We start from the raw sequence: 57,671 nt of genomic DNA, 5'->3' as shown, positions 1-57,671 counted from the left end.
CAGCGGCCTGCCGTACGGGCCGATGACTGCTGGCGAGAACACGCTGCAATTGCCCGCCAGCCAAGTGCTTAGGTTCTACGGTTACCCTCAGCCGCAGACCCGGGGCCAGCGAATGATCGTCATCCAGGCCCTCGATCAACTCAACCCTTTCGCCAGCGCCAGTCCAACGCTGGCGCGTGATTTCGAACGGCTGAACCAAGACCTGCTGCAGTTGGCCGACAGCCTGGAGGCTGCCGCGAGCGAAGCGGGTTTCAACCCGCAAACCGCTCACCGCAACAGGCTGACCCTCGACTCCGGCTCTTTTGCAGCCAACGCCCAACAAGCCGGCGCAGCGCTGCTGGGTTACATCACCCGTCATCAAGACTTCCTGGCGCTGGAGCCGGTTCACGGCCTGCAGCCCGGCCACTACACATTCGATCCCGACACCCGCCAGCTCACCGGCCAGCGCGCAGATGGCGCACAGGTGGCAATCGGCATCGAATGGCTGTTGCCGCTGCCATTGGCAGGCCGTCTCGAACAACTGGTCAATGTGGCGCAACAGCTCGGCACCTCTATTCACCAAAGCGGCCAGTTCAGCGTGGCGCAGTTGCTGCAGTGCCACGACCTGGCGGTGCCCGCCACGCCAGACGCGGCCAGGGCGCTGAGTCTGCGCTTGCGCGCGTCGCAGCCCCTGCACGTGCCGCCCGTCTGCGACTTCGCCGAGGCCGATATTGCGCTCATGCAGCAACTGCACTGGCAGCGTCTGGACCATGACCGCGACCATGCCGCGGCGGCTTTGCGCACGCTGCTCGAGGGCAAAGCCGCTGACGCCGTGATTGCCACGCACTCGACGTTGCTGCAGGCCTGGGCCGGCGACGCCCATTTGCATCCGGCGCTCGCACCTGCGCCGCGCACCGAGGCGCGCAGCCTCGCCCAGCATCTACAAGGCCACGGTCTGGCCGTTCCGCGTACCGCCGGCGACGCCCTGGGTACGCTGCAAATCCTCGAAATGACCCTGCCGCGCAGCACTCAACACGCTGACTATCGACAAGGTTTGCCGTTAACGCCCGACCAGCGTGAGACCGTGCGAACGCGGGTCAACGCCTGGCTGCCGCGCACGAGCAGCAAGCTGTTGGAGTATCTGGCGGGGCCGTTGTTGACCGAGCTGTCCCGAACCGCGATTCGCACCCAGGCCGACCGGTTGCTCAAGCTTATGCTCAGACGCCCTCCTGCCCGGCAACTGGGCCGACGGTTGCTGGAGGCACTGGGCGGGTACGGCCAGCATCCACACGAACACACCAACAGCGCCAGCCTTGAAAACCTGGTCCTGGCCGCGCTGATGATCGAGCTTGATCCGCTGCCGGATGAACAGCGTTACGTCGTCGCGGGGTTCAACCTCGCCCAAAGCAGCCAATGGGGCCGTTCCCACGCGGCCCTGCGCGAGGACCTGGAACTGCACCTGATACGCAGCGCCGTCGTCTCGGCTGAGGCCACGCCGCTGGCGGCCCACCTGCTGCTCGCGGGGGCAGCACCGGAGTTTCTGGTGCGGGAACTGCCGGACACGTTGCGCTTCATGACCTCCACCCAGTGGCTGGTGTTCAGCCAAGGCGTGGCGATGGCGCAGAGGATCGCGCCCGGCTCACCGCAGCAGCTGAGCTACAACGATGTCATCGCCTTGGCGTCACGGGAGGACACCTCGCCCGAGCAGCAACAATGGCGCGAATACACCGCAACCCAAGGCCTGCTCGATTGGGCTGTCGCCCAGGGTGAACTGACGCAACAGGCCGACGGACGCTACCCGATCAGCGCGATCAACGCGGCGAAAGCCCGACTGCAGGCGCGCCTGGAGGCACTGAAAAACGCCTTCATGACGTTCGCCAGCGACCTTCCGACGCGCCGGTCGGTGGCGCTCGATGACCTGCGAAACGTCTTCCCGGGCCACCCCCGCATCAATACGCCCGACCTGCGCTGGGCGTTGGCGTCGCGCTTGCAACTTAACCTCGGCCTGGCGTCCAGCGGCCCGCCGCGTTGGCACAACGTGCCTTACCTCAGCCAGCACTCCCTCGTGGACTTGCACAGCCAGGGCTGGCTGCAGCCTTTTTCGCGCCACTGGGCATCGGTTCACCCACACCTGGACCTGAACCTGATGCGCAGCGCGTTCAGCCGCCTGGGGCATGTGAATACGCTGTTCGAGGCCGCCTTCGACGCCCACATTGACCGCCTTAAACAGGCGTACGCCACCACCCTTCAGGACCTGCTGGCACAATTACCGCTGGCCGAGCGTGCCCGGCTGCCCATCGGCGAACTGCAATTGCTGGTGCTGAGCAAAGAGGCCACCAAGGCCGAAACCCTGGAAACCCGCGAGGAAAAAAGAGCCCGCGTCGGGCGCTTCGGCATCATCCTGCGCTGCACCCTGCCCCACGCCACCCACGATTACGAGTTGTTCCCACTGCTCAACCGCCTGCATAAACGCAGCGGCCCTGCCCTGGTGTTTGACCTGGGCGGCAAACCCCTTTCGGTCACCACCGGCCGACCAGGCTCGGTTCAACCCGTCAGTGTCTTGCACACCGGCAATCCACTGGCCATCGACTGGCAAGCCTACGAAACCGGCAGCGCGCCGCGGCCGAACGTGTTCTCCACGGTGGTCGTCGAGCAGCTCTGGCAGCAGAGCCCTACACCCGCCGAAACCGCCACCCCGCGGTTCGGTTCGGCGATCCTGCGCAGCATCACCCAGGCCATCGTCGAGCGGCATTTTTTCCTCGACGTCGAAGCTGCGCGACAACAGGCGCGCGGCGCGTCCGCCGAAGAGGGCTTCGAACACCACCACGACGCGTTGACCCAACGCCTCAAAATCCTGGTGCCGTTGTGGTCGTGCGGCCAGGACATCGCCTCGGGCGACCCCCACCGCATGACGTATGGCAGCTACCAGTGCCTGCTCGACCTGTTCGGCCTGCTGATGCCCGCCCGCGCCTACTCGTCGGCCGGCCTGGCGGTACTGAAAAGCACCGCACCGCTGCCAATAAAACTGCTGCAACTGGGCAAATTGAGCACGAACCTGCTGCAGACAACCCTCAACCCGCTCGACCTTACTCCCACACTCGCCAGGTTGGCCCGTAATGGCCTGATCGCTCTGGGCAAGGCCGCGTGGCACACCCTGAGGGAAGCCATCGAGCAAGCACAACGCTGGACCGCCAACACGCCGTTGCGCGAGTACGTGCGCTGGCTGTCCAGGGCAGACATCGGCATCGGTGCCGTACTGGGTGGGAGCGACTTTTCGCGCATTGTCGCGATAATGCGCGAAAGGCAGTGGTACGCCTTCGACCCTTTCAGCGCGCGGCCCTATGGGCCACCGCTGCCCAACTTTCGCCTGGACAGCGCCCTGAGCGTGACACCGGTGCACTGCGTCAACGGTTACCAGGCGCGCGTCACCGAGCGGCTGTTTGACACCCCGCCATTGCTCATTCCTCGCGCCACCGCCACGGATTTACTGGTTGACGGCAAGGTCATGCGCCTTGAACACAGTGCACCGACCCACCTGGACGACCTGGCATCGCCTGCTCATTTTCGCGTCGAACACCATTTCGACACCCGCTGCACGCCCACCCGAAGCAAACGCAACGCGCCCCCATTCCTTTGCTTCACCAAAAGGCTCTCTGCGTTTAACCACTCCATTCATCAACGTCGCGTGCAAGCGCTGGAGCATATCCGGATCATTCCCGCGCCCAGTCAGGGCGGTGCGAAGCAGCGACTGGTGTATCACCACACCGTTTACGAAGTCAGCCGTGACGAAATTGCCTTTGAGCTGACCCAGGTCCCGGCACCGCCCCTGATCTATCGCCGTCGCACGCTGGGCACGCTTGTCGACGAACCGCAATTCGGGTTGCCCGACGACCAACTGGACAACCTGCTGGGCCATGAAACCCGGGTGGTGGAACTGCAAGGTATCGCCGAAGGCATTGATGACACGCGCGTCATGCGGGCCATGGTGTTCGAACTCTCCCGGCCTGGGCCGATCCCGGGCCCACGCTGGGTTGTCGAGGCCGACACCGGTGTGTTCTTTGAAGTTATCCAGACCGCCAACCCGCCTGAACTGGTCTTCGATTACCTGGACTTCAGCCAGGGCGGCGAAGCCGCGCGGCTGATCCACGCTTTCTGCGATTACAAGCGCGATTACCTGGACATTGCCGAACTCATGCCTACGCAACCGCTGGTGGCACTGCCGACGCTGGAGGTGCTGTACCGGCAACTGGCAGCCCGCGGTTTTTCTGACGGCACCCTGGCAAGGCTGCGCCATACCGCCAGTACCCTGACCCCCCTCAAACAACGGGAATTATTGTTGAACGCGTCCAGCCAGGGACAGCGTCTGGATGTGCATGTCGCCGCCAAACCCTTGCAGCTGGACATATGGCCGCCACGCCCGGTGGTAGCCGGCGGCCCCAGCGCCGCGCAGATCAACGAGTACCTCGCGCAGAAGGCCCACGCCAGCACGCTGGCGTTGGTCGAAAGAACCGGAGTCGGCGCCGCCAACCTCGTTACCGATGCCGTTGACGACCTGGCGCGGTTGCGGATCGCAGCGCCTGTGGTGCTGTGGCAATACACCCTGGTCGGGCAGCCCGACTACACCGAGATCATCCTCAAGACCGGGGCCGGCAATTGCGACCAGATGGCCCATGTCGCCCATGAACTGATCCGCACCAACGGCGGCGTCTCGCAGATATGGGGCTCACGTCCGCCTACCCATGCCTTTGTGGTGGTCGGCAAAACGCCGTCAAGCCTGGTCGAGACCCAGGACTTCACGGAGGACGACTGGCAGGGCCTGTGGATCTGCGACCCCTGGGCCAGGATTGCCTGCCCGGCAAACCAGTACCTGAACGCGTTCAACGAACGGGTGCGTGACTGGTCCGGCCAGCACATGTCGGTGTACTACAAGGGCCAATGGGAGCGAATCGAAAACTCCAACTGGCTGGCGGACTGGAAACGCGGCCTGAAACTTTCATGGCGCTAGGCAGCCCGCACACAAAATCTTCACGGCGCATCACCAGCGACTAAGCTTGAACCAAGTCCGATCAATCTGCGTGAATGGATCAATCGACTATGGGCGCTTTATGGCAGACCGATTCGAAACCCGCTGTGGTCCAGACCGACAGTGCGGATCCACCGCCATTGCCACAAAGCCCCCGCTCTCGACGCCTGTGGTGGCGGCTGATGGGGCTGGTGCTGGTGCTTGCGTTGGTGGCCCTGGGGTGGGCCGCCAGTCGGGAAATACGCACCTCGCGCCTGCAGGCTGAACACCTGAGCCCTTTTGCCGCATCACTGAGCTACCGGGTGGAACCTGGCGCGAGTGATGCGATGGTGTATCCCGGCGAGGGTCCTTTTGACCGGCGCCTGGGCTACAGCGCGCTGAATGAATTCTTGCCACGCCTGCTCAAACGCAACTACGTGATCCAGGCACAGTCGCGGTTTTCCCCGGCGCTGATGAGCTACGCCGAGCACGGCCTGTTCGTGCCCTACGCCGAAAAGGTCCAGGCCGGCCTGACCATCACCGACTGCCGCGCGGCGCCGCTGTACGCCTTCAGTTACCCACAGCAACTCTATGCCAGCTTTGCCGCCATTCCACCGCTGGTGGTGCAGAGCCTGTTGTTTATTGAAGACCGCGACCTGCTGGACCCCAAGCGTCCGATGGCCAACCCGGCGGTGGACTGGCCGCGCTTTGCCAAGGCCGCCTGGTCGCAGGTGGCCAAACTGCTGCATCTGCCAGGGCAAACCGCCGGCGGCAGCACCCTGGCCACCCAGCTCGAAAAGTATCGCCATTCGCCCGACGGCCTGACGCTGTCCGGTGGCGAAAAAATCCGCCAGATGATGTCTGCCAGCGTCCGCGCCTACCAACCGGGGCCGCAGACCCTGGACAGCCGGCAGAACATCGTGCGCGACTACCTCAATAGCGTGCCGCTGTCGGCGGTGCCGGGCCATGGTGAAGTGCACGGCATGGCTGAAGGTCTACGCGTGTGGTACGGCGCCGACTTCAACCAGAGCAATGCGCTGTTGAGTGGTAACGCGCCCAAGGACCTTCCAGCAAAAGGCCTGGCGCTGCGCGAAGTGCTGTCGCTGATGATCGCCCAGCGCCGCCCTTCGCATTATCTGACCAAGGGCCGCGATGAGCTGGCGCAATTGACCGACAGCCATATCCGCCTGCTGGCACAGAACAACGTGATCGATCCCGCGCTGGCCAAGGCCGCCCTCGCCAGCCATGTCACTTACCGCGACTGGCAGCAACAACCGACGCTTCAGCCGGTGGAAACCAACAAGGCGATCAACGTTGCACGCAGTCGCCTTGCCAGCCTGCTCAACCGTCCGCTGTATGACCTCGATCGCCTCGACCTGTCGGCCACGAGCACGCTGCAATACGACCTGCAAACCCAGGCCACCGACTATCTCAAGCACCTGGCCGACCCCGCTTTCGCAGGGCAAATGGGCCTGCTCGGCCCGCGCTTGCTCACCCCGCAAAGCACGCCGCAAGTGCGCTACAGCTTCACCCTGTTCGAACTGACGCCCGACGGCGCACGGGTGCGGGTGCAAACCGACAACACCGACCAACCCTTCGATATCAACGAAGGCAGCAAGCTGGAACTGGGCTCCACCGCCAAGCTGCGCGTGCTGACCACCTACCTGCAAATCATCACCGAGCTGCATGATCGCTACCGCGCGCAAACACCAGCCGAGTTGAAAAAAGTCGAGGTCCCCGAACAGGACCCACTGTCACGCTGGGCGCTGGACTACCTGATCCAGAACCCGGACCGCGACCTGTCGAAGATGCTTGACGCGGCCCTCAACCGCACCTATTCGGCCAGCCCCGGCGAAGCGTTTTTCACCGGCGGCGGCTTGCATCACTTCCACAATTTTCGCAATGAAGACAATGGCCGCAGCCCGACCCTGCGCGATGCGCTGCGCGAGTCGATCAACCTGCCGTTCATTCGCCTGATGCGCGACCTGGTGCGCTACACCACCTACTCCGGCGAAGACAACAGCGCGCGCTTGCTCAAAGATGACAACGATCCGCGCCGTCAGGAATACCTGGCCAAGTTCGCCGACCACGAAGGCACCGCGTTCCTGCTCAAGTTCTGGAAAAAGTACCGCAACAAAGACACGCAGACGCGCCTCGACACCTTTATGGACGGGCTGCACCCCACCGCGATTCGCCTGGCTGCCGTGCACCGCTACTTGCTGCCGCAGGCCAGCCAGGAGAGCTTCAACCGTTTTGTGCGCTCGCATCTGAAGAACCCCAAGACCCCCGAAAAGCTTACGGACGAGCGTCTCGAAAAGCTCTACCAAAGCTACGGCCCCGGCGCCTATGACCTGCCGGACCAAGGCTACATTGCCAAGGTGCACCCGCTCGACCTGTGGCTGCTGGGCTATCTGCTCAACCACCCCGATGCGACCTTCGGCGAGATCGTCAAGGCCAGCGAATTCGAACGCCAGGAAGTCTACAGCTGGCTGTTCAAGAGCCGGCACCAGAGCGCGCGCGACAGCCGCATCCGCACCATGCTGGAGATCGAAGCGTTCCTGGAAATCCATCAGCGCTGGCAGGCCGTCGGCTACCCGTTCGACCACCTGGTACCGTCGCTGGCGACCGCCATCGGCAGCTCCGGCGACCGCCCCGCCGCCCTCGCCGAACTGATGGGGATCATCCTCAACGATGGCGTGCGCATTCCGGTGCTGCGCATCGACAGCCTGCATTTTGCCGCCGGCACGCCGTATGAAACGCTCGTGATCAACGACCCCAACCGCGGCAAACGCGTGATGCCCAGCGAAGTCGCCACGGCGCTGCGCGGCGCGCTGTCTCAGGTGGTGGATGCGGGCACGGCGAAACGCGTGGCCGGCAGTTTCAAACTGGCCGATGGCGCGCCGCTGGCCATGGGCGGCAAGACCGGCACCGGCGACAACCGCATCGAAGCCATGGGCGCGGGTGGGCGCATCCTCAGCTCCAAATCGATCAACCGCACCGCAACGTTTGTGTTCTACATCGGCGAGCATCACTTCGGCACGCTGACCGCCTTCGTCCCTGGGGCCTCGGCCGAGCATTTCACCTTCACGTCGGCTTTGCCGGTGCAAGTGCTCAAAGGCATGGCGCCGATCCTCACGCCGTACCTGCAGCCGGGCACGCAGACGCTGTGCGTGGCGCGCTGAATCCAGGGTGTCAGTTATGTATTTTTCACCCTCGAATTGTTGACCGTTACGCGCCTTAAAACCCGCGTAAGCCACTATTTTTAAAGCTTATTTTAGCCTCGACGCGTAAATAGACTCAGGGAGTCTCCACTCTCTGTTCAGGTTCACACCATGCCTACCGATTCCTGCGCCCTGCCGTTCCAGGGCCGTCATTTCGAGTTGATCCAGAACGCATTGCCCGCTTGGGTAAAGGGCACCACAGCGGCGCGAATTGGCGCGCTCAAACGCCAGGGTCTTCCTTCTGCGGCGCCTTACCCCGATACCTCGCCGGCGCAGCACGTGTCACTCAAGCGCGCCGTGGCTGACCATTGGCACGCCCAGGCGCCGCTGGACAAACGCCTGGGCCCGCTCAACGACTTGCGCGCCTTTGCCGAGCCGCTGCTCAAGCAAGCGCTATTCACGCACTACGGCGAGGTCGATGTGCGCAACACCTGGCTGCGGGTGTACGTAGACGCCTCCAATGCCTGGTGGGTGATTGACGTCAGCCGAGGCGTACAGAGCAAAACCCTGTCGTTGCTGGACATGGCCCTGCATAACTTCGCCGCCGGCGACACCTTCGTCGACCACGCCTTCCTGGGCCCGGAAGACGCCCGTGGGCAGCGCGACAGCCTGTCGATACGGGGTCGGCCCGGTGGGCCGCTACTCACGGCGCAGCGCTTCAAGGCCGTGTGTCGATCCCTGGACATCGGCGGCCTTTACCAGGCCCGCCTTCAAGCCGCGCTGGGGTTCGATCAGCCGGCGCTGGCCCGCACCGTGCGCGACGAAGTGGTCAGCCAGCTCAAGGCGGATTTGCGCAGCAGTGCCCATCTGGGCTTGCACAGCGGTCATCTGGCAAACGACGCCCATCACGCGTTGCTGAGGTTCATCGCCACGCCGCTCGGCCTGTTACTCGATGGCCACACCTTGAAGTGTCATACCCTGAGCCTGGCAGGCTGCCAACTGAACGGGATTGTGCTGTTCGCCACGCCTGCAGAGCAGGGCTCCGCCCGTGGACGGCTGATTGCCTGGGTGCCCCAGGACCCCGAGCATCCGCTCAAGCAGTACCCTTCGCCGATTGCCTTCGTCGAAGAGCTGACGCGTCAATTGCACAGCGGCCCGGCGTATCAGGCGTTTTTCAGTCAATTTGTGGCGCACGCCGAGCGCGGCGTGTTTTTCTCGCGGTTGCAGTCGCGTGCACACCTGCCATTGCGCCTGCTGGACATTGACCGGGATTACCCCAACCGCGCCGCCGACCCGGCGCGAGACGACCCGTGGAACTACCTGCACCGGGTCAAGCTCAACAAGATCGTCAACGACGCCCGCGAGCTGGCGGTATCCACTGCCTACGTCGACCGGCTGGCCCGCTGGGCCTGGTGGGACAACCTCGAGCAGATACTCTCGGACGTCCTCAATGCGGCCTTGCTGGTGGTCACTCCTTTTGTGCCGGTGGTGGGCCAATTGATGCTGGCCTACAGCGCCTATCAGCTGTGCGACGACGTGTTTGAAGGCCTCCTCGATTGGGCCCAGGGCAATGCACAGGAGGCTGGCGAGCATGTGTTGGGAGTGGCTGAAAACCTGATTCAGCTCGCCTTGTTTGCCGGTGCGGGAAAAATCGGCGAGGTCGCGCGCCTCAAACTGTCGGCGTTCGTCGAAGGCCTGCACCCGGTGCAACAGGCTGACGGCACGCTCAAACTGTGGAACCCGGACCTTGCACCCTACGCCCAATCCAGCACCCAGGGGCCCACGGACAACACCCTGTTGCCGCTGGAGGACCGGCATTATCACGTGCGCCACGATGCCAGGGCCGACGAGCACCGCGTGGTGCACCCGACGCGTGAACAGGCGTATCAGCCCTGGGTGAGGTTCAATGCCGACGGCGCGTTTTTGCACGAGGGCGAACAGCCGCAACGCTGGGACAGCCAGACCCTGATGCGCCGAATTGGCCCGCGCGTACAAGACTTCAGCGACCAGCAACTGGCCGACTTGCGCATCGCCAGCGGCACCGATGAGGACGTGCTGCGCGCGATGCACCTCTACAACCAGCCGCTGCCGCCGCTGTTGGCCGCCAGCCTTGGCCGCCTTGAAGCCCAGCGCTATCCCGAAGCCATCAGTCGTAAGGTTCGTGCAGGCGCGCCGCTGCCAAACGGGCCTTCATCGGATTGGTTCCCACAGCTCATCACCGAGCTGCCCGGCTGGCCACAGGACCACGCCCTGAAGGTGTGCCTCAATGAGGATCTGTCCGGACCGGCGCTTACCTTCGGCAACGTTAACGCGACCCAGGCCAGGACGCTGACCTTGAGCCTGTCTCAGACGCTGTCCGGGACCCTGCCTGAACAGGTGCTGGCTTTTCTCGACGACGCCGCGCTACGCAACATGCTCAACGGCGATGTCCCCAAGGACCTTCGGCTCACCACCCTGCGCGATCAATTGGCCGACCGGGTGCTCAGCAACGCCCCCGAGATTGCCGACAAGGTCTACAAGACCCGGGAAATCACCGACAAGCCGAGCCTTGCAACCCTGCGCAAGCCCTTCGAGTACCTGGACTCCAACGCCGCCATTGCCCTGCTCGGCAGCGCCACCGGCGAAGAACGCCAGGCGCTCGCCCAACGACAACTGCCGCTGCGCTTGCATAACCAGGCGCGTGAATTGGGGTTCGCCAACCAATCGGTGCTGGCCTTTCAGGGGTTTGACTGGCCTTCGCCGCTGCCGACCCCGACCGAGAGACTGGTGCTCAACACCTTGAAGGTTCACAGCGACACGTTTGCTCGGTTGCGCATCGAAATCCGCGAACAGGCGGTAACCGGTCGCGTGCTGTGTGAGGCCGGGCCGGCGACAGCCGAGACCACACGCGTGCTGATTCGCAAGGCGCGCGGCTATGCAGTACTCGACCCGACGACTTCACGGCCGTCAGCGCTCATCGACCTTTACGAGGCGATCCTGCAAGCCCTGCCCGCTGACCGGCGCGACGCATTGGGTGTGCAAACGGGCGAAGGTGCAACGCTCAAGCAATGGCTCAAACAGCGCGTGGCGTCCATGGCCGAGCGCCGCAAAGTCCTCGCGCAACCGCCCGTGCCGATGGTCCAGGGCCGCGAAACCAGCCGCCTGCTGTGTGGGCCGGCGGCCAGCCGTTGCTCCGCGTCACCCGCGCGAACCCACACCGAGCACGCCCGGCAAACCCTGCAACTGTTGTTCCCAAGCTTGAGCGAAGCGCGCTTGAACCGATTTCTGGAGGAGATTCCCCAGGCACAACTGCGCACTACCCTGAACACGCTGGTGGTGGAAAAACAGCAACTGCATGTGGACCTGATGAACTGGCAGAACTCCGTCATCCTCGGCGTCACCGACGCTGCCGATAATCACGAAGTACGGGTGTCCAGAAAGCACCTGGCCCATCTGATCATGCGGTGCTGGGGTGACCGGTTTGCTGAATACACGGACGGCCGCGGCGCTGTCCAGCAAGGCGCCGCACTCAACTTCAAGGGCTTGCGCCTGCCGCCCAGGCTCCCCACGCTGAGCGCCAGTTTCGAGCACGTGACATTTCTGGACGCCAGCCAGTGCGGCTTCGGCGAGCGCCACAGTGACTTCCTCAAGCACTTCCCTTCCTTGCGTGGCCTCAACCTGGCTGACAATCGCCTCACGCAGGTGCCTCAGGCGCTGGAACAGATGCGTTTTCTCAAGGCGTTAAAACTGGCAGGCAACAGACTTGCACTGACGACGGAGGACGTGGCGCGGTTAAAAAAACTGCGGCGCCTGAAGAGCCTCGACTTGAGCAACAACCCGTTGACGCTGGCGCCCGACATCAGCCATATGCCCGGGTTGCGCCTGCTTTACCTGAGCGGCACGCACCTGGCTACCTGGCCCGAAGGGTTGTTCGCACACCCGCGCAATGACGCCTTTGTACTCGACCTGCGCGGCACCCGGATCAACCGCCTGCCCGAGGTCGCAGCCGGTTCCCCGCAGGGCAGAGTGGTAGCCCGCGCACGCCTGGATCGGCGCACCCTGAGGGACGAGCAACGCCTGCGCTATGAAGATTTGCGCATGGCCGCAGGCCTTGATCCCAACCGCACGTATGAGCCGCTTGGGCACAACGCGTTCTGGATGCAGGGCCTGCAAGGCGCCGACCTTCAGGACGCTCAAGCCCTGTGGCAAGCGGTGGAGCAGGAACAGGGTTCCCAGGGCTTTTTTGAAGTCATTGAAGCGCTGGAGATCGAGGGCATTTTTGAAACTGACGCCGACCGCCAACGCTACACCGTCAACCGCCCACTGCTGACCCAGCAGGTATGGCGCCTGCTGTGGGCGGCCTATGACGATACCGAGCTGCGTGAGCGCCTGTTCAAGATGGCCAGTTTTCCCGGCCTGTGCCCGGATGCCGGGGCGCAGATTTTCAATGAAATGGGGATCGAGGTCATGGTCAGCGAGATCCGCCGGGATACCGCAACCGCCGCCGAGCTGGAAAGCTGCCTCGTCACGCTGGCCAAAGGCAGCGCCCACCTCAAACAACTGGCGAAGGCCGTGGGCCAGGAAATCGCCCGACGCCTGCGCCCGGTGGCCGAGGGCGGGCTTGGGCAGCGGTTCAGATCGCAAGTGCGCGACGGGGTGCCCGGCGAGGTTGATGAGGTGGACATTCACCTGGCCTACCAAACCGCCCTCACCAGCCGTCTTGACCTGCCCTGGCTGAATGATCACATGCTTTACCGGGTCAACGCGGCGGTCAGCGCCGCCCAGATCGAGCAAGCCTACAGCGCGGTGCTGGCGCTGGATGAAGGCGACGGACTGGTCAACCAGATGCTGCTCGAACCCTGGTGGGAACAGCACCTGCGTGACACTTACGACAGCCAGTACCGTGACAACGAGCGTGAGTACGGCGAGCGCTTCCTGGCGCTGGATGATCTGCAAACAGCGCAGGCGCAATGGGCCAATGCCCAGGCGTTGCCGGAGCCCGAACGCGAGCGCCTGCGCGCATCGCTCAAGCACTTGGCCGAGGCGGTGCAGGTGCCCGAAAGCGTGGTGTTCACCGCCGAGCCCTTGGACGACGCGCACTACAACCGCCTGCTCAACGACCTGGGCTACAACGAACAGGAATGGATGCGCCGTCTGACACGCCGGGCGCTCAACGAGGCGACGGGGCGCCGCAACCGTTCCCGATGAGGAAGGTGGCGGCGGCGCGAAGAGGTTTTTCTCGCCACCGCCCCAGCGCTTGAAACGGGTCGGTGGCTCGATAAAACCAGCAAGCGAATGCCTGTCTCTCGGCAAGCGGCGGTCACCCGTGAGCGGTGCACGCTCAGCTCAAGGTGCCAGGAAGTCGAACACGATCTGCACCGTGCCGTAGTAGTCCCCGGCCACGTACCCGTCGACGGGCTTGATCGCGGCGATTTCCAACTCCGCGCGCCGACCCACGCGCGCCTCGGCGGCGTTGACCACTTCGGTACTCTCCAGGGTCAGCGGCACCTTGTTGAACAGCACTTGCAGATCTATCCGCTGGCGACCGCTGAACAGATAGGGCTCGGCCCCCAGCCGCGCAGCCACTGCGCCGGTGAGGTTTTTAACATCAAAATTCTTGCGCAGGCGGCTCAGCTCAGCGGTCACCAGGTTCCAGGCGAGCACTTGATCATGCCCCATCCAATCGGGCTCGGAAGGCAGCACGTAGGCATCGTGCACAGGTATCGTCACCGACACATCGAACGCGTGACGGGACTCAATCGCCAAGGCCTGGGCGGCCACCAATACCAGCACTGCAAACAGCGCCAACCTTGTCAGTTGCTTGACCATCGTCATCACCCGTTGCTGTTGACTGTGACCGGTTTTTTGTTCTGCCCTTCAATCAGCTGAAAGCCATAGGTGCGGTCGGTTTTTTTCTCGAACACCAGTTGGCGCCCCGGCAGGATGTGATGCTTGGTGGTTGGCAGGCAGTCGCTTTTTGCGGTGAGCGAACAGTCACGAAACTCATCCAGCACCACCACGCTGTTGCCGTTGTTACGCAGCTGGTATTGGTTAGCTGTCTGGTTGATCTGCGTATCGAAACGCGTGGCTTTGGGTCGTACGAAAAACACCGTGCCGTAACCCGCCATGACATTGATTCCGGCCGCGAGGCTGTCCTTGTAGTCGGCCCGTTCTTCGTCGGTGATAGCGAAGTTATCGTCCTTCTCCGGCACCACGGGAATAAAGCGCACACGGAAATAACGCTCCTTGTCCCTCGCCCCCATGTACAACAGGCGCGTGCCCTGGCGCCCGTTGGCCGGAACGATCAGCCGCGCCGGGCTCGCCATCAGGCCGTCGCGCCGGGTGGTATTGCCATCGCCGTCGGTGAGCGATGCAACCGGCACCTCGCGATGGGTGCCATCGGCGTTGTAGACGATCTCCAGCACGTCGACGCGGATGAACGCCGTGCTCGTGCCGGTGTTGGACACGCGCTTGAGATAGGAACTGCGATCCTGCTCGAGGTAGTCATACACCACCCCGACGTTGATCGCCGGAGCCGCCTGGGCCCCGAGGGCACAAAGGAACAATCCGATCCATAACACTGCCTGTTTCATGTTTGATTACGCCTCGATAATTGAACACGGCCCGCGCGATACCCACGGGCCGGGAATGCGGATGGCCGTCTAGACCTGCGAATCCCAGACCACGGTCACCACGCCCGAATAGGTACTCCCGGGCCGCTTGAGCATTTCGCTCATGTCGTCTCGCTGCACCTCGAAATGCAGGGTGCCGGGCCGGTCATTGATGTAATGCAACGGCTGAAACAGCTCGCTGCCGACGCCATCCAGACGCAGCGCCAGTTTGTTCACCGTTTGTGCGTACTGATCGACCAGGCCGCTGGGCAAGGTCACCGCGACCTGCAGCGGCACTTCATCGCCCTCGGCATTGCGCAGCCCGCAGGTGTTGCCCATGACGATCGAGCATTCGAGCTGCATGTTGAAACGCGAACTGGTGGCGATGCGGAACGTCTGGTCACGGTACAAACGCGCCGGTGCCCGCCCCTGGTTAAGCCAGGCTTGCCAGCCGCCCTGGGGGATCAGCTCGACGCGGTTGCCACCGGGCGGGATATCGACCTTGAGCGCGTGCTCCACGGTGAGCTGGAAGTTAAAGGTGGCGACGGTGTCGCTGGTCTGCATCACATCGCCGATGTCGAAATCCCCACCGGGCCCGAAGGTGTAGGTGAGGCTGCCGGCGTAATCACCGGCCCTCATGGTGAGCGGGTTCGGGGTCCTGAGTTCGTAGGCGTATTCAAAATTGCTGTAGTACATCCAGGGTATGTCAGTGCCGGCCGTCACACTGCAGGCACCGGCATTCTCGGGGACGATCCAGAAAAACAACGCAAAGGACGGCGAGGCCGCCAGGTAATTCACGCCCTGGCAAGGCGCTGGCGCATGCTGCCAGTAGTACGACCACTGAGGCATGCTGGTCGTCGCCCAGCCACTGACTCCCGGTGGGTAGGTGACATCCCAGCGCGCGCCCACTCCGGCTATACGCATCTGGACCGTCTCGGTTTCACCGGTGGCCTGGTGGGTGACCTGAAGGTCTCGCCAGGCCGAGGGCACTTTGAAATAAGCGCCTTTGCGCGGCTCGGCATAAGCCAGCACGGGCTCGTTTGACGCCGCCGAGAAGGGCCTGCGAATGGTGAAAATATTCATCGCCTTGCACCGCGCGGGAATATGCCCGGGGCAAATCCCGCTTTCCGGCGTGGTGTTTTCGAATTTGTTGACCATCGGGTTGCCCGGGTCGGGACGGAACACGGCGGTGATCTCTTCGACAAACGCCTGCGCCGGTGTGCTGAACAAACCCATGATCAGGGCCAGCGCACGGCACGGCCCCAAGGCGCTTCTGGTTGCAGCGACTGACTTCATACATTCTCCGGTTCAAAGGTGCGGGCAGTCATCAGCCGGCGGTTTCCACGCTGAAGTTGGCATCGGCCAGCGTGTCGGGGGTGCAACGCAGGTCGCCGATCATCAGCACGTCGTTTTCGTTCGGGGCGTTGGCCGGGTCGAGGCGGAACTGGCAGAGCAACTGGTTCTGGTAGCGCACTTGCAGGGTGGGCGAGCTGGCGCTCATTTCCATCGAGAAGAATCCGTCCACCTCGCTGACCCCACGGCTGGCGTGGTTGATCACGTGATGCCCCTTGAGCGGCCGACCCTGGGCATCGAGCAGACGCCCCAGCACCGACACGGTTTTCAGCACGGTGACCTTGCGGTAGTCCACCCCGCCCTTGTTCAAGTGATACGTAGTGCGCGCCGGTTGGATGTTGGCGGCGGGCGGATGATTGCCGTCGAAATCGAAGTTGACGCTGCTGCTTTTGTAGGCGGCCAGCGGCACAAAATTGCGGCCGGGGCGCAAGACCGCGCCACCGCCACTGACGTCATCGGCGCGCAGGGTGATAGCGTCGAGGTCTGTCTCGACATCGATGATCATGCCCGCGCCCGTGCCGTGGTACTGGCTGGTGAGCAGCGCCTTGTCGGCGCCGGCCACGAACGTACTATTGAGGTTCAGACCGCCGGTGAATTTATTGTTGAACGAGCTGCGCTGCAGGAAGCCGTCGCCGCTGACCGTGTCGGTACTGAAGCTGGCCGTGCTCGACAGGCCAACGCCATATGTGTCGGTGATGGCTGTGGCCGAGACGCTTTGCAGCAGGTGGTCGGTGAGGTCCTGGCGCAAGGTGATCGAGGCATTGTTGTCACGGCCGCCATCACGCGCCGTGCGAGTACCGACACTGCCTGAGACTTGGCGACCATCGGTGCCCAGCGCCAGGCTCAACGTCACGTCGATGCCACGGTTGCGCTGATCGTCAGTGCCGTTGGTGCCCGGTCGGTCGAACGCCGAGAAGCGCCAGTTGGCGTCGCTGCCCATCAAGGTACTGCGCCGGTTCCAGCCCAGGTCCAGGCCGGCGCCTTCGACATTGCCCTGGCTGTGGGACAGGCGCACATTCCAGGAGTTGAGCGCATCGACGCGGTGGTTGACCGACAACGCGGTGTTGCTGGTTTCGCCGACAAAGGTGTTGCGCCGCAACCGCGTGCCGTCGGGCAGCGTGTCGTAGGTGTCGCGGGTGTCGAGCCAGCTGCGGTTGTGGCTGAACACCAGGTTGGTGGTGCCCAGCGTGTAAAGCGCCTGCAGGTCCATCCCGGTGCCGTGTTCCTGTGTCTCATACACGTTGGCGTAAACGCTGGTGTTGTTGGCGACGGTCCAGTCCACCGAACCGCCGTATTGCAATTGCTCACGCACTTCACGTGCCGACAACCCAAGAATCACCCGAGGGTGCAACAGGTAGTTGACGGAGGCGCCGGTGGTGATGGCGCCGGAGGCCTGGTCGTCCCAGTTGCTGAATAATTTGGTTTCCCTGCCGGCAAACACGTTGTAGCGCCAGCGGTCGTCGGCATTGCGCCAGTTGCTCGGTTTGTACACCAGCTCCTGGGAGGTACTGACAGTCACGCCGTCTTCCACCAGGCGCACTTGCACCTCATAGATACCGCCGGGCAGTGGGCGGGTGTCGAGCGTCTGCAGGCCGGCCGCCACTGACTGGCTGTTGAGCAGCAGGCCATTGCGGTAGACCTCCACGGACGCCTGACGATTGGCCGTGACGTAGATCGGATAGACGCTGGCCTTGGCATTGTTGATCGCCAGCGTGTCGGAGCTGCCGTACATCACGCCCAGGGCCGTGTCGGGGCTGGCGCCAAAACTGCGCAGCTGTCGGGTCAGGCCATCGGAATTGGGCGTGAAATGGCCCAGGCGCAGAAAACGTCCTTCGAGCTCGCGCTGGGTATACAGCTCGTGGATCGCGTGGCGCAGGTGTTCTTCGTCGCCACTCTGGCGAGCCAGTTGCAGGTTGAACACCTGGCTCCAATTGCCCAGGCTGGCGCTCGCTTGCAAGCCGTAACGCCCGCCCAGGTCTTCGTCCTGGCCGCCATTGAGGTTCAGTTGATTGTTGACGATCAAGCCACGGCTGCCGCCTTCCGGCTGCGCGTAGTAGCGCGGGGCGTCGTCGGCGTGTTCGACGTTTTGCGTGATGATCGAAAGCTGCGAGCTCTCGAGGCTGTAGTGGGTAGACAGCATCTGCGCGGGGCACGCCTGGCTACATGCGCCCAGCGCCACACCTTTTTCAAGGATGGCCTGCCAGGTGTCGCGGGTCGCCAGTGGGACTTTGCTGTCGCCCACGTCGGTAAATTCGAGCAGGGTGACGCGGTCATCCCGGGACAACACGATTAACGCTTCGCCGAGCAACTGCTGGTCAAGGTCGACCCGCACGGCCAGCGGTACATCGAAGAAGTGATCACTGAACCCGGTGGGCAGGCCTTGGGCCTGAGCGATCAGACTGCCAGGGTTCTCAACACCGGAATTCGGCGCCGCCAGGGCACCCACACAAAAAAAAAGCGCAAGCGCCGCCGCGATGGGAGTCATCGGGAACATGAACACATACTCTGAATGCCAAATGACAAGAATGAAAATCAGGCCGGCGGCCCCTGAACAACCAGCCGGCCTGCTGACGCGATGCCCACGAGCACGAGGCTCAAGGGGCACTCATTGCCATCAAAGAGCTGGCAGCACCGCGTCAAATACCAGCGGCATGACACTGGTGTAGTTGCCACGCTGAGTCGCCGAAGGTTTGGCGGCGTCGATACGCAGTACGGCGCCCAGGCCCGGCGTGGCATCAGCTTCGTTGACAACTTCCTGAGGCGTGCCACTGAGCACCACACCATTCAAGGTGGCGGTCAGTGGAATGTTTTGCGTGGCATCACCGTTGAACAGCACTGCCGGGCCGCCATCGATATAAGCGTGAATAGACCCGTTGGTGTTGCGCATGTCGTAGACCGCAGACAACGGCGCCAACTCGCCATTGGCCAGGTTATAGGCCATGGCCTCGTCACGGCCCCAGTTAGGGTCGCGCGGCTGCACATGGAACACGGTGGTCGGGATGCTCGCCTTGATATTGACAGTGTGATTGGCCTCACCGGCCGCGAACGCCATGGAGGACAGCGCCATGGCAGCCAAAGGGGCAGCGATTGCGAACTTCTTGAACATAGTCGACACCTGTTATTTGCATTGAGATATATCGCTGAACGTTGAACACCAGACACGGCACAACGTGCGAAGGGCATTACGCGCTTATCAGTGTTTGAAAAGCACCGTAATGATCACGCAATTCAAATAACCAGGATGCCCGCCATTTCTTATACGCCTGTGGCTTTAATTAATAATGTTTGAGGGAAAAAGATGGCACATTGCCAAAACTTTTAATTGATCCGTAAGAACAGGACTACACGTCTATATTCGCAACTTAACTGTGGAATAAAAGTCCGTCAGAACAGTACCACAACAGTCATGTTGTGGATAAACATCGACACTTAAAAAGTTGAGCATTAACGCTACTTGTCATTCACACCTCTGGCCGCTGTCTTGAAAAGACCAGACCGCTGGCCACCGACCGTTGGTCGCCTCAGTCTTTCGCCGATCAAAGATATATCTTACGTTGTATCTTAACCAAAGCGGAGAAAGCGAAAATGAGAGAGCATCCCCACCAACGCGACCACGGTGATGGCCGTGACGGTTTTGAAAAACGCCCCGGCCGCGAACGCGGTGGTCGTGGTCCACGCGTGTTTGCCCCTGGCGACCTGAAATTGCTGCTGCTGGCCTTGATCGGCGAACAGCCCTGCCACGGCTACGACCTTATCCGTCAGATCGAAGGCCTGTTCGACGGCGCCTACAGCCCCAGCCCCGGCGTGATCTACCCGACCCTGACCTTTCTTGAAGAAAGCGAATTGGTGACCGGCGATACCGAAGGTGGAAAAAAACGCTACACAATTACCGACGCTGGTCGTCTTTCCTTAAGTGAGCAGGCGATTGCCCTGGAAGGCGTGCGCATGCGCATCGACGTCAGCAAACGCTCGCTGCGCGGCCATGATCGCCCGCCCGAAATCCATGAGGCGGTGCACAACCTGCGCCATGCCTTGCAGCTGCACCACGGGCGCTGGAGCCCGGAAGAAATCGCGCGTGTCGCGGCACTGCTCAACAGCACCGCTCAAGCCATTGTCGACGGCCCGGCCGTTCAACCAGTCCAGGGGAAAGCTCAATGAATACGCAAGCCATCCATCGCGTCACCCACGAGATCAAGCGCCGCCGCCTGGAAGTGCTGCGCGTGACCGACATCACCCCGCGCATGCGCCGCATCACTCTGGGTGGGCCCGAGCTGGCAGGTTTTATCAGCCTGGGCAGCGACGACCACATCAAGCTGCTGTTCCCGCAGAACGCCGCCGAACAGGCCGCGCTGGAAAGCCCGAACTTCAGCATCAAGGGCGAGGGCCCACAACCGGCCATGCGCGACTACACGCCACGGCGTTTCGACCTGAGCACCGGTGAACTGGACATCGACTTCGTGCTGCACGGCGATGGCCCTGCCTCTACCTGGGCCGAGCAGGTGCAGGTCGGCCAGCACCTGTACATCGGTGGGCCACGCGGTTCGATGATCGTGCCGGATATGTTCGACAGTTACCTGTTGATCGGCGATGAAACCGCCCTGCCCGCCATCGCCCGGCGCCTGGAAGAATTACCGGCGGGCCGCAAGGTGCTGGCAGTGATTGAAATCGCCAATGCCGCAGAACAGCAAGTGCTGAACAGTGCCGCCGATGTGCAAGTGATCTGGGTAATACGCGGCCAGGACGACCTGCTAGAGACCGTTCGCACACTGACGCTGCCGAGCGGCTCGCTGTACAGCTTCGTGGCGACGGAAACCAAGCTGTCGCGCCAAGTGCGCCGCGTGCTGCTGGACACGCATCAGGTCAATGAAGCGTTTCTCAAGGCTGTGGGTTACTGGCGTGCAGACGGCAGCGAAGAAGAGTAAGCCGATCGAGGTCGAAACGGTGGGCGCGGACTTGCCCGCTCCCACCCTTAGGTTCGCGGCGGCTTTAAGCATTTATCCAGCCCCACCACTGCCAATGAAATCCCGATAAACCCCGCCAGAATCCCCCCGGCATTCACAAACACTTGTGGATAACCGAGCGTGTCCACATCAATGAACGGGTACTGATACTGCCCGAGCAAATGCCCGCGCAGCAGCACATAGCCGAAGTACACCAACGGGTAGATCACCCAGGCGCCGATGTGGTTGAAACGCAACGTGCCCTTGGGCACACACCGCCACCAATAAATCACAAACAGCACCGGCATGACGTCATGCAGCAATTCATCGGCGACGAACTGAAAACCTGTGGGGCTCCACAAATGCCGCAGCAGCAAGCTGTACGCCAGGCTCACCACGACGATGCTCGCAGCAATCGCGCTACTGACCCTGGGCGCCAGAAAAAACCGCTTGGCGGCTGAATCCCGACTGACCAGCGCATAGCTGAGCACCACCACCACCAACGTGTTGGTCAGCACCGTGAAGAAACTGAAAAAGTTGATCAACCCGCCCAGCAGGCTGGCGCCCGCGGTCCAGCGCGAATAGAAAATCAGGTATTGCTGAATCGCCAACCCTACCCAGCCGGCCAGTGCCGCAGCCGCGATGAAACGCTTCATGGGCTCAGTCCAGTGGGCGTTTGGTACGCATCAGCTTCACGTACAACCCTTCGACTTTCTCCCGCGCCCATGGGGTTTTGCGCAGGAACGTCAGGCTCGACTTGATGCTCGGATCGCTCTTGAAGCAGCGCACATCAATGCGTTCGGCCAGGCCTGCCCATTCGTAGTGTTCCACCAGGGTGGTGAGGACGTGTTGCAGGGTCACACCGTGGAGCGGGTCGTTGCTTGTCGCGGTCATGCCGGGCCTTTTGCACTAAGAGGAAACACAGCCGCGCACCTTAGCCGACGGGGCGTACAGGTGGAAGCACTGCATTGAATATAGACCCTGGAGAAAAGTTCCCCTTTTCAGCGAAAAAAGAGATGTTATATTGTAACTATAAATATCAAAAGTAACTGACCCGATACCGTTTCAGCCTTCTCTTTTTTGTGCCGTTTTGCCAAGGAATGTTCGATGTCCCTCTCTTCTCTCTGGCGCTTGACCCCACTTGCCGCCGCTGCGCTGATCTGCTCCGAAGCCCACGCCCTGGAACTGCAACCCCAAGTCATCACCGGCAATCCATTGGGCAGCGAACAGCTCGCCTCACCGACCACAGTGCTGGAAGGTGATGACCTGACCCTGCAACAAAAAGGCAGCCTCGGCGAAACCCTGAACAAGCAACCGGGCGTGTCCTCGTCCTACTTCGGCCCGGGTGCCAGCCGGCCGATCATTCGGGGCCAGGATGGCGACCGCATTCGTATCCTGCGCAACGGGGTGGGCGCGCTGGATGCCTCGTCACTGTCCTACGACCACGCCGTGCCGCTGGACCCGGTCAACGTCGAGCGCATTGAAATCGTGCGCGGCCCGGCCGCCCTGCTGTACGGCGGCAGCGCCATTGGCGGCGTGGTCAACACCTTCGACAACCGCATCCCCACCGAGGCCATCGAAGGCATCCACGGTGCCGGTGAATTGCGCTACGGCGGCGCCGACACCACCCGCAGCAGCGCCGGCAAACTGGAGGCCGGCAACGGCTCCTTCGCCTTGCACCTGGACGCGAACGCGCGGGAATTCAACGACCTGAAAATCCCCGGTTTTGCGCGCAGCCGCCACGCCCCGGACACCGAAGATGGCCCCGGCAAAAATGGCCGCCTGGGCAACAGCGACGGGCGCCAGGACGGTGGCGCGGTGGGTGGTTCCTACACCTGGGACGACGGCTACGCCGGCCTGTCCTACAGCAACTACGATGCAAACTACGGCTCACCTGCCGAGCAGGACGTGCGCATCCGCATGAAGCAGGATCACTACGCCTTCGCCTCCGAAATCCGCGACCTGCAGGGCCCGTTCACCTCGGTGAAACTCGACGCGGGCTACACCGACTACGAACATCGCGAAATCGAAGGCGGCGAAACCGGCACGGTGTTCAAGAACAAGGGTTACGAGGCGCGCGTAGAAGCTCGCCATCAGCCGATTGGCCCATTCGATGGCGTGGTCGGCGCGCAAGTGACCCGCAACGAATTCTCGGCCCTGGGCGAAGAAGCCTTCGTGCCGCAGACCGACACCAACGCCGGCGCCCTGTTTATCCTCGAAGACATGCAGGCCACCGAGCGCCTCAAACTCAGCCTCGGCGCTCGCCTGGAACACACCAGCGTCGACCCGGACGCCAAGGGCAATGCGCGCTTCGCCAATGCGGATAAAACCAATGACTTCACCGCCGGCAGCCTGTCGTCCGGCGCCGTGTACAGGCTCACGCCGGTCTGGTCGCTGGCCGCGACCCTGGGCTACACCGAGCGCGCGCCGACCTTCTACGAGCTGTACGCCAACGGTGCCCACGTCGCCACCGGCACTTATGAGTTGGGCGATGCCAACCTGAAAAAAGAAAAAGCCGTGTCCAGCGACTTGGCGCTGCGTTTCGACAATGGCACCCACAAGGGCAGCTTCGGGGTGTTCTACAGCCGCTTCTCCAACTACATCGGGCTGCTGGGCACCGGACGTACGCTGAACGATGACGGCGAAGAGGACGCGGGCGGCATCCCTGAGTACAGGTACTCGGGCGTGCGTGCACGTTTCGCAGGTTTCGAAGCCCAGGATCACTGGAAACTCGGCGAAAGTGCCTACGGCAAGTTTGCGCTGGAGCTGTCAGGCGATTACACCCGCGCAACCAACCTGGACACCGGCGAAGCCTTGCCGCGTATCGCGCCGCTGCGCTTGAACAGCGGTTTGCTGTGGGAACTGGACCGCTGGCAGGCGCGGATCGACGTCGAACATGCGGCAGGCCAGGGGCGTGTGCCGAGTAACGAGAGCGGTACCGATGGCTACACCACCCTGGGCGCGAGCGCGGGTTATCACTTCAACGTCGGCGCCAGTCAGTGGCTGGCGTTCGTCAATGGCGAAAACCTGACCAACCAGACCGTACGCTATGCCAGCTCGATCCTGCGCGATATCGCACCGGCGCCGGGGCGCAGTGTGCAATTTGGTGTGCGTACCACTTTCTGACGCCCCCTTTGGGATCGGTTTTGTAGCAAAAGTGCTTCCTGTGGCGAGCGGGCTTGCCCCGCGTTGGGCTGCGAAACGGCCCTGAAATCAGTCAATGAGCTGTACCTGATACACCGCATTTCTCATTGATCAGGGCCGCTTCGCGCCCCAACGCGGGGCAAGCCCGCTCGCCACGACAAACCAGCACGCCACCCTCTCAATCCAACTTGGGAATTGGGGTTGCGCAGCCATTTTTGCAGCGACGTTCTGTCACTGTTACCAGAACTGAAATGATGCATCTCTCGATTTAGCCTTTCTCAATTCGAGAAGGCGCTTTATCCTTGCCGCAACAAACTGAAACGTTTCATGCCTGCGGTCGATCCCACCTTGCCGAACTTACCCCTCTTCAGAGACAGCGCTGTCTTATACCGACCTGCGCACGGGAATAAATCGCCCGCCTGTGGATAACCCTCTTATCCCCAGAAAAACCAAATTAACGCTGAACCAAGCCCGCGCCGAATCGTCATCTACAGTGAAGCACGGGGTTACATAATTCCAACGTCACGGAGAAACACACTATGAGCACTGATGGTGCTTCAAGCCCAAGCCGCCTGCTGCCCAGGCTGCTGGGGATCTTGCTGCTGATCATGGGGCTGGCCTTGCTGGCCGGCGGCGTCAAGCTGAGCATGCTCGGCGGGTCGCTGTACTACCTGCTGGCCGGTATTGGCATCGCCCTCACCGGCGTTTTGCTGCTGGCCACCCGCCGCGCTGCGCTGGGTCTGTACGCACTGGTGCTGTTCGCCAGCACCGTGTGGGCACTGTGGGAAGTCGGCCTGGATTGGTGGCAACTGGTGCCGCGCCTGGCCCTGCTGTTCGCCTTGGGCATCGTCTTGCTGCTGCCGTGGTTTCGCCGTCCGTTGCTGCGCGGCCAGCCTGCGCCGCTGGGCACTGGCGCGCTGAGCGTGGCCGTGGTGCTGGCGGGCGCTGCCGCCCTGGCCAGCCAATTCACCAACCCGGGTGAAATGGTCAAGACCGGTCAGCTCGACCGCGACGCCGTGCCTGGCATGGCCAGCGCTGCACCGGCCCAGGCCGATGGCGACTGGAACTCCTACGGTCGTTCGGCCTTCGGTGATCGTTACTCGCCACTGGCGCAGATCACCCCGGAAAACGCCCACAAGCTGGTACCGGCGTGGACCTTCCGCACCGGCGACATCCCTGGCCCAGGCGATCCCGGTGAAACCACCGCAGAAAACACCCCGCTGAAAGTCAACGGCATGCTCTACGTGTGCACGCCGCACAGCCAGGTGATTGCCCTGGACCCGGACACCGGCAAGGAAATCTGGCGTTTCGACCCGAAGATCAGCACCGAAGGTGCCGCGAACTTCAAAGGGTGGGCGCACATGACCTGCCGTGGCGTGTCGTATCACGATGACGCCGTGTACGCTTCCGAGCAAAGCCCTACCGGCAGTGCCAGCACCGCTCCGGTCAGCGCCGTCTGCCCGAAACGCATTTTCGTACCGACTGCCGACACCCGTCTGATCGCCCTGGATGCCGACACCGGCAAAATGTGTGAAGACTTCGGTGACAAAGGCCAGGTCGACCTGCGTGCCAATATCGGCAGCTTCGCCCCAGGCGGTTATTACTCCACCTCGCCACCGGCCGTGACCAAGAACCTGGTCGTGATCGGCGGTCACGTGACCGACAACGTTTCCACCGACGAGCCTAGCGGCGTGATCCGCGCGTTCGACGTGCACACCGGCAAGCTGGTGTGGAACTGGGACAGCGGCAACCCGGACGACACCACCCCGTTGGCCGAGGGCAAGACCTACACCCGCAACTCGCCGAACATGTGGTCCATGTTCAGCGTCGATGAAAAACTCGGCATGCTCTACCTGCCGATGGGCAACCAGATGCCGGACCAATACGGCGGCGACCGTACCGAAGATTCGGAAAAATACAGCGCCGGCCTGACTGCTCTGGACATCGACAGCGGCCACGTGAAGTGGACCTTCCAGTTCACTCACCATGACCTGTGGGACATGGACGTGGGCGGCCAGCCTAGCCTGATCGACATCAAGACCGCACAGGGCGTCAAGCAAGCGGTAATGGCTTCGACCAAGCAAGGCAGCATCTACGTGCTGGACCGCACCAATGGTCAGCCTGTGGTGCCGATCAACGAAATCCCTGTACCGCAAGGCGCAGTGGCCGGTGATCACACCTCCCCTACCCAACCGAAGTCCGACCTGAACTTCATGCCGCCGCCGTTGAAAGAACGCGACATGTGGGGCGTGACACCGTTTGACCAGATGCTGTGCCGGATCGATTTCAAATCCATGCGCTACGACGGCCCGTTCACCCCGCCATCGCTGCAAGGCTCGATCGTTTACCCAGGCAACTTCGGCGTGTTCGACTGGGGTGGCATTTCCGTCGACCCGGTTCGCCAGATTGCCTTCGTGAACCCGAGCTACATGGCGTTCAAATCGAAACTGATCCCGGCTGCCGACATTGCCAAGCAAGGTCCACGCGTCAGCGAAACCGAAGGCGTACAGCCGAACAAAGGCGCGCCGTACGGCGTGATCCTCGAAGCGCTGCTGTCGCCTCTGGGCCTGCCGTGCCAGGCTCCGGCGTGGGGTTATGTGGCGGCGGTCGACCTGACCAACCACCAGACCATCTGGATGCACAAGAACGGCACCGTGCGCGACAGCTCGCCGGTTCCAATCCCGCTGACCATGGGCGTGCCTAGCCTGGGCGGGACATTCACCACCGCCGGTGGCGTGTCCTTCCTCAGCGGCACCCTCGACCAGTACCTGCGTGCCTATGACGTGAAAAACGGCAAGCAGCTGTGGGAAGGCCGCCTGCCAGCAGGCGCGCAAACCACACCGATGACCTACACCGGCAAGGACGGCAAGCAGTACGTGCTGGTCATGGCTGGCGGTCACGGCTCGCTGGGCACCAAGCAGGGTGACTATGTGATGGCGTTCAAACTGCCGGACTAAGTGTTAACCCGCGGTAAAACAAAGGCGGCTACCTGATGGGTAGCCGCCTTTTTTTGTGTCCATGTTCACTCAATGTGGGAGCTGGCTTGCCTGCGATGGCGGTGCAACAGAAACAGATTTTTTGACTGCCACGCCGCCATCGCGGGCAAGCCCGCGCCCACAGGGTTCAGGGGTGTTCAGGCGAGGGGGTTTACAGGGCAACCCGCTCTCGCCGCATCCACATCTCAAACGCCATGGCATTCAACGGCTTGCTGATCAGGTGACCCTGCGCCGTGTCGCACTTCCACTGCCTGAGCAGCTTCAGGCTGGGCTCGAACTCCACACCTTCGGCCACCACCTTGAGCCCCAGGTTGTGGCTCATTTCGATGGTCGAACGCACAATCACGCCGTCTCCGCTGGCGCTGTCGAGGTTGCGGATGAACGACTGGTCGATCTTCAATTCCTGCACCGGCAAACGCTGCAACTGCGCCAGGGATGAATAGCCGGTGCCGAAGTCGTCCACCGACAGGCTGATGCCACAGCTGCGCAATTGCTCCAGCACGCTGAGCGCCTGTTGCGGGTTGTGCATAATCGCGCTCTCGGTGATCTCGAAGGTCAGTTGTTGCGCCGCGACGCCGTATTGCATCAGCAAGGCGGTGACGCGAATGGCCAGGTCGTCATCGGCCAGGTCGTCCACCGAAATGTTGACCGACAGTTGAATGTGCAAACCGCGCCCTGCCCACTCGGCGATCTGCCGGATCGCCTCCTCGATCACCCACAGCGTCATGCTGCGCATGCTGCCGGTGCGTTCGGCCAAGGGAATGAATTCGGCGGGCGACACCTGGCCCAGCGTCGGATGCTGCCAGCGCAGCAAGGCTTCCGCCTGGCGTACGTGGCCATGAATTAGGTCGAGTTTGGGCTGGTAGCACAGGAACAATTCGCCTTCGACGACCGCGCGGCGCAGGTCGCGGATCAGCGTGATCTGGCGCTGGTGCGCCAGGTCGCGGTCTTGCTGGTAGATCTGCAGATGCCCGGACAGGCTCGCCGCATCATGCCGGGCGATGGCGGCGCGGCTGATCAATTCTTCGACCTGCTGGCCGTCGGCCGGGTAGGCGGCAATGCCGATGCTGACTTCATGCCGCACTTCGTCGTTGCCGATGCGCTGGGGCTCGGTGAGCAGCGCATACAGGCGGTCGGCGCGGGCGACCGCGCGATCGATCTCGGTGTTTTCCAGCAACAGCAAAAACTCGCTGCCGGCGATCCGCGCGGCGGTGTCACTGGCCAACAGGCACATGGACAGGCACCGGCTGGCCTCACGCAACATTTCTTCCACGCCCTGCGGCCCGAAGCCTTCGTTGATCACCCGGTAATTTTCAATCCCCAGGTACAGCAACACCACCGGGCGCTGTGCACTGATCGCACTGCCCAGACGCTCCATGGCCAACGCGCGATTGGGCAGGCCGGTGAGCGGATCATGCAGGGCGTTATGGGCCAGCTGCCGCTCGCGCACGGCGATGCCGCTTTGCATTGCATTGAAGGCCTGGGCCAGCAAGCCGAATTCATCGTGACTGCGCACCCGTACCGGTGTTCGATAATCACCGGCCCCAATCCGCTCGGCCGCTTCCACCAGGGCGTTGAGCGGGCGTGACACGCGGCGCGCCAGCAACAACGCGGCGGCCAGCGACACCAACAACACCGCCAGGGCGATGCCGAGGAACTGCCGGTCCAGCGGCGCAAAAGACTCAAGCGCATGGTCCAGCGGGCTCTGCAGCAACACGCGCACCTCATCGCCCTCGCCGGTGTTGGCCAGCGGCAGCACCTGGCTGAGCACGCGTTGCCCATAGAACAGGTTGATCTGCGCATCGGGGTTGAGGGGCGCCTGGTGCAGCGTATCGATGATGGTGGCCCGGTAGGCCTCTGGCTGGGTGCTGAACAACTCGCCGACCTGGCCGTTCTGCACGCTGAGGAACGACACTTCAAGGTTGCTCATGGAACGCAGTTCGTTGGCGAACAGCTTGTCCATGGGAAAGCCCATCACCACGCGGGCGATGGGCTGCGGGTCGAGGACGACATCCTGCACAAGCAGATAGGGCTGGCCGTCCATCGCGACGATAAGCATCTGCAAGCCGCTGCGTCGCGCATGACGCAAGGCCTCGTCGTATGGGAATAGCTGGCCGTGTGTCAGCACCGGCAAGGTACTGACCATCACCTTGCCATCCAGGCCCAGCACAAACACTTCGCTGGAACGCAGGCCGGTGCCATGCCGTTGCAGCGCGGCCATCACCGTTTCGGGGTTGCCCTCGGCGACCGCCAGTTTGAAGGGGCCGTCGGCGGTGAGCCAATCCAGCCCGTATTGCAGACGACGCCCGCGCAGGTCGAGCAAACGTTCGAACACTTGGCTGCCGGTGCTGAGCTGAACCTGGGCCTGGTTCTCCACGGCGCGGGTGGTGGCGGCCTTGACGGCGAAGTAGGTCGCGGCCACGACCACCAGCAGCAATAGCGCCAACACCCCGGCAATGCGGGTCTGAAATGTGTGGCGCCACTTCATTGCCGTGGCCTCTGGCAGCACGCGCCTCTCTGTGCCGATCCGTCCCTTTGTCATACGCATTCCCGGCGGCTGCTGACCTGGCGTCAAAAAAACATCCGTTTTTAATGAATGGTTGGTTCAAGCAGATTAGCTGGGGGCTGGGATATGTACACCCAACAAGGACGGGGATGTGCCTGTCAGTTTATTGGCGGCAAACGCTTGGCTTGAAGGGCTGCAGGGGCATTGGCCCTGAGGGAATGACGGGGCGTACTGATCACACACGTGCGCGCATGAAGTCCCCCCACCGCCGCACCAGATAATTGTGCTCATCCATCACCGAGTTCCACACCGCAATGTGGCCCATGCGCTGCTCATAGGAGCCACCATCGCGCACCTCGCCGACGTCGATCAACGGCAAGCCATCACTGCCGAGCAGCTCCTCACGGGCGGGCTTGCCGGCATACCAGTAATCCCACTCGGCGCTGCTCAAATGATCGCGCGTGCGCGCCGGGTTACCGATGTAATAGCCCTGACGCGCCATCACCGCCCCCGGCCAGCCGGATAACCACCAATTGAGATAAGCATAAGCCGCATCCAGCACCGGCCCCTGGGCATGGCGCGACAACGACAACCCACCAAACCATCCGCGGTACCCTTCACGGGGCACCGCCAGCCGATACTTCACGCCTGCCCGGTGCAAGCGCATCAGGGTCGGCGACCACAGACTCTGGATATCAATGCTGGGGCTCAGCATCAACTGCGCGGCCTCTTCATCATCCGACCAGAACGCCGCAAAGTGCCCCTCCTTCTGCTTGCGCACCAGAATGTCAGCCAGTACATCGATCTCTTCGATGCTCATATTGCCGATGTCCCTGAACTGCGCCAGCCCTGCCCCCTGCACCGCCAATGCGGCATCCAGCGCGCCAATCGCGGCATCGCTTTGCAGCGCAGTGCGCGCGCTCCAGGCCGGGTCGAGCAGCCAGCCCCAGCTTTCATTGCCGTGGCTGAAGCCTTCGGGCAAACGCTCCGGGCGGTAGGCAAAACTGTCGGCGTTATGGGTCAACGGCAGCATGCTGATGCGCTCGGTGACGCTGCTGCCGAGGCTGCCGTCGTGCTGCACGAACAGGCGCTCGCTGGGTACGCTGCCGCTGCCCAACCGGTCATTGGCCGACAAGCGACCCCGTTTGGGCAAGTCATTGATCTCGTGCCACAAGGCGATGCGCCGCGTGTCGATAGGCTGGATCGCCCGCGCCGGCCAGACGAAATCAACGTTGTGAAACCATTGGTCGTAGAGGTCGTAGCTGTCGGGTTGCATCACGGCGATGCGCTGCGCCTGCGCCACGTCGTGCACCTGATAGACCAGGCGAATACCCAGCTCTTTTTCGGCGCGAACGCGCAAGCATTCCAGCAGGGTCACGGACGTACCGAGCACACGTAATGTGATCATGCTGCCAAGCGCCGTGAGAACACCTCGAACGAGCGCCGCAACAGCGCCGGGTCGAGGCCGCGCAGGATAAACACCAGCCGCGACTGGCGGTCGGTGCCGGGCCACGCGGGCAAGTGCACCGGGGCGTGCAGGCAATGCTGCACGCCATGAATGACGATGGGAGCCGAGCTTGCGTTCACGTTGAGCAGTCCTTTGACGCGAAGGATTCGTTCGCCGTGGCATCTTAACAGTATCGACAACCAGACCCCGAAACCGACCCAGTCCAGCGGTTGGTCAAAGGTCAGGCAGCATACTTGCGCCGCGCCGTGGCGGGCCGTGGTGGTTTGATGCAGCTGCCAGCGGCTGACTTCAACGGCCGGTTCGGCGCTGCGCAAGCCTTCGCCAAGCAGCAACTGATCGCCGCTGTGAACCTCATGGGTGTCAAGAATCGGCGTCCCAGCATTGAGTGCCCGCAAATGCGCGCGCAGTGCTTCACAATCGCCGGCCAAGTCGGTCTTGCTCAGCAGCAGACGGTCGGCTGCCGCAACCTGGGCCAGCCATTCCGGGTGCAGGCGCTCTTGCAACGTGGCGTGACTGGCATCGACCAGCGTGATCACCAGGCCGATATGAAAACGCCCGCGCAGTTGCACATCGTTGTTCAGCGTGGCCAGGATCGGCGCCGGATCGGCCAGGCCGGTGGTCTCCAGGATCACCCGCTTGAACGCCGGAATTTCACCGCGCTCGCGCCGTTGCAACAGGCCGAGCAATGCATCTTTGAGCTCGCCGCGAATCGAACAGCACACGCAGCCGCTGGGCAGCAGCACGGTGTCCGGCGCAACTTCTTCCACCAGCAGATGGTCGATGCCGACATCGCCGAATTCGTTGATCAGCAACGCGGTGTCACCGAGGCTTTCGCCTTGCAGCAAGCGTTTGAGCAAGGTGGTCTTGCCGCTGCCAAGGAAACCGGTGATGACATTGAGAGCGATGCTCATGATGACTCCAGGTGATCAAGCAAGCGGGGATCGAGCGGATCCAGCGAGCGGCCAAGCATGTTTTCCGCCGCCTGCCAGAGTTGATCCAGGCCACTGGCTAATTCCTGTTTGCCGGTGGCGCCCAACAGCAGGTAAGACGCGCCCTGGAAGTCTTCGACCTTGAGCCGGAATACCGCCAGCACCTGGTTGATCGCGGCGATCCGGCGCAAGCGTTCGCGGCGCCGTGGCAGTTCATCGCCCAGAGGGTCGCTCCAGTGCAGGTCTTCACCGAGCAAGCCGCAGAGTCCGCACATGGCTACACCTCGCTCATGGCATGACATCGCCGGAGTTCGGGCCCAGCGTCTGGCCTACGAACAGGTTGCCGCCCGGCTCACTGGCCAGCAGCACGGCGGTGGGCGCCACCTCATCGGCCAGGCCGAAACGGCCCAGGGGCAACTCGGCCGCCTTGGCCTGCTTCCAGGTGTCGCTGATCCCACCCACCAATGGTGTTTCAATTGGGCCGGGCGCAATGGCGTTGACCAGCACATTGTCCTTGGCCACTTCCAGCGCCAGCGATTTGGTGAACCCGATCACGCCAGCCTTGGCCGCAGCGTAATGGGTCAGTTCAGCGCCGCCCTTGATGCCCAACTGCGAGGCGACATTGATGATCCGCCCCCAGCGTTGCGCCAGCATGTGCGGCAAGGCGCGCTGGCTGGCGATGAACACGCTGGTGAGGTCAACGCGCAGCATGTCGTTCCACATCTCGATGGAGAGGTCGACGCAACGCGCCTGGGTGAGCATGCCGGCATTGTTGACCAAAATATCGATACCGCCGAAGTGCTCGACACAGCAGTCGACACTGGCCTGGGCGCCTTCGACAGTGCCGACGTCGGCCAGGCACTCGAACACCTCGGCGCCGAGATTGCGGCAAGTGATGGCGGTTTCGGCAAGGCCGGCGGCGTTGCGGTCGGCCAGCAACAGCCGCGCGCCTTCGGCGGCGTAGGCGCGGGCGATGGCAGCACCGATGCCGCTGCCGGCGCCGGTGATGACGGCGCGTCGATTATTCAGTTGAGGCATACAAAATCTCCTAAAACAAACACGGTCCCTGTGGGAGCTGGCTTGCCTGCGAAAGCGGTGGATCAGTCAGTACATGTGGGGCTGAAACTCCGCTATCGCAGGCAAGCCCGCTCCCACATTTTTTTGCACCGCGTGCGGTCAGTCAGGCCAGCGCACGGTCAAGCCACCGTCGATGACGATGCTCTGTCCGGTCAGATAACTCGATGCCTCAGTGGTCAAAAACTGCACCAGCGAGGCCACCTCATCCGCCCGCCCTACGCGGCCCAATGGAATCGCGCGCGCCGCCTTCGCCAACCCTTCAGACCCCAGCGAGTTCTTCGCATCCAACGACTGCGGCGTCTCGATCAACCCCGGAATCACCGCATTGCAACGGATACCCAATGGCGCCAACTCCACCGCCAGCGACCGGCACAACCCCGGCACGCCGGCCTTGGCCGCCGCGTAATGGCTGTGCTCCTGCCAGCCATACACGCCACCGGCAATCGATGAAATCGCTACCAGCGCGCCGCCCTCGCCCATATGCCGGGTGGCCGCGCGAAAGGTGCGCATCACCCCCGTCAGGTCAACGTTGAGCATCTCGTTCCACAACGCATCGGTCATCTCCAACAAGGGTGCGCGACGCAGCAACCCGGCATTGGCCACCGCGTAATCCAGGCGGCCAAAATGCTGCACGGCTTGCGCGGCCAGTGCGTCTACCGAGGCGGTATCGCCCACGTCCAGCGGTAGCATCAGGCACTCACCACCGGCTTCTTCCACCCGCGCTACGGTGGAGTGCGGGTCGTGCGGGTCGGCCGGGTAATACCCGCCCACCACCGCCACGCCATTGCGCGCATAGGCCACGGCCAGGGCTTGGCCGATGCCGCTGGCGGCACCGGTAATCAGGGCAACTTTACGGCTCATCTCACACTCCTCACTGAACGGTTTCCGGGCGCACATGGCGCGCGGCAAACATCAGCGCACCGGACAAAAAGCACGGCAGCGCGCCGAACCACAGCGCGGCGGTCTGCCAGTCGCTGCCGGCGGACAACACCTGCGTGGCGCCGAAACCGGCCACCACCGCTCCAATCGGGCCCATGGCATGAATGATCGCGCCACCGGTGGCGCGGATGCTGGTGGGGAAACTCTCGCTGATAAAAAACAGCGCCGCCGAGTACGGCCCGATCAGGAAGAACAGGCCCAGGCTGTAGAGCCCCACCACCATCGCCATATTGCTTGGCCCAAACAGCATCCCGGCGAACGCCAGGCCGCCGAGCATCCAGCCCAGACCGATGACATTGCGACGGCCGATTTTGTCGCCCATCCAGCCATGACTCAGGTAACCGCAGTACCCCACCAGGTTCGACAGCACGAGGATGATCAGCGAGTTCTCGAACGAGATATGGTGCACGCTGACGATCACCGAAGTCCCCAGCACGCTGAACACCTGGATGGCCGCCCAGTTGAGCAACAGCGCGGCGCCGATCACCAGCGTGGCGCGCCGGGCCGGGCCACGGAAGGCGGCTTTGAGGCCGGCCTTGCTGTGTTCGTCATAGTCCACGCCGTAGGTCACGGCGACGTTCTGCGCCTCTTTCACGGCGCCACTTTTACGCAGCTCGCTGATGCGCTGGTGAACCTGGAACTGCGGGCTCTCCTTGAGCTTGCGCGCCATGATCGCAATCACGATGGCCGGGATGGCGGCAAAGATGAAGCAACCCTGCCAGCCGATGATCGGCAACAGCAGCGCGGTCAACCCGGCGGCGATCAACGCACCGACCGGCCAGCCGCCCTGCACCAGGCTGTAGATAAACCCGCGCCGCTTGGTCAGGCGCGGGTCTTCAGAGGCGCCATACAGCTCGCTCAAATACGTGGCGTTGACGGTTTCCTCGGCATAGCCCAGGCCGCCCAACGAGCGGATCAGAATCAGCGGCGACTTGCCCCACGCTCCGCCGATCGCGGTGAGTGCCGAGCACAGTGCGGAACCGGCCACGGTGAAAATAATGCCTTTGCGCCGCCCCAACTTATCGACGACGGGGCCAATGGCAAAGGCAACCACCGCTGTGCCCACCGCCACCCAGGTCGCGATTTCAGCTTGCTCCACCTCACCCCAGCCGAAATGCCGGCCGATCTCCGGCAACAAGGTGCCGAAGAGGATGAAGTCATACACCGCAAACACCCAGGCGAAAAACGCGATCCAGGTGGCGAAGCGCACTTCCTGGGACGTCAGTTGCCGGGGTTTCCAGCCAGTCAGGTCAAGCTTGTTGTAGATGGACATAAATCGCGCCTCGGGGGTGTGGGCTAAGGGTCAGGAACGCGGTTGGCGGCGGATAAAGTCGTCGGCGATTTCGTCGAAAGTGACGAAGCGCACGCCGGCATGGCTCTGGATGTGTTCGATCAAGCGCTCGAGCATCAGCAGCACCTGCGGGCGACCGGACACGTCGGGGTGAATGGTCATGGTGAACACGGCGTGTTCGTGCTCGCGGTAGACCCAGTCGAACTGGTCGCGCCACATTTCTTCCAGGTGGCGCGGGTTGACGAAGCCGTGGCTGTTAGGGGCTTTCTTGATGAACATCATTGGCGGCAGGTCGTCGAGGTACCAGTTGGCCGGGATCTCCACCAGGTCGGTCTCTTCGCCGCGCACCAGCGGTTTCATCCAGGTGTCGGGGTGCTGGCTGTAGTCGATCTTGGTCCAGGTGTCGCCCTTGCGCACGTAGTAGGGGTGGAAGTCGTTGTGCATCAGGCTGTGGTCGTACTTGATGCCTTTTTTCAGCAGCAGTTCGTTGGTGACCTTGCTGAATTCCCACCACGGCGCGACGTAGCCGGTGGGGCGTTTGCCGGTGACCTGAGTGATCAGCTCGATGGATTTATCCAGGACGATTTCTTCCTGCTCGGCCGTCATCGCAATCGGGTTTTCATGGCTGTAGCCATGCACGCCGATTTCGTGACCGGCGTCGGCCACCGCCTTCATCTGCTCGGGGAAGGTTTCCATCGAGTGGCCGGGAATAAACCAGGTGGTGCGCAGGCCATAGCGTTCGAACAATTTGAGCAAGCGCGGCGCGCCGACTTCACCGGCGAACAGGCCGCGCGAGATGTCGTCCGGCGAGTCTTCACCGCCGTAGGAACCGAGCCAGCCGGCGACGGCGTCAACGTCGACGCCAAATGCACAGAGAATGTCTTTAGCCATGATGTGTCTCCTTAAATAGTCATTACGGATTCGACGGACAACGCCACGCGCAACAGGCGTGCGTCTTCTCCCGACGGGGCACTGAGCAGCAGCGCGGTGGGCAGGCCCAGGGCATCGCGGCCGCTGGGCAGGCTCACGCCAGGCATGTCGAGCAGACTGCCGGGCATGGTCAGGCGCAGGGTGGCGAGGTTGGTTTTCACGAACAGCTCGTCGTCGGCTTCCAGCGGGGCCAACGGGGGGGCGACATGGGCAACGGTCGGGGTAATCAGCACGGCGCCGTCGAGCTCGTCGACCAGTTGGTACTGCAGGCGACGGCGCGCGTCGATCAGGTGCAGCAACTGACTGGCGGGCAGTGAACGCGCGGCTTCGAGGCGGCGGCGTACGCGCGGGTCGAGCAGGTCGGCGTCGCGGCTGTCGAGCAAGGCCTCGTGCAGCGCGAAGGCTTCGAATGAGCCGAGCCAGCCGTCCTGCTTGATCAGGTTGAGCGTGGCCTGGAAGGTGGCAGACGGGCGCACCTCGATCAGCGCGCCAGCGGCCTTGATGAGGTCCACGGCGCGCAGCAGGTTATTGCGTACGGCCGGTTCGATGTCTTCCAGTGCGCCTTGCTCCAGCACAAAGCGTTGCCCCTTGAGGCTGCGGGCAACATGGGTTTGCGCGCGGCCATTGAGCAGGTCGTCGATCACCAGTGCATCGCGCACGCTGCGGGTCAGCGGGCCGAGGCTGTCGAGGGTGTGCGCCAGCGGGAATACCCCGTCGCGGCTGTAGCGTCGGCTGCTGCTGCGGTAGCCCACCACGCCGTTGAGCGCGGCCGGAATGCGGATCGAGCCGGCGGTGTCGGTGCCCATGGCGATCGGCACAATGCCGCCGGCCACGGCGACGGCCGAGCCGGATGACGAGCCACCGGGAATACGCGGTTGATCGCTGCCGTTCGGGTTATACGGCGTGCCGAAATGCGGGTTCAGGCCCAAGCCGGAATAAGCCAGTTCGCTGAGGTTGGTCTTGCCGAGACTGACCATCCCGGCGCGGCACAACAGGCCCACACTCGGCGCATCGAGCAACGCCGCTGGCGCCTCGCGACGGTAAGCGGCGCCGGCGGTCGTGATGCTGCCGGCGACATCAAACAGGTCCTTCCAGGCCAGCGGCACACCGTCGAACACGCTCAACGGTTGCCCGGCACGCCAACGGGCGGCGGCAGCTTCAGCTTCGCGACGGGCGCGCTCGGCCGTCAGGGAAATAAACACTGTGGGCGCCATGCTCGCGTGCAGCAGCGCCTGTTCGAGGACTTGCACCGGGTCGCTGCGACCGCTGGCGAACGCTTCGGCCATTGATGTGGCGTCTGACATCAAGCTGCACCTCACAAAACGTACATATTAATAAAATGTACGTTTTACAAAGGCAGCTTTCGTGCCAGTCTTTGCTGCCGGCATTTGTGCACAAGCGAGTTTCGGGCCTTTAGCTACGGGCTAGATGGTTTTGTAGGAACCAAAAAGAGTGGCAAAGGCGTGGGCACAGGCCTTGAATTGAATAATGTATCTTTTATTAATAAGTACATTTTGGTGCAGAAAAGTAACAGGTTACGGCCAAGGCCCCAAAAAAGTGCCAGCACCGTGGCGCAGAGTGACAGGGGTAACTATGAGAGAATCCCCGGCCACTTTCCTACAAGCCCTTCAACTCTTTACCTAGAGAAGCAGATGAAAGCAGTGTCCGCCTCGGCCTCCCGTTACGCGATGATTCACACGCTGTTGCGGGATGCGATCGTCAACGGCACCGCCCGCCACGGGCTGGTCTTGCTGGAAGCGCCGCTGGCCGAGTTGTTCGGCACCAGCCGCGTACCGGTGCGCAAGGCGCTGGACCTGCTGCACGACGAAGGCCTGATCTGCCGCTTCAATGGCCGCGGCTACCTGATCAACCCCGAAGGCCTGGCCATGGAGCCGCTGCGCCTGCCCTTGAGCCATGCGCACCTGGGCCTCAACGGCGATGACGAGTTGGTAGACACCCGGCCGCTCGGCGAACGGATCGTCGAGGAAATCGGCGCGGCGTTGTCCACCTGCATTGCCTTCGGTCATTACCGCCTGGATGAGCAAGCCGCCGCCGACCATTACGGCGTCAGCCGCGCCGTGGTGCGTGAAGCACTGATGCGCTTGCGCGACCGTGGCCTGGTGGAAAAAGAACCCTACTACCAATGGCTGGCGGGGCCGCTGACCGCGCGCGAGGTCACCGAGGACTACGAACTGCGAGCCTGCCTGGAACCCGAAGCCCTGCGCCAGAGCGCGCCGAACCTCGACCGAGACATGCTCGAAGCCATGTTGCAGCGCGTGCTGGATGCTCAGCAAAGCCCGCAGTGCAGCCTGCAAGCCATTGAGCAGATCGAAGAGGACTTGCACCAGCGCTGCCTCGCCGGCCTGCAAAACCGCAAGATCGCCGCGCTGATTCGCCAGGGCCAGAGCCCGATGATCATCAGCCGGATTTTCTACCGGTTACTGGGGATCGGCGCCGATCCCGCCATGCTCGCCGAGCACCGCTTGATTCTGGAGCTGCTGCTGCACGGTGCATATGACGCGGCGGCGCTGAATTTGCGTGAGCATTTGCAGCGGGCACGCCAGCGCATGCTGCAACGCTTGAAGGTGTTGTCGGTGCTGCCGGAACAGCCATTGCCGGCTTATCTGCACAAAATCAGCTGACAGCGCTCGGTACACAAGGTGGGAGCTGGCTTGCCTGCGCCCACAGGGGAAGGCGGTGTTTCGAAAATATTATGCAATTTGTTGCTAACTGCGCCCCGCCATTGAAACCACCGCTGCCCCGCCCCATCTAACCTGCATACTTCCTTATGCAGGTGCCCCATGAGCGACCAGCAAGAATTCCCGGACATCGACCTGAACGATTACGCCGACCCCGAAAACGCTGAACACCAGGCTTCGTCCAACACCGGCCTGGCCCTGCCTGGGCAAAACCTGCCGGACAAGGTCTACATCATCCCGATCCACAATCGGCCGTTCTTCCCGGCGCAAGTGCTGCCGGTCATCGTCAATGAAGAACCGTGGGCCGAGACCCTGGAGCTGGTGAGCAAATCCGACCACCACTCCCTTGCGCTGTTTTTCATGGACACCCCGCCAGAAGATCCGCGCCATTTCGATACCTCCAGCCTGCCGCTGTACGGCACGCTGGTGAAGGTGCACCACGCCAGCCGCGAGAACGGCAAATTGCAATTCGTCGCCCAGGGCCTGACCCGCGTGCGCATCAAAACCTGGCTCAAGCACCACCGCCCACCGTACCTGGTGGAAGTCGAATACCCGCACCAGCCGACCGAGCCGACCGACGAGGTCAAGGCCTACGGCATGGCGCTGATCAATGCGATCAAGGAACTGCTGCCGCTCAACCCGCTGTACAGCGAAGAGTTGAAGAACTACCTCAACCGCTTCAGCCCCAACGACCCGTCGCCACTCACCGACTTCGCCGCCGCGTTGACCTCGGCCACCGGCAACGAGCTGCAGGAAGTGCTGGACTGTGTGCCCATGCTCAAGCGCATGGAAAAAGTCCTGCCGATGCTGCGCAAGGAAGTCGAAGTTGCGCGCCTGCAAAAAGAAATCTCTGCCGAAGTGAACCGCAAGATCGGTGAGCACCAGCGCGAGTTCTTCCTCAAGGAACAGCTCAAGGTCATCCAGCAGGAGCTGGGCCTGACCAAGGACGACCGCAGCGCGGACGTCGAGCAGTTCGAACAACGCCTGGTGGGCAAAGTACTGCCGACCCAGGCGCAAAAACGCATCAGCGAAGAAATGAACAAACTGTCGATCCTGGAAACGGGTTCGCCGGAATACGCCGTCACGCGCAACTACCTGGACTGGGCCACCTCAGTGCCGTGGGGCGTGTACGGCGAAGACAAGCTCGACCTGAAACACGCACGCAAGGTGCTGGACAAGCACCATGCGGGCCTGGATGACATCAAGAGCCGCATCCTCGAGTTTCTTGCGGTGGGCGCCTATAAAGGCGAAGTCGCCGGTTCCATCGTGCTGCTGGTCGGCCCGCCGGGCGTGGGCAAGACCAGCGTGGGTAAATCCATCGCCGAGTCCCTGGGCCGGCCGTTCTATCGCTTCAGCGTCGGCGGCATGCGCGACGAGGCCGAGATCAAGGGCCATCGCCGTACCTACATCGGCGCCCTGCCGGGCAAGCTGGTGCAGGCGCTCAAAGACGTGGAGGTGATGAACCCGGTGATCATGCTCGATGAGATCGACAAGATGGGCCAGAGCTTCCAGGGCGACCCGGCATCGGCATTGCTGGAAACCCTCGACCCGGAACAGAACGTCGAATTCCTCGATCACTACCTCGACCTGCGCCTGGACCTGTCCAAGGTGTTGTTCGTCTGCACGGCGAACACGCTTGATTCGATCCCGGGCCCACTGCTGGACCGGATGGAAGTGATTCGCCTGTCGGGCTATATCACCGAAGAAAAGGTCGCCATCGCCAAGCGCCACCTGTGGCCAAAACAGTTGGAAAAGGCCGGTGTGTCGAAAAACAGCCTGTCCATCAGCGACGGCGCCCTGCGCGCGCTGATCGACGGCTACGCACGCGAAGCCGGGGTGCGCCAGCTGGAAAAACAGCTGGGCAAACTGGTGCGCAAGGCCGTGGTCAAGCTGCTGGACGAGCCGGACTCGGTGATCAAGATCGGCAACAAGGATCTGGAAAGCTCCTTGGGCATGCCGGTGTTTCGCAATGAGCAAGTGCTGTCCGGTACCGGCGTGATCACTGGCCTGGCCTGGACCAGCATGGGCGGCGCGACCCTGCCGATCGAGGCGACGCGCATCCACACGCTCAATCGTGGCTTCAAGCTCACCGGGCAACTGGGTGAGGTGATGAAAGAGTCCGCCGAGATTGCCTACAGCTACATCAGCTCCAACCTCAAGTCGTTTGGCGGCGATCCGAAGTTCTTCGACGAAGCCTTCGTGCACTTGCACGTGCCGGAAGGCGCTACGCCCAAAGATGGCCCGAGTGCGGGCGTGACCATGGCCAGTGCCTTGCTGTCGCTGGCGCGTAATCAGCCGCCGAAAAAAGGCGTGGCCATGACCGGCGAGCTGACGCTGACCGGGCATGTACTGCCGATTGGCGGTGTACGTGAGAAGGTGATTGCGGCGCGGCGCCAGAAGATCCATGAGCTGATTTTGCCGGAGCCCAACCGTGGCAGTTTTGAAGAGCTGCCGGAGTACCTGAAAGAAGGCATGACGGTGCACTTCGCCAAGCGCTTTGCGGATGTGGCGAAGGTGCTTTTCTGACAGATCTCTAGCGCCTGAGCTGGCCTGATCGGGGGCAAGCCCCCTCCCACAATTTGACTGCATTCCAAAGGATGTACTCGGTCAACTGTGGGAGTGGGCTTGCCGCCGATCAGGCCAGACCTGCCAACACAAAAGCCCGCCTTGTCACACCTTGTCTCATCTTCGGTTATGCTCGCCCTTCGTCGCCATACAACGGAGCCCTCATGACCGCTGCCCGCCTGCTTCTCCCCTTGAGCCTTGCCCTGCTGGCCGCCTGCGCCAGTGCCCCCAAGCAAAACGTCACAGTGGAAAACCAGAGCGCCTGCCCGCTCCAGCTTAAAACCGGGCAAAACCTGATCCTCACCTTGCCGAGCAACCCCACCACCGGCTATCGCTGGGCCATCCAGGATTCCGCCGGCGGCGTGCTGCGTGCACTCAGCCCTGAGGTTTACAGCAGCACCGAGTCCGGTGTGATCGGCGGTGGCGGCCAATCCACTTGGCGTTTCCAGGCCTTCGCGGCCGGCCAGGGCCGTTTGCGCCTGACCTCCCAGCAACCTTGGGAACCGGAAGCCGAGCCTGCCGAAACCTTCGACTGCGCCATCACGGTGAACTGATATGCCTTGGCTGATTCTTGCGTTGATGGGCGCCGGCACCTTTGTCTACGGTTTGAGCACCCACGCGGCGTTATTGTGCCTGCTGGTCAAACCGTTGCCGGTGCTGGCGTTGCTGGGCTGGCTGCATGACGCGCCGCCCACCGACTATCGACGCTGGATCAGCCTGGGGCTGATTTTTTCCCTGGTGGGCGACGTGTTGCTCGCGTGGCCGGGCGACCTGTTTATCTTCGGCCTGGGCGCCTTCCTGTTTGCGCATCTGGCGTATTTAAAAGCCTATTTCAGCGATTGCCGGCGCTTGGCGTTGTTGCCACTGGTATTGGCACTGGGCGTGGGCGCGATTCTGCTGAGCGTTCTGATTGCCCATGGCCTGGGCGAGTTGCTGATTCCGGTGGTGGTGTATGCGCTGGTGATCAGCGCCATGCTCTGGCGTGCGTTGGCGCGACTGGGCAGTGAGGTGCCCAAGCGCTCGGCCCTGCTGGCGGCGGCGGGTGCGGTGTCGTTTGTGTTTTCCGACACGCTGATTGGTATCAATCGGTTCGTGGTCGCCTTTGAGGCGGCGCCCTATTTGTTGATCAGCACGTATTGGCTGGGACAGTGGGGCATCACCGCCTCGGCTTTCCATCAGACAACCCGCGCACACGAGGGCCAATTTGGCTAAAATGCCGGCCTTTCCCCCCTCGTCGCCGGAACAACCGTGAGCAAAGAACCCGATCGCCTATTCGCCCAGCCCCTGCCCCAGGTGCCGGACTTCGCCTTTAACGAGGACGTGGTGCGGGTGTTCCCGGACATGATCAAGCGCTCGGTGCCCGGTTACCCGACCATCGTCGAGAACCTCGGCGTGCTCGCCGCGCAGTTTGCGCAACCCAACAGCGTGCTCTACGACCTGGGCTCGTCCCTTGGCGCGGTCACCCAGGCGCTGCGCCGCCATGTGCGCACCGACGGGTGCCGGGTAATCGCCGTGGATAACTCGGCAGCGATGGTCGAGCGCTGCCGCGAATACCTCAATGGCCAGGACTCGATGTTCCAGGAGTTGCTGCCGGTTGAGGTGATCGAGGGCGATATCCTCGCGCTGCAGTTCCAACCGGCCTCGGTGGTGGCGCTGAACTTCACCCTGCAATTTATCGCCCCTGACGAACGCCTGGCACTGCTCGGGCGCATTCGTCAGTCGCTGCTGCCGGGCGGCGCGTTGATCCTCTCGGAAAAACTGCGGTTCAACGACCCGCAAGAGCACGCATTGCTCACCGACCTGCACATCGCGTTCAAACGCGCCAACGGCTACAGCGAACTGGAAATCGCCCAGAAGCGCAGCGCCATCGAAAACGTCATGAAGCCTGACAGCCTCGAAGAACACCGTGAACGCCTGTTGGCGGCCGGGTTCTCGAAAGTCGTGCCGTGGTTCCAGTGTCTTAACTTTGCCTCGTTGATTGCCTTGCCATGATTGATCTGTCCCCCCTCGCCCGCCATCTGGTCGGCACTCCGTTGGCCGTTTGGGCCCAAGGCCTGCAAGCGCAACTCGATAGCAAGATGGAAAAGGGTCATGGCGACCTGGAGCGTTGGCAGAGTGCGCTGGATGCGCTGCCGCAGATCCAGCCCAGCGAAGTCGATTTGCTCAATGGCCTGACCCTTGATACCGATTGCGACGACGCCACCCGCGCACAGATGCGCACTGCGCTGATGGGCCTGAGCCCGTGGCGCAAAGGCCCGTTCAACCTGTTTGGCGTGCATGTGGACACCGAATGGCGTTCGGACTGGAAGTGGACGCGGGTTGCCCCGCACCTGAATTTGAACGGCAAGCGCATCCTCGATGTGGGTTGCGGCAACGGCTACTACATGTGGCGCATGCTCGGCGCGGGTGCCGACAGCGTGATTGGCGTGGACCCGAACTGGCTGTTTTTCTGCCAGTTCCAGGCTGTACAACGCTACCTGAACGAGCCGAAGGCCTGGCACTTGCCGTTCCCGTTTGAGGACCTGCCGCCGAACCTGGAAGGCTTCGACACGGTATTTTCCATGGGCGTGTTCTATCACCGGCGCTCGCCGATCGAGCATTTGCTGGCGTTGAAAGATTGCCTGGTCAAAGGCGGCGAACTGGTGCTGGAAACCCTGGTGGTGGAAGGCGATCAGCAGCAAGTGCTGGTGCCGGAAGACCGCTACGCTCAGATGCGTAACGTGTGGTTCCTGCCGTCGGTGCCGGCGTTGATGCTGTGGCTACGGCGTGCGGGCTTCAGTGAGGTGCGTTGTGTGGATGTGAGCGTGACCACGGTTGAAGAACAGCGCGGGACGGAGTGGATGAAGTATCAGTCGTTGAGTGATTTCCTCGATCCCGAGGATCACAGCAAGACGATTGAAGGGCTGCCGGCGCCGATGCGGGCGGTGATTATCGCGAAGAAGTGAGCTCTGATTTCCCTGCTTAAACAGAGATAAAAATGTGGGAGCTGGCTTGCCTGCGATAGCTATCTTTCAGTCAATTGATCAGTGACTGACGCACCGCTATCGCAGGCAAGCCAGCTCCCACATTGGTTTTCAGTGTTCGTTAGAGTGTGGGCTTGGCTCTTCTGGCCTTGAAGAACTCACTCAACACCGTCCCGCACTCCTCAGCCAACACCCCGCCTTCAAACAGCACCCGATGGTTGAGAAACCCCTGGGTAAAAAACTGCCCCTGGCTTTGCACGATCCCAGCCTTGGGCTCCAGCGCGCCGTACACCACCCGCGCGATGCGCGAATGCACGATCAGGCCCGCGCACATGCTGCACGGTTCCAGCGTTACATACAGCGTGCTGCCGACCAGGCGATAGTTGCTGATCGCCTGCGCGGCGGCGCGGATGGCGACCATTTCGGCGTGGGCGCTGGGGTCATTGCCGCTGATCGGGCAATTGAACCCCCGACCGATGATTTCACCGTCCTGCACCAGCACAGCGCCCACGGGCACTTCGCCGAGGGCGGCGCCTTGAGCGGCGAGGGCCAGGGCTTCGCGCATGAAGTGCTGATCGCGGCTGCGGTCGATAATCGCCGTTGGGCGAATCTGGCGCATCACGCCACCTCGATGGCGGCCATCAGGCCGGTTTCCATGTGATCGATCACGTGGCAATGGAACATCCACACCCCCGGGTTATCCGCCACCAACGCCACGCGCGCGCGTTCGTTCTTGCCCAGCAAGTAAGTGTCGGTGAAGTACGGGATCACCTTGTGGCGGTTCGAGGCGATCACCTTGAAACTCATGCCGTGCAGGTGAATCGGGTGCTGGTACTGGGTCATGTTCTTCAATTCGAAAATGTAGCTTTTGCCCTTCTCAAGCTTGGCAATCGGGCGGTCGGCACAGGTCTTGTCGGTGATGTCCCAGGCCTTGCCGTTGATTTGCCACAAGCTCGGCGGTTTGCCGTCATCGACCGACACCGTACCGACCCATTCGAAATTGAAGTTGAGTTTCTCGGCATTCGCCAGGTCCGGCTCGGCGATCGGGTTGGCGGGCAGCGCCGGCGGCCATTCGGTGGGCGCATCGGTATTGGCGACGGAGCGAAAAGTGCCCAGGCGCACCGGACCGTTGCGGATGGAGAGTTCTTCACCGGCAGGCGGTGCCTTGATCGCCAGACAAATACGCATGCCCGGGCCCAGCCAGTATTCCTTGCCCAATGGGCGCGGCTCGACGGGGTTGCCGTCCAGCGCGTAGATCTGCGCGTCGACGTCGGGAATGTTGATGCGATAGGTCAGCGTGTTGTCGAGATTGAGCAGGCGCACGCGGGTGATTTGCCCGGCCGGCAAATCGATCACCGCCTGGGGCACGCCGTTGATCGTCGACAGGCGCCCGGCGGTGCCGCCACGCGCGGCTTCACGGGGTACGCTGAACGCCACGAAGGCGCCCTCTTCGTCCACGTGCCAGCTTTTCAGGCTCAAGGTGCGTTCGTGTTTGAAACCGGTAGGCTCGCGCTCTTCGATGATCAGCGGGCCCACCAGGCCACGGCCGAGTTCTTCGCTGCTGTTTACGTGCGGGTGATACCAGTAGCTGCCGGCGTCCGGCACGCGGAATTTGTAATCGAAGTATTCGCCGGGCAACACCGGCAACTGCGAGACGTAAGGGACGCCGTCCATTTCCAGCGGCAAGCGGATGCCGTGCCAGTGAATGGTGGTGGCGACCGGCAAGTGGTTGATAAAGCGCACCCGCAGCCACTCACCCTGGCGCACACGCAACTCGGTGCCCGGCGCCGAGAGGCCAAATGCCCAGGCTTCGGTTTTGTGACCTGGCACCAGTTCCACGTCCAGCGGCGCGGCGATCAGTTCGTAATCGTGCCCGGCTTCAGCCTCGGCAACTTTCCCCAGCCAGTAGCGATAGCCGCCACCGGCACCGACGCCCACTACGGCCAGGCCCGCGAGACCACCCAGGATTTGTCGACGGGAAAAGGATCGGGACACAACAACCTCACGTATCTGCCGCAGGCCAGAGGCCCGCAAAGGGCAGATACGATACACCTGACCCGGCTAAACAGTAAGGCTTCGCATTGCCGCATGGCTGAATTCAAAGGGTTTGGCTGGGTAACTACAACTCTGGACACACCGAAAATCACTGTGGGAGGGGGCTTGCCCCCGATTGCAGTGGGTCAGCACAGATAGGCTGACTGACACACCGCTATCGGGGGCAAGCCCCCTCCCACATTTTGATCTTCAGTGATTTTTAGACTGCGCTCACTTGGAGCCGGCAGCAGCCAGAATCAGCGCTTTCATCTCGGCCACTGCGCCTTTGAAACCGACGAACAACGCGTGCGCCACCAGCGCGTGGCCGATGTTGAGTTCGTTGATTCCCTTGATCGCAGCCACGGCTTCAACGTTGTGGTAGTGCAAACCATGGCCGGCGTTGACGATCAGCCCTTCATTGAGGCCGCACGTTACGCCGTCGACAATGCGCTGCAGTTCGTCAGCGACTTCGGTGGGTGTGGTGGCATCGGCATAGCGGCCTGTGTGCAGTTCGATGGCCGGCGCGCCAACACGGCGCGAGGCTTCGATCTGACGCTCGTCGGCGTCGATGAACAGCGAGACTTCGCTGCCGATCTTCGACAGGCGCTCCACCGCAGCCTTGATCCGCGCTTCCTGGCCGGCGACATCGAGGCCGCCTTCGGTGGTGAGCTCCTGGCGCGTTTCGGGCACCAGGCAGATATGCGCCGGGCGGATGCGTTCAGCGAACGCCATCATTTCTTCGGTGACGCCCATTTCGAAATTCATGCGGGTTTGCAGCACGTCCTTGAGCAGCAACACATCGCGCTCCTGGATGTGGCGGCGGTCCTCGCGCAGGTGCACGGTGATGCCGTCGGCGCCCGCTTCCTCGGCGTCCAGCGCAGCCTTGACCGGATCAGGGTAACGGGTGCCCCGGGCCTGGCGCAGGGTAGCGACGTGGTCGATGTTGACGCCAAGAAGAATGCGATTGCTGGTGCTCACGGAAGCGCTCCTGAAAAGGGATAGAAACGCCGCACAGCATACACGGGGTTGTCAGGGCTTTCGAAACAACTCGCGACTGACCAGCGGCCGCCCGCCCAAGTGCACGGCGAGCGCCTGGCGCATCAAGCGCTTGGCCGCAGACAAGGCGCCAGGGGCAGTCCAGTCGGCTTCGCTCATGGCCAGCAACTCGGTGCCCTGGAACAGGCCGGGTTGCAGCAGGTAAACACGTTCCAGGCCGGCGTCGACTTGCAGGCGGTACATGCCGTCTGCGGCGATGGGGTCGCCGTGCAGGTCGTTGCTCAATTCAAAACCGTAGCCCAGGTCGTCGAGCAGGCGCCATTCGAAGGCGCGCAGCAGCGGTTCCAGCGGGCGGCCTTCGGCCAGCGCAATGAGCGTCGCGGCGTAGTGATCGAAGACCCCAGGGTGTGGGTCTTCGGCGGGCAGCAGGCGGATCAGCAGCTCGTTGAGGTACAGGCCGCTGAACAAGGCTTCACCATTGAGCCAGGCGGAGTTGCCGACACTTTCCAGACGACCGACGTTTTTCAGTTCGCCCTTTCCACGAAACTCCACGTCCAGGGCCACGAACGGCCGTGCCAGCGTACCCGCCTTGCCCCGCGCGCTGCGCAAGACTGCGCGCAGGCGGCCTTGGGGCGTGAGGAAGTCCACCAACGCGCTGGTCTCGCGGTAGGCGCGGCTGTGCAGGACGTAGGCGAGTTGGCTGGTGGGTTGGGACATGGATGCTCACTGCTGCAATGCATTTTTGAAAACTACACAAACCTAATGTGGGAGGGGGCTTGCCCCCGATGGCAGTGTGTCAGTCACTTTTTGTTAACTGACCCACCGCTATCGGGGGCGAGCCCCCTCCCACATTTTCAGCCCTGTGGTGTATTCAAGACCCTACAGGTCGCCGTAGCCCAGGGAGCGCAGCGCGCGCTCGTCATCGGACCAACCACCCTTAACCTTCACCCACAGGTTGAGCATGATCTTGGAATCAAACAGCAATTCCATGTCCTTGCGCGCTTCGGTGCCGATGCGCTTGATGCGCTCGCCCTTGTCGCCAATGATGATTTTCTTCTGGCCGTCACGCTCGACGAGGATCAGCGCATGAATATGCAGGGTTTTGCCCTGCTGCTTGAACTCTTCGATTTCGACGGTGATCTGGTACGGCAGCTCGGCGCCCATCTGGCGCATGATTTTCTCGCGCACCAGTTCAGCGGCGAGGAAACGGCTGCTGCGGTCGGTGATCTGATCTTCCGGGAAGAAGTGCTCGTTCTCGGGCAGGTAACCCGCGATCACGCGCTCCAGGGCCTCAAGGTTGTGACCGTGCTGGGCCGAGATCGGCATGATCTGGGCGTTCGGCAGTTGCTCTTGCAGCCAGGTCAGGTGCGGCATCAGCTCGGCTTTGTCTTCGATGCGGTCGGTCTTGTTCAGCGCGACGATCAACGGGCCGGTGACGTACTGCACGCGCTCAAGAACCATCTGGTCTTCGTCGGTCCACTTGGTGCGGTCAACCACGAAGATCACCACGTCGACGTCTTTCAACGCCGCCGAAGCGGTCTTGTTCATGTAGCGGTTCAGGGCTTTCTCGCCGCCTTTGTGCATGCCCGGGGTATCAACATAGACCGCTTGCACGTTGCCTTCGGTCTTGATGCCCAGCATGTTGTGACGGGTGGTCTGCGGCTTGCGCGAAGTGATCGCAAGCTTCTGGCCCAGGATGTGGTTCAGCAGCGTGGACTTGCCCACGTTCGGACGGCCGACGATGGCAACATAGCCACAGCGTGTTGCGGTTGAATCAGTCATGGCCATTCTCCACGCCCAGGGCAATCAGTGCTGCAGCGGCCGCTACCTGTTCGGCAATACGACGGCTCACACCCTGACCTCGGCTTTTTTCATTCAATAAGGTGATTTCACATTCCACGAAGAATACGCGGCAATGCGGCTCACCCTGGATATCCACCACTTCGTAGCGTGGCAGTTCACAACCGCGCGACTGCAGGAATTCCTGCAAGCGGGTCTTGGGATCTTTGTTGGTGTCGACCAGCGTCAGGCTCTCGATCTCCGAAGCCAGCCAGGCCACCACGCGCTCCTTGGCCGTCTCCATGCCTGCATCCAGGTAGATCGCACCGATCAACGCTTCGAGGGCATCAGCCAGGATCGACTCGCGACGAAAGCCACCGCTTTTCAGTTCACCGGAACCCAGGCGCAAGTATTCGCCCAGGCCGAAACCGCGGGCCAGCACGGCCAGGGTCTCGCCTTTCACCAGCCGCGCACGCAGGCGTGACAGCTGGCCTTCGCGCGCTTGCGGGAAACGCTCGAACAGCGCCTCACCGGCGGCGAAGTTGAGGATGGCATCACCGAGAAATTCCAGGCGCTCGTTATTACGCCCTGCAAAACTGCGGTGTGTGAGGGCAAGGACCATCAATTCCTGGTCCTTGAAGGTGTAGCCGAGCTGACGCTCGAGACGACTTAGAGAAACGGTCACGGTTTATCCATATCTAGTTGGTGGCACCGGCGGCCATCGACGATTGACGCAGTGTTCAAATTCAAATCCTGGTTGGTGCCGCATGAAGCCGGACGACGCATTGTCCGAACCCCAGAAAAGCATTCGGCGCTGTGTTCACAGCGCCGCCTGTATTACTTGATCAGCCCGACCCGCGAGAAGTTCGGCAGGTGGCTGAGTTTGGGTTCCGGCCAACTCATCCAGACCGCAAAGGCCTTGCCGACAATGTTCTCGTCGGGAACCATGCCCAGCAGGTCCTTGGGAATATTGGGGTCATCCCAGTAACGGCTGTCGTTGGAGTTGTCGCGGTTGTCGCCCATCATGAAGTAGTGCCCGGCAGGCACTTTCCATTCGCCATCAGGCATCGCACGGTAGCGGCTCATTTCCTTACGGATTTCGTGCTCTACCGCGCCGAGTTTTTCCTGGTACAGCTCGGCGCTGCCCAAGGTGTTCGGTTCGGCGCCGATCAGTTTCTCGGCCACCGACTCACCATTGATGAACAGACGCTTGTCGCTGGTGTAGCGGATCACGTCGCCCGGCAGCCCGACGACACGCTTGATGTAGTTGACGTTCGGGTCGCTTGGGTAGCGAAACACCATCACATCGCCGCGCTGCGGGTCACCGACCGGGATGACTTTCTTGTCGAGCACCGGCAGGCGGATCCCGTAGGAAAACTTGTTCACCAGGATGAAGTCACCCACGTCCAGGGTCGGTTTCATCGACCCCGAAGGGATTTGAAACGGCTCCACCAGGAACGAACGCAGCACCAGCACGATGAACAACACCGGGAAGAACGACTTGCCGTATTCAACCAGCAGAGGCTCTTTGTTCAGCTTCTCGACCACCACCGCATCGGGCTGGCTGACGCTGCCCTGATAGGAAGCGATAGCCGCCCGCCGACGCGGGGCGAAGAACACCAGATCGAGCAACGCCAGGAGACCGCAAACGGCAACGGCGATGACCAGCAACAGCGGGAAATTTAGTGACATAGGACCTAACTATCCAACCTGAGCACCGCAAGGAAGGCTTCTTGTGGAATTTCCACGTTGCCCACTTGCTTCATGCGTTTTTTACCGGCCTTTTGCTTCTCAAGCAGCTTGCGCTTACGGCTTACGTCACCGCCGTAGCATTTGGCCAGTACGTTCTTTCTGAGAGCCTTGACGGAGGTCCGTGCAATGATCTGCCCGCCAATGGCGGCCTGGATCGCGACGTCGAACATCTGGCGCGGAATCAGTTCTTTCATCTTTTCGGTCAACTGCCGACCTTTGTAGTGCGCGTTGTCCTTGTGCACGATCAGTGCCAGTGCATCTACCTTGTCGCCGTTGATCAGCACATCCAGTTTCACCAGATTAGCCGATTGGTAACGATCGAAATGGTAATCCAGCGAAGCATAGCCGCGACTGGTGGATTTGAGACGGTCGAAGAAGTCCAGGACCACTTCGTTCATCGGCAAATCGTAGGTCACTTGCACCTGGGTACCGAGGAACAACATGTCGTGTTGTACGCCACGTTTTTCGATACACAGGGTAATGACGTTGCCCAGGTGTTCCTGCGGCACAAGAATATTGGCCCGCACGATCGGCTCGCGCATGTCCTCGATGGAGGACAGATCCGGAAGCTTGGACGGGTTGTCGACGTAAATCGTTTCACCGGTTTTCAGCGCCAGCTCAAAAATAACCGTTGGCGCGGTGGTGATCAGGTCCAGGTCGTATTCGCGCTCAAGGCGCTCCTGGATGATCTCCATGTGCAGCATGCCCAGGAACCCGCAGCGGAAGCCAAAGCCCAGCGCGTCGGAGCTTTCCGGGGTGTACTGCAACGACGAGTCGTTGAGCGTCAGCTTCTGCAGGGCTTCGCGGAAGTCTTCGAAGTCGTCGGAGCTGACCGGGAACAGGCCGGCGTAAACCTGCGGCTGGATGCGTTTGAAACCCGGCAACACGTCTACATCAGGGGTGGAGCTCAAGGTCAGGGTGTCACCGACCGGTGCACCGTGAATGTCTTTGATGCCGGCGATGATGAAGCCCACTTCACCGGCTTTCAGGTCGGTGGTGGCGGTGTGTTTCGGGTTGAACACGCCGACGCTGTCTACCAGGTGGATCTTGCCGGTGGACTTGACCAGGATCTTGTCGCCCTTCTTCACACGGCCGTGGCGTACACGTACCAGGGAAACAACGCCCAGGTAGTTGTCGAACCAGGAGTCGATGATCAACGCTTGCAGCGGATCTTCGTAGTTGCCGGTAGGTGCGGGGATGGTCTTGACCAGGCGCTCGAGCACTTCGTCGACGCCCAGGCCGGTCTTGGCGCTGCACTCGACGGCGTCGGTGGCGTCAATGCCGATGATCTTCTCGATCTCTTCTTTGACCCGGTCCGGATCGGCCTGAGGCAGGTCGATCTTGTTCAGCACCGGCATGACCTCAAGGCCTTGCTCGATGGCGGTGTAGCAGTTGGCCACGGACTGGGCTTCGACGCCCTGGCCCGCGTCCACTACCAGCAACGCACCTTCACAGGCCGCCAGGGAACGGCTGACTTCATAGGTGAAGTCAACGTGGCCCGGGGTGTCAATGAAGTTGAGCTGGTACTTGATACCGTCTTTGGCGGTGTAGTACAGGGTAACGCTGTGCGCCTTGATGGTGATCCCGCGCTCGCGCTCGAGGTCCATGGAGTCCAGTACCTGGGCCTCCATTTCACGCTCGGCAAGGCCGCCGCACATCTGGATGAATCGATCGGCCAGCGTCGACTTACCATGGTCAATGTGGGCGATGATGGAGAAATTGCGGATATGACTCAAATCACTCACGGATCAACACTCAAAAAGGCTGCAGGCAGATTGCCCGCTGAAAAATAGCCGGGAATTGTACCTGATGCTCAGGCCAGACGTCATCTTTGCTGACCAGAACAAAAATGCCCCGATCTCTCGAACGGGGCATTTTTTGTTCATAAGCGCAGTATCAACCCGCGCGGCGCAACAGCCAGAACCCGGCCAGGGCGCAAATCGCTGTCGGCACCAGCACCGCAAACAGCGGCGAGAAACCGAACACCAGGCTCGACGGACCGAGCAAGTCCTGCGCGATACGGAAGGTAAAGCCCACCAGTACGCCGGTGAACACCCGCTGACCGAGGGTCACGGAACGCAACGGGCCGAAGATGAACGAGATCGCCATCAATACCAGCGCGGCGGTGACCACCGGCTGCAGCACCTTGACCCAGAACGCCAGCCAGTAGCGGCCATTATTCAGGCCCTGATCCTTGAGGTAGTGGATATAGCTCCACAAACCGGTAATCGGCAGGCTCTCCGGGATCATCACCACCGTGTTGAGCAGTTCCGGCTTCAGGGCGATATCCCATTGCTCGCTCGGCACATTGATCACTTCGGTGCTGGCCTTGGTGCCCTGGCCGACATTGCGGAAGTACGTGGTGGTGACGTCACTCAGCGTCCATTTCTCGGCGTCGTATTGCGCGCGCCTGGCGAAACTGGAGGTCAGCATGTGCCGTTCCTTGTCGAACGTATAACGCGTCACGCCCACCAACAAGCCGCCCGGCTGCACGGCGTTGATGTGGATGAACTCATCCCCCTGACGGTGCCAGAGGCCGTGCTTGGCGCTTTGCGCATCCCCCGAGCCCTGGGCCAGGGCGCGATTGGCCTGAGCGGTGGCTTCGGCCGGCGGCGCCACGTACTCGCCGATCAGCACGCTGCACGCCATCAGCAGGAGCATGGGCTTCATTACCGCCCAGACAATACGCCCGATCGAGACACCGGCGGCGCGCATGATGGTCAGTTCGCTGCTGCTGGCCAGGCTGCCCAGCCCGATCAGGCAACCGATCAGCGCGGCCATCGGCATCATGTCGTAGAGCCGGCGCGGCGCAGTCAGCGCCACGTAACTCAACACATCCATGACGGTGTAGGTGTCGGTGACGTTGCCCACTTCGTCAATAAAGGCGAACAACGAGGCCAGGCCGAGAATAATGCCCAATACCGCCAGAATGGCGATCAGTACGCTGCTACCAATGTAGCGATCGAGCTTAGCCACGAGCCAACTCCTTCAGGCCACGACGGCTCTTCATTTTCAAACGGATAGGTTCCCAGTAGAGCAGCCCCAGGCCGATCAACAGGAAGATCCCGTGCACGCCCCACAGGCCGAGGGCCGGCGACAACTTGCCTTTTTCCATGGAACCACGGGCGGAAATCAGCAGGGTCAGGTAGGCCATGTACAACAAAATTGCCGGCAACAGCTTGAGGAAGCGACCCTGACGCGGGTTGACGCGCGACAGCGGCACGGCCATCAACGTCACGATAAATACCAGCAGCGGCAGCGACAGCCGCCATTGCAGCTCGGCGATGGAACGCAGTTCCTTATTGTTGAACAGCGACGATGTCGGCAGCGCATCGCGGTCAGTGACCTCTTCGCTGATGTCTGGCCTGGCAAGCATGACGCCATAAGTGTCGTACTTGATCGCCCGATAATCGGCGAGGCCAGGGCTGCCGTCGTAGCGGTAGCCATTTTCCAGGATCAGGTAACGGCTGCCATCAGGTCGTACTTCCTGGCGCCCGCTGTTGGCCACCAGAATCGAAATGCCACGGTCTTTCTGGTTCTGCCCGAGATTTTTCTGCGAAATAAACACGCCGCCCAGGTTGGCACGGTCATCCGTCATGGTCTCGGTGTAGGTCACCCGCGTGCCATCGTTCAGCGCTTGAAAGCGCCCAGGCTCAAGGGTGTCGAACTCAGTCATCGCATCTTGCTTGTTCAGCAGCAGCTGGAACTGCATGGCGCCCTGAGGCGCCAGGCTCATGCTCAGCCATGCCACCACCAGGGCAACGCCGGTGGCCGGCACCATGGTCATGGCCAGCAGACGCTGCTGGCTCATGCCGGTGGCCGACAGCACAGTCATTTCACTCTCAAGGTACAGCCGGCCATAGGCCAGCAAAATGCCGAGAAACAGGCCAAGTGGCAGGATCAGTTGCAAAAAGCCCGGCAGGCGAAAGCCCATGATCAGGAACAGCGAGCCCGGATCCAGAGCGCCCGAAGCGGCCTGGGCCAGGAATTTGACGAAACGACCACTCATGGTGATGACCAGCAATACCGCACTCACGGCACTCAGGGTCAACAGGACTTCGCGGGACAGATAACGGAAGACGATCAAACCAGACACTCCAGGGTTGTCAGGCTAAGGCGGCCAAACAAGCAAGCATACCGAGTCGACCCGTTTGCACGGGCCGGCTAAAAAGATGGCGCATTATCCTGTGATTGACCGCGCCTGTCACGGTGCTTGCTCATACGCGTGCACAAAGCACGCGGCAAGGGTTGTCAGGCTCCGCCGGCGAGGTTCAAACTGCGGCCTTTGTCGCTGGCGGTTTACAGAGCTGCCACGCTTTAAAGCCTGGGTACAGACTCAGGCTCACAGACCTTTATAAGGGACCCGAAAATGGAATTGGTTGTAAAAAGCGTTAGCCCCGAAACGTTGAAAACCGCCACCCTCGTGGTCGCTGTCGGCGAAGGCCGCAAGCTCGGCGTCGCCGCCAAGCAACTGGATGAACTCAGCGGTGGCGCGATCAGCGCCGTGCTCAAGCGCGGCGACCTGGCCGGCAAAGTCGGCCAAAGCCTGCTGCTGCAGAGCCTGCCCAACCTTAAAGCCGACCGCGTATTGCTGGTGGGCGTTGGCAAGGACGCCGAACTGGGCGACCGTCCGTTCCGCAAGATCATCAGCGGCATTCTCAACACCCTCAAGGGCCTGGGCGGCAGCGATGCAGCCCTGGCTCTGGATGAAATCGTCGTGAAAGGCCGTGACAGCTACGGCAAGACCCGGCTGCTGGCCGAGAGCCTGGTGGATGGCAGCTACGTCTTCGACCAGTTCAAGAGCCAGAAAGCCGAACCGCGCGCCCTGAAAAAAATCACCCTGCTGACCATCAAGGCCGCCCAGGCTGAAGTCGAACGCGCCGTGACCCACGCCCAGGCCATCGCCGCCGGCATGTCGTTCACCCGCGACCTGGGTAACCTGCCGCCGAATATCTGCCACCCGACTTACCTGGGCGAACAAGCCAAGGCACTGGGCAAAGAATTCAAGAGCCTGAAGGTTGAGGTGCTGGACGAGAAAAAAATCAAGGACCTGGGCATGGGCTCCTTCTATGCCGTGGGCCAGGGCAGCGACCAGCCGCCACGCCTGATCGTGATGCAATACAACGGCGGCAAGAAGTCCGAGAAGCCTTACGCGCTGGTCGGCAAAGGCATCACCTTCGACACCGGCGGCATCAGCCTCAAGCCGGGCGCAGGCATGGATGAGATGAAGTACGACATGGGCGGCGCCGCCAGCGTGTTCGGCACCCTGCGTGCCGTCCTCGAGCTCAAGCTGCCGATCAACCTGGTGTGCATCCTGGCGTGTGCCGAGAACATGCCGAGCGGCGGCGCGACCCGTCCTGGCGATATCGTCACCACCCTGAGCGGCCAGACCGTCGAAATTCTCAACACCGACGCCGAAGGCCGTCTGGTGCTGTGCGATGCGCTGACCTACGCCGAACGCTTCAAGCCCCAGGCCGTGATCGACATCGCCACCCTGACCGGTGCCTGCGTGGTTGCCCTGGGCGCCCACACTTCGGGCCTGCTGGGCAACAACGACGAGTTGATCGAGCAACTGCTCAGCGCCGGCAAGGCTGCCGACGACCGCGCCTGGCAACTGCCGCTGTTCGATGAATATCAAGAGCAGCTGGACAGCCCGTTCGCCGACATCGCCAATATCGGCGGCCCGAAAGCCGGCACCATCACCGCGGCCTGCTTCCTGTCGCGCTTTGCCAAAAACCTCAACTGGGCTCACCTGGACATCGCCGGCACGGCGTGGACCAGCGGCGGCAAGGACAAGGGCGCCACTGGCCGTCCGGTGCCACTGCTGACCCAATACCTGCTGGACCGCGCCAAAGCCTGAAACTGAAGATTCCGGGGCGGCCCTCACGCCGCTCCGGTCTCAGGAACCGCAATGACCCAAGTCGACTTCTATATATTGCCCAGCGCCGATCCTTCCGCGCGCCTGGACTTTGCCTGCAAGCTCACCGAAAAAGCCTGGCGCATGGGCCACCGCATCTACCTGCATTGCAGCGATGGCGCCCAACGTGACGACCTCGATGCGCGCTTATGGCGCTTCAAGGGTGAAAGCTTCGTGCCGCACGGCCCTGCCGAGTCCGAACCCGAAGGCCTGGTTGTGCTGGGCCTGGGTGAGAGCTGCGGCGATCACAAAGACCTGTTGGTCAACCTGGACCTGAAAGTACCCGCCTTTGCCAAGGCATTTGCCCGTGTGGCAGAAGTGGTGGTGGAAGATCCGGCTATTCGTCAGGCCGCGCGGGAGAGTTTCCGTTTCTACCGCGAACAGGGCTATTCTCTGCAGGATCACCGGCTACAACGACTTTGAGTACATGATGGACACGCCAAACCCTATAAAAAAAGACGACCACCTGCTGGACGACCTCGAGTCGATCCGTCAGTTGCTCGGTGATGATGGCTTGCAACCGCCGCTGCTGACCGAAACGGTCGACGCCGAGGTACAGATTCCGCTGTTGTTCGACATGGTCAGCGGCAAGCCCGTTGCGCCTGAGCCTGTCGCTGCCGCTCCCGTGGCACAGCCCGTACCCGCCGCAGAAAAAGCGCCC

At 62.1% G+C, this 57,671-nt stretch carries 42 protein-coding genes (2 of these 42 cut by a window edge); 16 read left to right on the top strand and 26 right to left on the bottom strand.

Translation table 11 applies throughout. The features are described 5' to 3' along the window. The 3 genes from AACW30_RS06995 to AACW30_RS06985 form a co-directional block, all read left to right on the top strand. A protein-coding gene (locus AACW30_RS06995; RefSeq protein ID WP_200624576.1) for a hypothetical protein crosses the window boundary here: on the top strand, window positions 1-4,984 show its 3' portion. The gene continues 350 nt to the left of window position 1, outside the view; the window shows 4,984 of its 5,334 coding nt (coding positions 351-5,334); its start codon lies off the left edge, out of view; it ends in the stop codon at window positions 4,982-4,984. Between the two features lie 89 nt (window positions 4,985-5,073). After that, a complete protein-coding gene (locus AACW30_RS06990) occupies window positions 5,074-8,163 on the top strand; it encodes a transglycosylase domain-containing protein (RefSeq protein ID WP_179606486.1) in 3,090 nt (1,029 codons plus the stop codon). A 150-nt stretch (window positions 8,164-8,313) separates the two neighbouring features. Continuing rightward, entirely contained in the window at window positions 8,314-13,329 is a 5,016-nt protein-coding gene (locus AACW30_RS06985; protein ID WP_200624575.1) for a dermonecrotic toxin domain-containing protein, read from the top strand. Window positions 13,330-13,467: 138 nt separating this feature from the next. Here AACW30_RS06985 and AACW30_RS06980 read toward each other — a convergent pair whose 3' ends face one another. The 5 genes from AACW30_RS06980 to AACW30_RS06960 all read right to left on the bottom strand — a co-directional run bounded on the left by AACW30_RS06980 (window position 13,468) and on the right by AACW30_RS06960 (window position 19,191). Further along, window positions 13,468-13,950 (bottom strand): CS1 type fimbrial major subunit, encoded by a 483-nt coding sequence (locus tag AACW30_RS06980; protein WP_179606482.1) that lies wholly within the window; start codon window positions 13,948-13,950, stop codon window positions 13,468-13,470. Window positions 13,951-13,955: 5 nt separating this feature from the next. Continuing rightward, a complete protein-coding gene (locus AACW30_RS06975) occupies window positions 13,956-14,714 on the bottom strand; it encodes a molecular chaperone (RefSeq protein WP_179606480.1) in 759 nt (252 codons plus the stop codon). Between the two features lie 69 nt (window positions 14,715-14,783). Next, the gene (locus AACW30_RS06970; RefSeq protein ID WP_200624574.1) at window positions 14,784-16,028 is read right to left on the bottom strand and encodes a hypothetical protein; all 1,245 of its coding nucleotides are present in this window, start codon (window positions 16,026-16,028) and stop codon (window positions 14,784-14,786) included. Between the two features lie 31 nt (window positions 16,029-16,059). After that, a complete protein-coding gene (locus AACW30_RS06965; protein ID WP_200624573.1) occupies window positions 16,060-18,579 on the bottom strand; it encodes a CS1-pili formation C-terminal domain-containing protein in 2,520 nt (839 codons plus the stop codon). Window positions 18,580-18,699: 120 nt separating this feature from the next. After that, window positions 18,700-19,191: a CS1 type fimbrial major subunit gene (locus tag AACW30_RS06960; protein ID WP_119738567.1), complete on the bottom strand. Its 492-nt coding sequence runs from the start codon at window positions 19,189-19,191 to the stop codon at window positions 18,700-18,702. Window positions 19,192-19,670: 479 nt separating this feature from the next. On the opposite strand from AACW30_RS06960, the gene AACW30_RS06955 reads away from it, so the two are divergent. Then, complete coding sequence (locus AACW30_RS06955) at window positions 19,671-20,243, top strand: PadR family transcriptional regulator (RefSeq protein ID WP_106579441.1); 573 nt, start codon at window positions 19,671-19,673, stop codon at window positions 20,241-20,243. Then, entirely contained in the window at window positions 20,240-21,007 is a 768-nt protein-coding gene (locus AACW30_RS06950) for a siderophore-interacting protein (protein WP_200624572.1), read from the top strand. The genes AACW30_RS06955 and AACW30_RS06950 overlap by 4 nt, the downstream gene beginning before the upstream one ends. Window positions 21,008-21,054: 47 nt before the next feature. Here AACW30_RS06950 and AACW30_RS06945 read toward each other — a convergent pair whose 3' ends face one another. Both AACW30_RS06945 and AACW30_RS06940 read right to left on the bottom strand, forming a co-directional pair. Further along, window positions 21,055-21,681: a Pr6Pr family membrane protein gene (locus AACW30_RS06945; RefSeq protein WP_124416522.1), complete on the bottom strand. Its 627-nt coding sequence runs from the start codon at window positions 21,679-21,681 to the stop codon at window positions 21,055-21,057. Between the two features lie 4 nt (window positions 21,682-21,685). Next, complete coding sequence (locus AACW30_RS06940; RefSeq protein WP_048720273.1) at window positions 21,686-21,919, bottom strand: VF530 family protein; 234 nt, start codon at window positions 21,917-21,919, stop codon at window positions 21,686-21,688. A gap of 213 nt (window positions 21,920-22,132) precedes the next feature. Here AACW30_RS06940 and AACW30_RS06935 point away from each other — a divergent pair, with 213 nt between their 5' ends. Both AACW30_RS06935 and AACW30_RS06930 read left to right on the top strand, forming a co-directional pair. After that, window positions 22,133-24,151 carry a TonB-dependent receptor gene (locus tag AACW30_RS06935; RefSeq protein ID WP_200624571.1) on the top strand — a complete coding sequence of 673 codons (2,019 nt, stop codon included), beginning with the start codon at window positions 22,133-22,135 and terminating at the stop codon, window positions 24,149-24,151. 557 nt (window positions 24,152-24,708) lie between these two features. Next, the gene (locus tag AACW30_RS06930; RefSeq protein ID WP_106579445.1) at window positions 24,709-27,126 is read left to right on the top strand and encodes a glucose/quinate/shikimate family membrane-bound PQQ-dependent dehydrogenase; all 2,418 of its coding nucleotides are present in this window, start codon (window positions 24,709-24,711) and stop codon (window positions 27,124-27,126) included. A 190-nt stretch (window positions 27,127-27,316) separates the two neighbouring features. On the opposite strand, the gene AACW30_RS06925 is transcribed toward AACW30_RS06930, so the two are convergent. The 9 genes from AACW30_RS06925 to AACW30_RS06885 all read right to left on the bottom strand — a co-directional run bounded on the left by AACW30_RS06925 (window position 27,317) and on the right by AACW30_RS06885 (window position 37,609). Continuing rightward, the gene (locus AACW30_RS06925; protein WP_200624570.1) at window positions 27,317-29,653 is read right to left on the bottom strand and encodes a putative bifunctional diguanylate cyclase/phosphodiesterase; all 2,337 of its coding nucleotides are present in this window, start codon (window positions 29,651-29,653) and stop codon (window positions 27,317-27,319) included. Window positions 29,654-29,906: 253 nt separating this feature from the next. Continuing rightward, complete coding sequence (locus AACW30_RS06920; protein WP_106579447.1) at window positions 29,907-31,079, bottom strand: ABC transporter substrate-binding protein; 1,173 nt, start codon at window positions 31,077-31,079, stop codon at window positions 29,907-29,909. Further along, on the bottom strand, window positions 31,076-32,050 hold the full coding sequence (locus AACW30_RS06915; protein WP_200624569.1) for a CobW family GTP-binding protein: 975 nt from the start codon (window positions 32,048-32,050) through the stop codon (window positions 31,076-31,078). Before AACW30_RS06915 ends, AACW30_RS06920 begins: the two co-directional genes overlap by 4 nt. Then, entirely contained in the window at window positions 32,047-32,343 is a 297-nt protein-coding gene (locus AACW30_RS06910; RefSeq protein ID WP_200624568.1) for a hypothetical protein, read from the bottom strand. The genes AACW30_RS06915 and AACW30_RS06910 overlap by 4 nt, the downstream gene beginning before the upstream one ends. A gap of 13 nt (window positions 32,344-32,356) precedes the next feature. Further along, window positions 32,357-33,106 (bottom strand): SDR family NAD(P)-dependent oxidoreductase, encoded by a 750-nt coding sequence (locus AACW30_RS06905; RefSeq protein WP_169368292.1) that lies wholly within the window; start codon window positions 33,104-33,106, stop codon window positions 32,357-32,359. A 138-nt stretch (window positions 33,107-33,244) separates the two neighbouring features. Continuing rightward, on the bottom strand, window positions 33,245-34,006 hold the full coding sequence (locus tag AACW30_RS06900; RefSeq protein ID WP_200624567.1) for an SDR family NAD(P)-dependent oxidoreductase: 762 nt from the start codon (window positions 34,004-34,006) through the stop codon (window positions 33,245-33,247). A gap of 10 nt (window positions 34,007-34,016) precedes the next feature. Next, the gene (locus tag AACW30_RS06895; protein ID WP_106579452.1) at window positions 34,017-35,357 is read right to left on the bottom strand and encodes an MFS transporter; all 1,341 of its coding nucleotides are present in this window, start codon (window positions 35,355-35,357) and stop codon (window positions 34,017-34,019) included. A 30-nt stretch (window positions 35,358-35,387) separates the two neighbouring features. Then, window positions 35,388-36,266, bottom strand: a complete 879-nt coding sequence (locus AACW30_RS06890; protein WP_124416516.1) for a polysaccharide deacetylase family protein — start codon at window positions 36,264-36,266, stop codon at window positions 35,388-35,390. An 11-nt stretch (window positions 36,267-36,277) separates the two neighbouring features. Further along, a complete protein-coding gene (locus AACW30_RS06885; RefSeq protein ID WP_200624566.1) occupies window positions 36,278-37,609 on the bottom strand; it encodes an amidase in 1,332 nt (443 codons plus the stop codon). Between the two features lie 348 nt (window positions 37,610-37,957). Between AACW30_RS06885 and AACW30_RS06880 the strand changes: the two genes are divergently transcribed. The 6 genes from AACW30_RS06880 to cmoB all read left to right on the top strand — a co-directional run bounded on the left by AACW30_RS06880 (window position 37,958) and on the right by cmoB (window position 44,514). Next, the gene (locus AACW30_RS06880; RefSeq protein ID WP_200624565.1) at window positions 37,958-38,947 is read left to right on the top strand and encodes a GntR family transcriptional regulator; all 990 of its coding nucleotides are present in this window, start codon (window positions 37,958-37,960) and stop codon (window positions 38,945-38,947) included. Window positions 38,948-39,106: 159 nt separating this feature from the next. Further along, window positions 39,107-41,530 (top strand): endopeptidase La, encoded by a 2,424-nt coding sequence (gene lon / locus AACW30_RS06875; protein ID WP_106579456.1) that lies wholly within the window; start codon window positions 39,107-39,109, stop codon window positions 41,528-41,530. Between the two features lie 203 nt (window positions 41,531-41,733). Then, the gene (locus AACW30_RS06870; protein WP_106579457.1) at window positions 41,734-42,123 is read left to right on the top strand and encodes a protease inhibitor I42 family protein; all 390 of its coding nucleotides are present in this window, start codon (window positions 41,734-41,736) and stop codon (window positions 42,121-42,123) included. Window position 42,124: 1 nt separating this feature from the next. After that, window positions 42,125-42,781: a lysoplasmalogenase gene (locus tag AACW30_RS06865; RefSeq protein ID WP_106579458.1), complete on the top strand. Its 657-nt coding sequence runs from the start codon at window positions 42,125-42,127 to the stop codon at window positions 42,779-42,781. 36 nt (window positions 42,782-42,817) lie between these two features. Then, window positions 42,818-43,561: a carboxy-S-adenosyl-L-methionine synthase CmoA gene (cmoA, locus tag AACW30_RS06860; RefSeq protein ID WP_106579459.1), complete on the top strand. Its 744-nt coding sequence runs from the start codon at window positions 42,818-42,820 to the stop codon at window positions 43,559-43,561. Further along, window positions 43,558-44,514, top strand: coding sequence for a tRNA 5-methoxyuridine(34)/uridine 5-oxyacetic acid(34) synthase CmoB (gene cmoB / locus AACW30_RS06855; RefSeq protein ID WP_119738540.1), 957 nt, complete (start codon window positions 43,558-43,560; stop codon window positions 44,512-44,514). The genes cmoA and cmoB overlap by 4 nt, the downstream gene beginning before the upstream one ends. 139 nt (window positions 44,515-44,653) lie before the next feature. On the opposite strand, the gene tadA is transcribed toward cmoB, so the two are convergent. The 10 genes from tadA to lptF all read right to left on the bottom strand — a co-directional run bounded on the left by tadA (window position 44,654) and on the right by lptF (window position 55,180). Next, window positions 44,654-45,151 carry a tRNA adenosine(34) deaminase TadA gene (tadA, locus tag AACW30_RS06850; RefSeq protein ID WP_124416513.1) on the bottom strand — a complete coding sequence of 166 codons (498 nt, stop codon included), beginning with the start codon at window positions 45,149-45,151 and terminating at the stop codon, window positions 44,654-44,656. Next, window positions 45,151-46,527 (bottom strand): multicopper oxidase family protein, encoded by a 1,377-nt coding sequence (locus tag AACW30_RS06845; protein WP_200624564.1) that lies wholly within the window; start codon window positions 46,525-46,527, stop codon window positions 45,151-45,153. Before AACW30_RS06845 ends, tadA begins: the two co-directional genes overlap by 1 nt. A 270-nt stretch (window positions 46,528-46,797) precedes the next feature. Next, entirely contained in the window at window positions 46,798-47,544 is a 747-nt protein-coding gene (gene pdxJ, locus AACW30_RS06840) for a pyridoxine 5'-phosphate synthase (RefSeq protein ID WP_200624563.1), read from the bottom strand. Window positions 47,545-47,595: 51 nt separating this feature from the next. Then, the gene (recO, locus tag AACW30_RS06835) at window positions 47,596-48,279 is read right to left on the bottom strand and encodes a DNA repair protein RecO (RefSeq protein ID WP_106579464.1); all 684 of its coding nucleotides are present in this window, start codon (window positions 48,277-48,279) and stop codon (window positions 47,596-47,598) included. 162 nt (window positions 48,280-48,441) lie between these two features. Beyond that, the gene (era, locus tag AACW30_RS06830) at window positions 48,442-49,344 is read right to left on the bottom strand and encodes a GTPase Era (protein ID WP_005785147.1); all 903 of its coding nucleotides are present in this window, start codon (window positions 49,342-49,344) and stop codon (window positions 48,442-48,444) included. Next, window positions 49,337-50,026, bottom strand: coding sequence for a ribonuclease III (rnc, locus tag AACW30_RS06825; protein ID WP_094951369.1), 690 nt, complete (start codon window positions 50,024-50,026; stop codon window positions 49,337-49,339). Before rnc ends, era begins: the two co-directional genes overlap by 8 nt. A gap of 152 nt (window positions 50,027-50,178) precedes the next feature. Then, window positions 50,179-51,033: a signal peptidase I gene (lepB, locus tag AACW30_RS06820; RefSeq protein WP_106579465.1), complete on the bottom strand. Its 855-nt coding sequence runs from the start codon at window positions 51,031-51,033 to the stop codon at window positions 50,179-50,181. Window positions 51,034-51,038: 5 nt separating this feature from the next. After that, window positions 51,039-52,838 carry a translation elongation factor 4 gene (lepA, locus tag AACW30_RS06815; protein WP_003210439.1) on the bottom strand — a complete coding sequence of 600 codons (1,800 nt, stop codon included), beginning with the start codon at window positions 52,836-52,838 and terminating at the stop codon, window positions 51,039-51,041. A 151-nt stretch (window positions 52,839-52,989) separates the two neighbouring features. Continuing rightward, window positions 52,990-54,069: an LPS export ABC transporter permease LptG gene (gene lptG / locus AACW30_RS06810; protein WP_106579467.1), complete on the bottom strand. Its 1,080-nt coding sequence runs from the start codon at window positions 54,067-54,069 to the stop codon at window positions 52,990-52,992. Further along, window positions 54,062-55,180, bottom strand: coding sequence for an LPS export ABC transporter permease LptF (lptF, locus tag AACW30_RS06805; protein WP_106579468.1), 1,119 nt, complete (start codon window positions 55,178-55,180; stop codon window positions 54,062-54,064). Before lptF ends, lptG begins: the two co-directional genes overlap by 8 nt. A 282-nt stretch (window positions 55,181-55,462) precedes the next feature. Here lptF and AACW30_RS06800 point away from each other — a divergent pair, with 282 nt between their 5' ends. The 3 genes in view from AACW30_RS06800 to AACW30_RS06790 are tightly spaced (at most 51 nt apart) and all read left to right on the top strand, a layout consistent with a single transcriptional unit that may run on beyond the window. Beyond that, complete coding sequence (locus AACW30_RS06800) at window positions 55,463-56,953, top strand: leucyl aminopeptidase (protein WP_200624562.1); 1,491 nt, start codon at window positions 55,463-55,465, stop codon at window positions 56,951-56,953. Window positions 56,954-57,004: 51 nt separating this feature from the next. After that, window positions 57,005-57,433 (top strand): DNA polymerase III subunit chi, encoded by a 429-nt coding sequence (locus tag AACW30_RS06795; RefSeq protein WP_200624561.1) that lies wholly within the window; start codon window positions 57,005-57,007, stop codon window positions 57,431-57,433. Window positions 57,434-57,440: 7 nt separating this feature from the next. Continuing rightward, window positions 57,441-57,671: the 5' portion of a DNA polymerase III subunit chi gene (locus tag AACW30_RS06790; protein WP_200624617.1), read on the top strand. 156 nt of this gene lie beyond the right edge of the window; only the first 231 of its 387 coding nucleotides appear in the window; its start codon is at window positions 57,441-57,443; the stop codon falls past the right edge of the window.

This window comes from Pseudomonas sp. MF6747 (genome assembly GCF_963890955.1).
Lineage (GTDB): Bacteria > Pseudomonadota > Gammaproteobacteria > Pseudomonadales > Pseudomonadaceae > Aquipseudomonas.
Note: the sequence above shows the minus strand (reverse complement) of the source record. Positions and strands in the feature narration are given on the sequence as shown.

Excerpts from the sequence above, each read along its gene's own strand:
- AACW30_RS06930 (WP_106579445.1), top strand. The coding sequence starts at position 24,709 with ATGAGCACTGATGGTGCTTCAAGCCCAAGCCGCCTGCTGCCCAGGCTG.
- AACW30_RS06990 (WP_179606486.1), top strand. The coding sequence starts at position 5,074 with ATGGGCGCTTTATGGCAGACCGATTCGAAACCCGCTGTGGTCCAGACC.
- AACW30_RS06865 (WP_106579458.1), top strand. The coding sequence starts at position 42,125 with ATGCCTTGGCTGATTCTTGCGTTGATGGGCGCCGGCACCTTTGTCTAC.
- era (WP_005785147.1), bottom strand. The coding sequence starts at position 49,344 with ATGACTGATTCAACCGCAACACGCTGTGGCTATGTTGCCATCGTCGGC.
- AACW30_RS06895 (WP_106579452.1), bottom strand. The coding sequence starts at position 35,357 with ATGTCCATCTACAACAAGCTTGACCTGACTGGCTGGAAACCCCGGCAA.
- AACW30_RS06975 (WP_179606480.1), bottom strand. The coding sequence starts at position 14,714 with ATGAAACAGGCAGTGTTATGGATCGGATTGTTCCTTTGTGCCCTCGGG.
- AACW30_RS06970 (WP_200624574.1), bottom strand. The coding sequence starts at position 16,028 with ATGAAGTCAGTCGCTGCAACCAGAAGCGCCTTGGGGCCGTGCCGTGCG.
- AACW30_RS06800 (WP_200624562.1), top strand. The coding sequence starts at position 55,463 with ATGGAATTGGTTGTAAAAAGCGTTAGCCCCGAAACGTTGAAAACCGCC.
- AACW30_RS06945 (WP_124416522.1), bottom strand. The coding sequence starts at position 21,681 with ATGAAGCGTTTCATCGCGGCTGCGGCACTGGCCGGCTGGGTAGGGTTG.
- tadA (WP_124416513.1), bottom strand. The coding sequence starts at position 45,151 with ATGCGCCAGATTCGCCCAACGGCGATTATCGACCGCAGCCGCGATCAG.
- AACW30_RS06920 (WP_106579447.1), bottom strand. The coding sequence starts at position 31,079 with ATGATCACATTACGTGTGCTCGGTACGTCCGTGACCCTGCTGGAATGC.
- AACW30_RS06905 (WP_169368292.1), bottom strand. The coding sequence starts at position 33,106 with ATGCCTCAACTGAATAATCGACGCGCCGTCATCACCGGCGCCGGCAGC.
- lon (WP_106579456.1), top strand. The coding sequence starts at position 39,107 with ATGAGCGACCAGCAAGAATTCCCGGACATCGACCTGAACGATTACGCC.
- AACW30_RS06985 (WP_200624575.1), top strand. The coding sequence starts at position 8,314 with ATGCCTACCGATTCCTGCGCCCTGCCGTTCCAGGGCCGTCATTTCGAG.
- recO (WP_106579464.1), bottom strand. The coding sequence starts at position 48,279 with ATGTCCCAACCCACCAGCCAACTCGCCTACGTCCTGCACAGCCGCGCC.
- AACW30_RS06980 (WP_179606482.1), bottom strand. The coding sequence starts at position 13,950 with ATGGTCAAGCAACTGACAAGGTTGGCGCTGTTTGCAGTGCTGGTATTG.
- AACW30_RS06900 (WP_200624567.1), bottom strand. The coding sequence starts at position 34,006 with ATGAGCCGTAAAGTTGCCCTGATTACCGGTGCCGCCAGCGGCATCGGC.
- AACW30_RS06795 (WP_200624561.1), top strand. The coding sequence starts at position 57,005 with ATGACCCAAGTCGACTTCTATATATTGCCCAGCGCCGATCCTTCCGCG.
- AACW30_RS06935 (WP_200624571.1), top strand. The coding sequence starts at position 22,133 with ATGTCCCTCTCTTCTCTCTGGCGCTTGACCCCACTTGCCGCCGCTGCG.
- AACW30_RS06950 (WP_200624572.1), top strand. The coding sequence starts at position 20,240 with ATGAATACGCAAGCCATCCATCGCGTCACCCACGAGATCAAGCGCCGC.
- cmoB (WP_119738540.1), top strand. The coding sequence starts at position 43,558 with ATGATTGATCTGTCCCCCCTCGCCCGCCATCTGGTCGGCACTCCGTTG.
- AACW30_RS06885 (WP_200624566.1), bottom strand. The coding sequence starts at position 37,609 with ATGTCAGACGCCACATCAATGGCCGAAGCGTTCGCCAGCGGTCGCAGC.
- AACW30_RS06890 (WP_124416516.1), bottom strand. The coding sequence starts at position 36,266 with ATGGCTAAAGACATTCTCTGTGCATTTGGCGTCGACGTTGACGCCGTC.
- AACW30_RS06955 (WP_106579441.1), top strand. The coding sequence starts at position 19,671 with ATGAGAGAGCATCCCCACCAACGCGACCACGGTGATGGCCGTGACGGT.
- AACW30_RS06960 (WP_119738567.1), bottom strand. The coding sequence starts at position 19,191 with ATGTTCAAGAAGTTCGCAATCGCTGCCCCTTTGGCTGCCATGGCGCTG.
- AACW30_RS06915 (WP_200624569.1), bottom strand. The coding sequence starts at position 32,050 with ATGAGCATCGCTCTCAATGTCATCACCGGTTTCCTTGGCAGCGGCAAG.
- AACW30_RS06965 (WP_200624573.1), bottom strand. The coding sequence starts at position 18,579 with ATGTTCCCGATGACTCCCATCGCGGCGGCGCTTGCGCTTTTTTTTTGT.
- AACW30_RS06940 (WP_048720273.1), bottom strand. The coding sequence starts at position 21,919 with ATGACCGCGACAAGCAACGACCCGCTCCACGGTGTGACCCTGCAACAC.
- AACW30_RS06925 (WP_200624570.1), bottom strand. The coding sequence starts at position 29,653 with ATGAAGTGGCGCCACACATTTCAGACCCGCATTGCCGGGGTGTTGGCG.
- AACW30_RS06880 (WP_200624565.1), top strand. The coding sequence starts at position 37,958 with ATGAAAGCAGTGTCCGCCTCGGCCTCCCGTTACGCGATGATTCACACG.
- AACW30_RS06910 (WP_200624568.1), bottom strand. The coding sequence starts at position 32,343 with ATGTGCGGACTCTGCGGCTTGCTCGGTGAAGACCTGCACTGGAGCGAC.
- AACW30_RS06870 (WP_106579457.1), top strand. The coding sequence starts at position 41,734 with ATGACCGCTGCCCGCCTGCTTCTCCCCTTGAGCCTTGCCCTGCTGGCC.
- lepB (WP_106579465.1), bottom strand. The coding sequence starts at position 51,033 with ATGTCACTAAATTTCCCGCTGTTGCTGGTCATCGCCGTTGCCGTTTGC.